The following is a 57,057-nucleotide window of genomic DNA, read 5'->3' as shown; positions in this document are numbered from 1 at the left end:
AAAAAAGGGTAGCTGCAATTGAGCTACCCCTAGATAACCTTTGGCTTAACTTTTGCCGTCGGTCGTTATTTGGCAACACAAAAATAATTATTCTATTTTACTTGCATATGTCTTAGAATGCTGAACTGCCAAATAACGCTCGGTTGAAACTGTATTCTTATCCCTCAATAGTAAAGCTACACAAAAGCGTTAAGAACTCCAAATGCGTTATCAGACCAAATACAATAAAGGCTAGGCGTAGCGTTTTGGAACTATATTTAATCGCCTTGCAATAGATGTGAATCCCTGCGAAATTCTTTCAGAAATCTGCAAAGAAATTAAACTAAAATCATAAAATTATGATTTTTACTGATTATCAATAATTTAACTACACTATAACAAGAAATCAATACCTTTTAGCGTATGTTACCGTTCGTGTTTTTTTCTGATTCAATAATCTTCTGCAAATCAATGACGTTTTGTGGTAGGTTGGCAGTCGCTATTTGCCAAATCATTTCGTAATCAATTCCAAAGTATTCGTGAGAAATTAGATTTCTCAGTCCATACATTTTCTTCCAAGGGATTTCAGGGTATTTCTTCTGAATTTCTTCGGGTACGTTTTTCGAAGCTTCACCAATGATTTCAAAGTTTCTAACAACTGCATCTACAATCATATAGTTCTGCTTGAATTCAAGAAATTCTCTTTCGCCAATATATTCATTGATTCTAAGCATGGATGTTAGAATATCTTCCAAGTAAAAGTCGTATTGGCGCTTTGAAGGATTCATACGTAATGAACTTGTTTCAGTATGATATCCCTAAGTTGTTCCTTAAGGGCTTTTATAGAAACTAGGTCAACTTTTGTATTCAGTTCTCTTTCCAAGTATTCTTGTAAGTCAAAGAAGTCCCAACCTATAGGTTTTCGAAAATCCACAAGTATGTCAATATCTGATTCCTCAGTCTGTTCGTTCCGAGAGTAAGAACCGAAGTATCCAATCCTTTCAACAGAATATTTGTCTGAAAGAATCGGTTTCAACGTCCTCAATTTGTTCTCTATGTCATTCTGATTCATCATAAGGCAAATATAGTAAATTTTCATATTATGCCTATTGCTTAGACATAATATGGAAGGTAACGGTCGGGGCTATGAGACGCTGGGGATGTCGTGAACGCAAACTTATCCCCCATGCAGAAAACTTGCAAGCGAGAGCGAAGCATGCATATCCATTTTATCATCAGTGACTTATGAGCCATTGTTGTGGGCTGGGTATTTTATAATTCCTCAATTTGTTCAATATATCTTGTACATGAATCTTCAGTTACAATGACTGGGTAACCTGAATTTAATAAAATATATTTCATAGTTGACGCATGAGGGTGGTTACTATGTCTATTTACATTCATTACCGAAAAAATATTACTTCTACTATTTAACTTTTCATTATAATTATTAGCAGAACCATGATGAGGAATTTGTATTGTACTTAGATAATCCCAATAAACTGAATATGCAGTATGTAGTTGAAGCCAAGAACGATTATCTTTTGAATTATAATCACCTAAATACAAGCAACCTACATGACCATGGGAGTAATGATTAAAAGGATAAAAAAGTAAATTATTTAATCGTAAAATATTTAAAGAATTATTAATCATACCTGAATATAAAGTCAATGAATTTGAATTAAAATTATTTTCTCCATTGTGAATATTCCTATAGACTTCAATTATTTGACTTCTTTTTGTTTGAAGTTTTTGAACTATATTATCCTTATTTACATCAATCGTATTTAAAGCTTGTGCAATCTTATCAGCCCAAATATTATACTCAAAATTAAAAGGGATAAATATCCAATTATATGTTAAAGTAGATGAACTTATCGTTATTGGAGTGCCACTATCTAAATTAGAAATGTTGCTATTTATTGATTCAATGTTTAGATTTTCTTTATTCAAATTATTCCCATCCCCTTCACCTGAATTAATATAAATTACATATGTATTAATACCGTTTTTACTATTCTCTTGAATTGTTGATACAGGATTTAAAATCAAATTATTTGTAAATGAATCACTCCTAATGTTAATTGCATTTTCAACAATCACCTGAATTTTTTGATTGTCATGCAAGAACGGAATAAAAACTCTTTTAACAGTATAATTTTTCAATAAATACTCTAATCCATTGATATGGTCTCTGTGAAAATGAGAAATAAATAAAGCATCTATTATTTGATTTTTTTTAAAACTGTGTTCAATCTCGTAATTAATAACATTCAAATTACGGCCTCCACAATCATATACCATAGTAAAATCTCCGAATTCCTCGGTACAAAAACCGCCATGACCAATTGAATGGAAAGTTCTTATCATTTTCATATCATTATTGTTAGCGTAGTGTTTTCTTGCCTTGCCCACAACGCCTGCTGCTAAAATGCGTTGGGGAGTTAGAAGCAGCGTCTCTGTCCCACGTTAAAATAAATGCCAATATACAAATTAAAACCTATCTAATCATCTGCCCCAATGTATTTTAGCAGCTGTTAGCCACAGTTTTAATTTCTAATTATTCTTGCTATTTGGTTCAAAATTTCCTTACCATTTTTATATACTTTCAATTTAGCTGGAGGAGAATTTTCTGCTCCTAGTAAAATAATTACACAATCATATACATAATCTTCATTCTTGAATTCGAACCGATGATTTCCTCCGCTTCCTTCAGGAATGAATTCGCCATTTTCTAGAACTAAATCTGGTTTCTCGCTCATTTTATTCTTAAGAGACCAAGAAGCATAACGGTAATTTCCATTTCCTAAATCATCAATTCTAATTCTAAATGTTGATGTTTCTAAAATACGGACAGGTTCTTTAAACTCTCTAAGAGACTCGTAGAGTGTTTTTTTCTCTTCACTAATTAATTTTTCTCTTTTTTCCCTTTCAACTTTTGATTGATAATTCACGGAAACTAATTTACCATTTAATTCAAGCCATATCTGACCATCAAGAAACATAATGCCACGCCAACCCATTTTTGACCAATCTACTGATGGACTGGACTTAACAATCATTGCAATTAAACTATCGTCAAAGACCTCTTTATACATGCTCAAGAATTCCTTCCCATTTTTTATATCTGGAATTGGATATTCTCTACGAAATGGAAAGTTAATTTTAGATATTATGCATTCGGGATTTTTAGATTTAAAACAGTCAATGAAATCTGTGACAAACTTTTGATATTCTTTATTTTTCTCCTGTCCTGAAACAAAAAAGAAATTCATTGTAAAAAGAAATACTAAAACTTGTTTTCTCATATCGTTCTTGTGTCAAAAAATTGTGGCTAACTTGTTTATATATACCACTCAATGGTATATAAACAACTATTTTTGGTATGTATTGTACCATAAACCTATACCTTACACAAACATAACTTTTATTTATCTATCATCAAACTGCAAATCAAGAGAAATTAGGATTTATTTAGGTGTAAACCATTTCCGAAAAACTCCAATTTATAATTCACATTGGTATAACCTCTTTTTTTCTTACTTTTGCTTGATTTATTAGAAAAAGTATTGATCGATTTAAAAGATTATTCCGATGAAGATTTCGTATAGCTGGCTTAAAGAGTACATCAACATTGATATTGAGCCTGAAAAGGTTGCTAAGATACTTACCTCAATTGGCCTTGAAGTTGAAAGTTTAGAGATGGTTCAGGCTGTTAAGGGCGGCCTTGAGGGTGTTGTTATTGGTGAGGTTCTTACCTGCGAAAAGCACCCCGATGCCGACAAACTAAGTAAAACTACCGTGAATGTTGGTAATGGCGAGCCCCTAAATGTGGTTTGTGGTGCACCAAATGTTGCCAAAGGGCAAAAGGTTGTTGTTGCAACGGTTGGCACTAAGCTATACTTTAACGATCAGGAGATTACAATTAAGAAAGCTAAGATAAGAGGTGAGCTTTCTGAGGGTATGATTTGCGCCGAAGATGAGCTGGGGCTTGGCAAATCCCACGCAGGTATTATGGTGTTAGATCCATCCGCTGTTGTTGGTACTCCTGCTAAAGAATACTTTAAGATAGAGGATGATTATCTGCTGGAAATCGGGTTAACCCCAAATAGAATCGATGCTGCATCGCATTACGGCGTGGCTCGTGATTTGGCTGCATATTTTAACCTCGAAAAACCTACAAAAGCCACTAAACCTTCGGTTGATGGTTTTAAAATCGATAATAATAACCGTAAAATAACTATAGAGGTTGCTAACCCCGAGGCTTGCACAAGGTACACTGGTATTACAATTTCGAATATTAAAGTTGGCCCATCACCAGAATGGATGCAGAAACGGTTAAAAGCAATTGGCTTAAACCCAATTAATAGCGTGGTTGATATCACCAATTTTGTTCTACACGAAATAGGTCAACCCCTACACGCTTTCGATGCCGATGCTATTACAGGTGGTAAGGTTATTGTTAAAACGTTGAAAGAGGACACACCATTCGTCACTCTGGATGGGATTGAGCGTAAGCTATCATCCGAGGATCTTATGATTTGTAATGCACAGGATGGCATGTGTATTGCAGGTGTTTTTGGCGGTCTAAAATCAGGCATTTCCGATACAACTACTAATATCTTCCTTGAAAGTGCTTGCTTTAACTCGGTATCGGTTCGTAAAACAGCCCGCAGGTATGGTCTTAGCACCGATGCCTCATTCCGCTTTGAGCGTGGAACCGATCCAAACATTACCGTTTGGGCGTTAAAGCGTGCAGCAATGCTTATTAAGGAGATTGCTGGTGGTGAGATTTCATCAGAAATTATTGATGTTTACCCAACACCAGTAGACGATTTCAGTGTTGAATACGATCTTAAGCGAACCACTACCTTTATTGGAAAAGAGATTCCTCTAAATACAATTAAGAAGATACTTGAGGGCCTAGAGATAAAAATTGTTAAGGAGGATAGCGAAAAACTTCTTCTGGCAGTTCCACCCTACCGTGTGGATGTTCAGCGTGAGGCTGATGTGGTGGAGGATATTCTCCGTGTTTATGGCTACAATAATGTTGAGTTCTCGGAGAAGGTTAATAGCACGTTGAGTTATTCCAAAAAACCAGATACACATCAAATAATCAACCTAATTTCCGATTACCTGACCTCCAATGGGTTTAACGAATCGATGTGTAATTCGCTAACCAAATCGTTATACTACAAGGATCTTGCTTCGTTCCCCGCAGTAAATGCAGTAAAAATCCTAAATCCTTTAAGTAACGACCTAAGTGTAATGCGCCAAACCCTTCTATTTGGAGGGCTTGAGTCTGTTGAACGCAATATAAATCATCGGAATTTAAGCCTTAAACTCTACGAGTTTGGTAATTGCTATAAATTTATTCCTGATGCTGATAGGACTAAAGATCCCTTAAATTCTTATAGCGAAGATTTTAGACTTGGAATTTGGCTAACAGGTGAGAAAACTGCCGAATCGTGGATTCAGAAACCACAACCTGTAAGCTTTTACACCCTTAAGGGTTATGTTCATACAATTCTTAGCCGATTCGGATTCGATACCGATAATCTTACCATCGATGATGTATCTAGCGATATCTTTGAGTATGGGCTATCATATTCTTATCAGAATAAACCCATAGTATCGTTCGGATTGGTAAATGGAAGTATCCTTGAATCTTTCGATTTAAAGACAGAGGTTTTCTTTGCAGAGTTCAAATGGAATAGGGTATTTGAGCAGTCTGTTGGTTTAAAGATTGTTTACAAGGAGCTACCAAAATTCCCCGAGGTTAAAAGGGATTTAGCACTTCTGCTTGATAAGGATGTAACTTACGGTCAGATTCAGAAATTGGCTTTTGCCACTGAGAAAAAATTGCTTAAACGCATTAATCTGTTTGATGTTTACCAAGGGAAAAATCTAGGTGAGAATAAAAAATCGTATGCTGTTAGCTTTATTCTTCTGGATGAGAACAAGACATTAACTGATGTTCAGATTGATAAAACAATGGCTAACCTGATTGAGGTGTTCACCAAGGAGTTGGGTGCGCAAATACGATAGAGGTTTTAAACGCTAAGGCGCAACGACGCAAAATTATTATTTAATTTAAGCTGCTAGTTATAGCCAATATAGAAGATTTAAGAACAAGGATTAACGAATTTTGATTTTAGAAATCCAACGCGATCAATTGTTATTATTCGTTATTCAATTCTTTAAAAGATTATTATAAGTAGTAACTTAAGATATTTAGTGTTAGAATAACTTTGCGGTCGTGTCATTGCGTTTAAAATTGTGTTTTGATTTTATCCTCTTATATACTTAAAGTTGAAATCTATGGGTACTATCGAAGTAATTCAAGGTGATATCACAAAACTCAATGTTGATGCGATTGTGAATGCTGCAAATGAGAGTTTGCTTGGTGGTGGTGGTGTTGACGGAGCAATTCATCGTGCAGCTGGAGATGAACTTTTGGAGGAGTGCAGGAAAATTGGAGGATGCCCCACGGGTGAGGCCAGAATAACCAAAGGTTATAAGTTATCATCAAAGTTTGTAATCCATACCGTTGGTCCAATTTGGAGAGGTGGTCATAAAGATGAGATTGATTATTTAAGAAATGCTTACCTAAATAGTTTAAAACTAGCAACGAGTAATAATATTGAAACTATTGCTTTTCCGAATATCAGCACTGGGGTCTATGGTTTTCCAAAAAAATCAGCTGCCGAGATAGCCGTTAATGCTGTAAAAGGCTACCTCGATAAAAACAAACTTCCTAAGAAAGTAGTATTTGTTTGTTTTGATGATGAGAATTTTGAGATTTATAGGGAAAAGATGAAAGGGTAAAGAGAGAAGTCGGAAGACAGAAGACAGAAGTCCGAAGAGAGAAGTCCGAAGATGGAAGTCCGAAGTCGGAAGACAGGAGTCCGAAGATGGAAGAGAGAAAGAAAATTTCATAACTCAAAAATCTGAAATTAATAATTAGTGAATAATAATCATAACAACAAAAACAAGCAACCACGGCTAATTACTAAAGATCAATTCCATATTTCTCCAACCTTCTATCGAGTGATTGTCTAGTTATATTTAGAAGCTGTGCTGTTTCGGATTTTTTATAATCGGTTTTTTGGAGGGCTTTGACTATTAATCGTTTTTCAGCTTCATCTAGGTCAAAGAGTTCTTCAATTTCATTATCTAGTGTTACATCTTCATCTATTAATGGCAAACCTGCAAAGAATTTTAGCGTTAGCTTATTGCCATCGCAAAGTATCAAAGCTCGCTCCACCATATTCCTAAGTTCCCTCACATTTCCTGGGAAATGATAGGCTGATAAAGCCTTAACAACAGAAGCATCGACTGTAGGAATTTTCTTATTGAGTTTTTGTGAAATAAGTTTTAAGAAGTAATCAAGAAGCATTGGGATGTCCTCTCTCCTATCTCGTAAAGGGGGAATGTGTATCTCGAATGAGTTTAACCTATAGTAGAGATCTGATCTGAACTTATTTTCATCAAACAATTTCTGTATATCCTGATTAGTTGCTGCAATAATTCTAACATCAACAAAAATATCATTATTCGCTCCTACTCTCCGAATCTTTTTATCCTCTAGAACTCTAAGCAGTTTACTCTGCATAAAACTCTCCATTTCTGCAATCTCATCAAGAAATAGGGTTCCTCCATTAGCTATTTCAAACCACCCTATTTTCTCCTCATTAGCTCCAGTAAATGCGCCCTTTTTGTGACCAAAAAATTCGCTTTCGAAAAGGGCTTCAGGAACTGCAGAGCAATTAATTGCATGGAAATAAGCATTTTTACGGGAACTTAGGTAGTGAATCCCACGAGCAACAAGTTCCTTACCTGTTCCACTTTCGCCCGTTATTAGAACTGAGGTTGAATCGGCCTTAGAAACCTTTGTCATCAAATCAACTACCTGCTTTATGGCCTTGCTATTCCCCATTATCTCATAACCAACATTATCGCGAAGTTCCTTGGAAACAAGGGCATAAGAGTGTTCAACTTCCTTATATTTATTGCTAAGGCTTATATACCGCTTAGTACGCTGAATGGCAGCCTTCATATCTATTAAACGAAATGGTTTGGGAAAAAATTCAACCGCACCGTACCGCATTGCTTGAATTACAGCATCCATATCGCCATGACCTGTAATCATAATTACCTCTACATCTGGATATAACTCTTTAACCTTTTGCAAAAAGGTAAGACCATCCATTTCGGGTAGTTTAAGATCTAATATTATAATATCTATCTCCGATTGCTTTAAAATTTCGAATGCTTCCGAAGGTTTCCCTGCTAAATGAACAACAAATTTATCGGTTTCAAGAAACTCCTTAATTTCATCACGAAATACTCTTTCATCATCAAGGACAAGTATGTTTAAGTTCTCCATAAATATTATTGTTTGGGAATTATTATTTCGAAATTTGTAAATTCTCCAATATTACTTTCAACTCTAATCTCGCCAAGGATATCTTTAATAAACCCATAGGCAATTGATAAGCCCAATCCGGTACCTTTTTCCTCATTTTTTGTAGTGAAGAACGGATCGTATATTTTTTCTAGAATGTCAGGATGAATGCCAATTCCATTATCCCAAACGCTAAAGCAAACATTCTGATCGCTTATCCACGATTTTACTACAATTCGCTTTTGATAGTTTTCGTCACAATGCTGCCTATCCTTCTCATCAGCAGCATGTTTAGCATTTGATAGAAGGTTAAGTACAACCTGTTCAAGTTTAAACTTATCACCAATTATTGTGCATTCACCCTTTGATAGTTTGGTTTCTATAATGACATTGTGAGTCTGATACTGAGCATTAACCATAAGCAAAGCACTTGAAATAACCTCGTTAACATCAACCCGTTCAAGTGCATTTGGTTTCTGAGTTCGGGAAAATATTCTTATGTGATCAATTATCCTTTTTATTCTATCGACATTATTAAACAGGCTAGAGATCTTTTCCTTTAGATATGAATCGGTATAGTTTTTATCATTAATTTTCAACAAGATATTATCAAGTCCCATGGATATTCCACCCAATGGCTGATTTATTTCATGGGCAATACCTGCAGCAAGTGTACCAAGCGATTCAAGTTTCGATTTTTGAGAAAGTAGTTGCTGCTGTTTCTCCTGCTTTTTGATTTCCAAAATCATTCGCCGCTCAAGTTCCTTGTTTATTTCAACGATCCTCTGCTCGGCCTCCTTTTGTTTTCGCACCTCCTTGTGCTTTGATTGGTATAAAAAGGCAAGAAAAATGATAAGTACAAATAGCGTAACTGCCACAGAAATTAGGATAATACTCTGATATCGGTTTTTGGAAATTTGCAACTTTTGGATTTCACTTCCTTGTCTTAGAATCTCATTCTCCCGTTCTTTCTGGCTAATGTCATACAAAATCTGAAGTTTTGCCAATTTCTCGCCGCCCTCCTCGTTATATATTGAATCACGAATATCAGCCCACGACTTATAGAATGCTAGTGCATCTCTATATCGACCTTCCGACTCGCTTATTAGCGACAAGTATTTGTAAACATCAGCAGCGGTTGAGGTTAGATTTTTACTCTTTGCTATTGCTAATGCCCTGTTCAGATAGGTAGATGATGTGGGATAATCCCCAGAAACGTAATAGCATCTTGATATTTTAACTAATGAAGTTACAATTCCGTCAACATTTTTAATTTGTTCAGCAATGATAAGCTGCCTGTTGAAATAGTATTTTGCCTGATCGTACTTACCTATCTCGAAATTAACATCCCCGATCCCTTGTAAAGCATTTAATATTTCTAATGAATCCTTTAATGAACTACTAATATTTAAGGCCTTGGTGTAGTAAATCATTGAACTATCCATTTTTTGGACGAGATAAAATGAAAGTGCTATCTCTCGCTGTGCCTTTCCATATTCAGAGGAATCCCCAAAGGATTTCGCTAATCTTGACGCTTTTTCATAAGCCTCGCGACTTTGCTGGAATTCCCCAAGGTTTTTATATGACAATCCAATTTTGCCATAGCAACTTGTTTTAATAGTTTTTTTTTCGTCAGTTAGATTTACATCACCAACAATTTGTAAAATCCTATTATACTGAACAATAGCATTTCTGTAACTTCCCTTTTTGATATGTGTCTGACCAAGATTCATTAAAACCGTGGTTTGAAGGTTATTATCTTTAAGTTGAACTGCCAGAGAATAAGCACGATCAAGGAAAACTAAAGCCATTTCAGGATTTGGGGCATTCTCATACACCTCAGATAAACCAATCAATATGTTCACCTGCTCTTCACGCATATTGAACTTCTCAAACTGCCCTAATGCGCGATTATAATATCTCAAGGCATTTTCAAGGTTTGCAATCTTAAAATTGGCCTTCCCCATAATCCAAAGAGCCTGAGCTTCCTGAAGAGGTTTTCCGAGTTTTTTGGCTTGAACTAAAACTTGAAGTCCAAAATCTAGTGTTCTATCAGGGTTTATCTTTAAATAGTTCTCACTCAACTGTAAAAGCAAATCCAATTTCTCTTCACCTACCGCTCTATTAGCAGATGCTTCTAGACTATCAAGTGAATTCTGCCCTACAACAAAAATTGATAGTAGCATTGCAGCAACCATCAATACCAACCTATGTGGAAAAAGTAAATTCATCTATTTTAAAATCCTTACTAATATAACGTCATTTAATTAGAAAATAAATTTATTGATAAGGTTGTAAAAGAGTTTAAATCCTCTCTACAAAGTTAACTATTGATTATTAAACCATTAACGAGATTATTTGTTAATTAAATTGCGTCAATTTTTTAATATTAGTTTATATTTAAAATGACCGAACCAATTACTTATCCATTTTTATTTATTTTTGACAAATAAACAAATTCTTCTATGAACAATTCGAATGGGAAAAAATTAAAAAATTACCTCTCCCTTGTTAAATTTAGTCACACAATATTTGCAATGCCTTTTGCCCTAATAGGTTTTTTTCTGGCATATAGTTTAAATCCATCCAACCTAAGTTGGAATCTTTTGGTTCTTGTTCTCCTTTGCATGGTTTTTGCCCGCAATTCAGCTATGAGTTTTAATCGTGTTGTTGATAGATATATTGATGAAAAGAACCCACGAACTTCGGAGAGAGAAATACCCAAAGGGATTATTTCTGCTAAATCAGCGATTCTATTTACTATTCTTAATTCTTTAGCATTTATTGCAACAACATGGTTCATTAACAGGCTAGTATTTTTCCTTTCACCTGTTGCTCTTTCTGTAATACTTCTATATAGCTTTACAAAACGTTGGACTATTCTTTGCCATTTAGTACTTGGTTTAGGACTTTCGTTGGCACCAATTGGAGCCTACCTGTCAGTAACGGGTAAATTCGATTTAATTCCAATACTTTACTCGTTAATAGTTCTATTCTGGGTTGGTGGCTTTGACATTATCTACTCCTTGCAGGATGAAGTATTTGATAAGATTGAATCGTTAAAGTCGATTCCAGCAGCACTTGGATCGAAAAGAGCCCTTTGGGTAGCAGCTATATTTCACGTAATTACAGCGTTAATTGTCTTATTCGTTGGTTTGAAATTAAATGCAGGTAGATGGTACTGGATAGGTTCCTCTATTTTTATTACTTTGCTTATCTACCAACACTCAATAGTTAGTCCCCAGAATACCAAAAGGGTGAATATTGCTTTTGCTACAACAAATGGTATAGCAAGCATAATCTTTGCGCTTTTCAATATTCTTAACTTTCTACTGTAGACTATAAAAAAATAAAATATCTCTCTATCAATAGGTTAAAAGCGAATAAGATCGTTTGCATTTTTTCTTCTTTTAAACTAGTTTTGCGTTCTAAAATCATACGGATATTAATAAACCGATGAGATTACAAACTCAATATATTTTTACCCCCAAATCCGTATTCCGAAATATTAAGGATAGGGATACCTTCTAGTTATTATTGCAACACCTTTTTATTTTTCTTTTTTCATTCATAGTATTAATTTCTTAAAAAATAATCGTCTTATGGAGTTACCATTTGCCGAATCGTATAAGATTAAGATGGTTGAACCTATCTATCGTAGCATCCGAGAAGAGCGTGAACAATGGATTAAGGAAGCAAAGTATAATCTATTCAACCTAAAAAGCAACCAAGTTTTTATTGACCTGCTTACCGACTCTGGAACTGGCGCAATGAGCGATCGTCAGTGGAGTGCCATGATGTTAGGTGACGAGAGCTACGCAGGCGCATCTTCCTACTACAACCTAAAGCAAGCAATAAAAGATATCGTTGGATTTGATCATTTTTTACCTACCCATCAAGGGCGTGCTGCTGAAAATGTTCTCTTTTCAGTTCTTGTTAAAGAGGGTGATTTTGTGCCAGGAAACTCCCATTTCGATACAACAAAAGGTCACATTGAGTTTCGTGGAGCACATGCCATAGATTGCACTATTGATGAGGCATCTAACACAGAAGCATATCACCCATTTAAAGGGAATGTCGATACTGTTAAACTCAATAAATTTCTTTCGGAGAATGCAGGTAAAGTGCCTTTTGTAATTGTAACCCTTACTAATAATACAGCAGGAGGACAACCTGTGTCGATGGCATGTTTAAAGGAAACCAATAGGGTTGCAAGGAAATATGGGAAAATGATAGTTTTCGACTCTGCTCGCTTTGCCGAAAATGCATATTTCATCAAAATTAGAGAAAAGGGCTACGAAAATAAAACAATAAAAGAGATAGCTCTTGAGATGTTTTCATATGCCGATGCCATGACCATGAGTAGCAAGAAAGATGCTATTGTAAACATGGGTGGTTTCATAGCAATGAACGATACTGAACTTTGGAGGCAGTGCTCCAAGTTCAATATTATGTTCGAGGGGTATATTACCTATGGTGGTATGAGTGGTCGTGATATGAATGCCCTTGCGGTTGGTCTTGATGAAGGTACTGAGTTCAATTATCTCGAAACTAGAATAAAACAGGTAGAATACCTTGGCAATCGCTTAAAAGAGTTTGGTGTCCCATTCCAAACACCTTCAGGAGGTCATGCTATATTTGTAGATGCAAATAAAGTTCTTCCCAACATTCCGAAAGAACAATTTAGAGCGCAAACACTTGCCATTGAGTTGTATCTTGAAGCAGGAATCCGTGGTGTGGAAATTGGGGCAATATTGGCTGATCGCGATCCTTTAACCCGTGAGAATCGTTACCCTGACCTTGAGTTTCTAAGACTAGCAATACCTCGAAGGGTTTATACAAATAGCCATATAGATGTTATTGCCGTTGCATTAGGAAACGTTTTTGAGCGTCGACATCAAATAACAAAAGGGGTAAGAATATTATGGGAAGCACCTATTATGCGCCATTTTACAGTTGAACTTGAAAGGACTTAAGCCCATATTCTTTTGAGATTATTTAATGACCGCCCTATATTTGGGCGGTTTTTTTATTCCTTTTTAAGAAATTTATACACCTTTGCATTTTAAAAAAATTAATGAAAGATTTAACAAAAGGGAACGAGGCCAAGCTAATATTCCAATTTGCACTACCAATGTTACTAGGCAATGTTTTCCAGCAACTTTACCAGGTTGTTAATAGCATAATTGTTGGAAAATATCTTGGAGAAAAAGCATTAGCGGCGGTTGGAGCATCAACACCTATAATTTTCACCCTTATTTCGCTTACCATTGGAATTGGAATGGGAACCTCAGTTGTAGTATCACAATATTTCGGTGCAAAAGATTATGAAAAAGTTCGACGTTCATCTGATACTATCAATATATTTCTCTTTTTTGCAGGAATAGCACTTACTATCATAGGCATTTTATGCAGCGGATGGTTATTTAAACTGTTGCAATTGCCCTCCGAACTAATGCACGATGCTAAACTATATCTAAACATCAATCTATCAGGCTTAGTAATAATGTTTTGTTTTAACGCAACAATATCAATTCTCCGTGGAATTGGCGATTCCAAAACACCACTTTACTTCATGATCGTCGCTATTTTTATTAATATTCTTCTCGATTTACTTTTCATCCTTGTTTTCAAATGGGGAATTGTTGGAGCAGCATTATCTACATTAATATCACAGGCAGCTGCTTATGGAGCTATACTATTTTACCTAAACCGAAATCATCATATTATTCGTATTGACCTTAAGAACATTCATTTTGATAAGAAGATATTCTGGCAAAGCGTTAAAATTGGTCTCCCGACAGGAGTTCAACAAACATTACTTGGACTAGGCGCAATGGCAATAAATAGTATTGTTAATACATACGGTACCATTGTTATTGCTGGATATACAGCAGCAAGTAGGCTCGATATGCTAGCAGCCCTCCCCGCCATGAATTTTTCTGCAGCTCTTTCAGGTTTTGTTGGTCAAAATTTGGGTGCAAATAAGGTGTCAAGAATAAAAAAAGGACTACGTGCCACATTCATAATGTCAGCTACATTTTGTACTATTATAACTATTGTAATGGTTGTATGGGGTAATAATCTGATGTTGCTATTCACAAACAATCCAGAGGTTGCAAAAGCGGGTCATAGATACCTGATTATTGTGAGTCTTTTTTACGTCTTCTTTTCCACCATGCAAACCTATAACGGAGTGTTAAGGGGTGCTGGAGCAACCCTAGTTCCTATGTTTATCTCCCTTTTCACACTTTGGATAGTCCGAGTTCCACTAGCTTACTCTCTAAGTCAATATACCAGCCTTGGAGTTGATGGTATTTGGTGGGCAATTCCAATGACTTGGTGCTTTGGAACACTCGGTTCATACATATACTATAAAATGGGAAACTGGAAAAAGAAAGGAGTTGTTGAACCAGCTATTGCTATGGATACTGCTGACTAACCCCGCTTCTATTTTAAATTATTGATTTTGGGTTAATTCAATATAAGATTGATTCAGTGAGTCCTCAAAAAAACTACTTTTGCATAATAATATATGTACTATGCTAATATCAATGACCGGATTTGGGAAAGCGGAGATTCAGTTTAACGGGAAAAACATTACCGTTGAAGTGAAATCGCTTAACAGCAAACAACTCGATTTAAATGTTAAAACTCCTATGATTTACCGCGATAGGGAGTACGACATTCGTAATTTATTAACATCGAAATTGACACGAGGGAAGATTGATTTTTACATTAATGTTGATGAGAAAAAAGAGAACTCCTCACTACCTATCAATGCTGGGGTTTTCAAATCATATTATGACCAGATTCAGAAAATATCTAACGATTGTAATATATCTATTACACAAGAGCCTGTTTTTCAAACTATCCTACGACTACCCGATGTCCTTAAGATTGAAAAGGTTGAGGTAACTGACGAAGAGTGGAATGCCGTTTTCGAGTGTATAAATGCAGCATTAGAAAAAATGTTTCTATTCAGGCAACAGGAAGGCAAGGCACTTGAAAAAGATATCACCGAGCGAGTTAGACTAATTGAGGATTTACTAGATAAAATTGAACCTTTCGAAAAGCAACGTCTTGAAACAGTAAAAAGCAAACTACAGGAAAGCCTTAAGAATTTAGGGAAAGAAATAAAGATTGATAATGATAGATTTGAACAGGAACTAATTTACTATTTAGAAAAGATGGATGTTACTGAGGAGAAAGTTCGTTTACGAAACCATTGTAAATACTTTATAAATACCGTGAATGAGGATCTTCCAGTTGGTCGAAAACTAGGTTTTATATTGCAGGAGATGGGACGCGAAATTAATACCCTCGGCTCTAAGGCAAACCAAGCAGATATGCAGAAATTTGTAGTGTTAATGAAGGATGAGTTAGAAAAAATCAAAGAACAATCTCTGAATATTCTATAAGCATAGCCATATTGGGTTATCGCTTTCGAACTTACAATAAATCATATCCGATTAAACATTTTTAAACTGGCAACTTAAAACTAATAACAGTCAACTTTTATAGGCATGCAAGGAAAACTCCTTATACTATCTGCCCCTTCAGGATCGGGAAAAACAACAATAGTTAAGCATTTATTAAAGGTTTTACCAAATTTGGAATTCTCCATTTCTGCTTGTAGTAGGCCAAAACGTAATGGTGAAGTGGATGGTAAAGATTATTACTTTTTAAGCGTTGATGAATTTATGCGTAGAATTTCCAATAATGAATTTATTGAATGGGAAGAGGTCTACGAAGGTTCATTCTATGGAACTCTTAAATCGGAAATTGAAAGAATTTGGGCAAAAAATAATGTGGTTGTTTTTGATGTTGATGTTAAAGGGGGTATCAACTTAAAAAAACAGTTTGGCAACAATGCTCTTTCAATATTTGTTAAACCTCCTTCAATTGAGGCTCTAAAGCAAAGATTAGAATCACGAGGAACAGAGAGTATAGAGTCCTTAAATAAGCGTGTGGGAAAGGCAGCCGAAGAGATGACCTATTCAAATCAATTCGATAAAATTCTAATTAACGATTGTCTTGACAGATCATCTAAAGAAGCCGAAGATGTTGTAAAAGCCTTTATAAATTCTTAATCATTCACCTAACTATACTCTAGTGAAGACAGGGCTTTTCTTTGGTTCGTTCAATCCAATCCACAATGGTCATTTGGCCATTGCTAACTATATAGTTGACTTCACGGAAGTAGATGAGTTGTGGTTTGTGGTAAGTCCACAAAATCCGCTTAAAGAAAAAGATATTCTTGCTCCCGATTATCACCGTCTCGAAATGGTAAAAAAGGCAATCCCTTTTAATGAAAACAGAATGCTTATTTGCGATATCGAGATGAATATGCCCAAACCCTCCTACACCATTGATACATTAAGAGTCCTTGGGGCTAAATACCCCGATAAAGAGTTTATCATTATACTCGGTTCCGATTCATTGGAATCAATAACCAAATGGAAAGAGTACAACACCCTCATTAATGATTATAAGATATTCATTTATCCACGCAAAGGGAGCAATATGAGCGAGCTGACAAGTAAGTATCCTGTAAAAAAAATAAATGCGCCTCTTTTCGATTTCTCCTCAACTTCTGTAAGAGAAAAACTTATTAACGGAGATGATGTTAGCATGTATATACCCGAGGATGTTCTTAAATACATCAATAAAACAGGAATATACCAATTAAAGAAGTAAAGTACTTTGAGTGCCTTGAGTGCCTAAAGTACTTAAAGTTAGAAATACACGAATAACTCTAGGCACTCGAAGTACTCTAGGCACTTTAAGTACTTATTCTAACTAACCTTTTCTGGAGAATCGAAAATTCTTAGGTAAAAACGTTAACCTCAACGATTGATCGTAAGTGATGTAACTCCAAATCCAGTTAATAAGTATTAGAATTTTATTCTTTACCCCGAATATTGAGCGAAGATGGATGAACATCCAGGCAAACCATGCAATTACCCCTTGAAATTTAATGTATTTTAGGTCTACTACTGCTTTATTTCTTCCCACGGTAGCCATTGTGCCCCAATCGAAATAATGGAAGGGTTTTGGGCTCCTACCCTTCTTTTCGTAGATTAAGTTACGAGCCAAGTTTCGTGCCGATTGTATTGCAACCTGTGCAACTTGCGGATACCCAGCAGGCCATTTATCCGAGATCATTGCTGCAACATCCCCAATTGCATAAATATTATCATAGCCTTTAACCCTGTGAAATTGATCAACAATCAACAGTTTCGATTTGGTATTCACCTCTTGTAAAAAACCCTGAATCTCATTTCCTTTAATACCAGCAGCCCAAATAAGGGTTTTGGATTTGATTGAATCTTTGTCCTTTAACTTTATTGTGCTCCCATCATAATCTACAACCTGAGTATCTTTCATTATTTCAACACCAAGTTTTTTCAAAAACTTTTCGGCCTTAATCGACGATTTCTCCGATAACCCGCCAAGAAGCCTTGACGATGCCTCAACAAGTATAATCCTAATCCTACTACAATCAAGTTCGGGGTAGTCCTTTGGGAAAACATATCGTTTCATCTCAGCTAATGCTCCTGAAAGTTCCACGCCAGTTGGTCCACCACCAACAATAACTATTTTAGTTAGCTCATCAACACTATCTGGATTTGTATTAACCAATGCATCCTCGAGGTTATGAAGTATTGAATTAAGTACTTCCAATGCCTCAATAACACTCTTCATGGGTTGAGAGAACTTCTCTACATTATTTAAACCAAAATACGATGTGGTTGCCCCCTGAGCTAAAACCAGATGATCATATTTTAAATTACCGATTGCTGTTTCAACCGTTTTATTTTCGGCGTTAATCCCTGTTACCTCGGAAATACGGATTATAATATCCTTTTGCTCGTGAAATATTTTTCTTATGGGAAATGATATATCACGAGGCTCCAAACCCGCAGTGGCAACCTGATAAAAAAGTGGCTGAAATTGATGATAGTTATTCTTATCGATCAGTACTACCTGAAAATTTGATTTTTTAAGCCTCTTGGCCATTTCAAGGCCAGCAAAACCGCATCCGATTATAACAACCCTCTCCTGATTAGTATCTGGAATATTAAGCATTGATTCTTGCATCCTTTCGCAATTCTTTTAAGTAGTGTTTATAAAATAACAATAGATGAATATTTAAGTTCACAAATTTAAAAGAAATAGCACTACTAAACATTAATATCAGGAATGAGCCGTTCAAAAATCATTTTCAACGTTTGGCTTTTATATATTAGATTTGACGGGACTTCAGCTATATAATTCTGAAGGAATTGAAGGCAAATAGTTCAAATTCCTATTTCTTTTTTATCATTCCAATTGAAAACCATCCAAGCAGAATAATAATTAATGCCATAATGGGCCAAAGCCAAATCTTGTTCTGAAACAGAGGTTCTGTTTTGGTTTTGATTTGTTTGCCGATTAATTGCTCATCACCTAATCTTAATATTTTTAGGGTTGTAGGGATTTTATCGGTAAAGCGGTTAATGTCGTATTGGGGCTTTGATGCTTGATTGTTTCTATAGGTTAAGTAGTAGGTTGCAGGTTCGGTAAAACGTCCTAATAGTTCGTACACATAACCTTTTACTACCAATGAATCAATCTGCAATGGCTTATTATCATGATTCTCTATTACTACTTTTAACTTATTGAGAATGGTGCTACTGAATAAAAACACATTTCCCTCAATCGAATTAAGCGTACCTGATGTTAAAGTGCTGTAACTATACCTCCATCCTTGCTGGGTATTAACACTATCGGTTAAGTATTTAATTGTTATTGGTCTGTAGTAATCAAAAGTATCCTTTACAAAAATTTTAAGGTAGCATACAGGAACAGCCGATTTCAGGTTAAAATTAATTATGGTTTGCTTATTCTGCTTGTCGTTCTCAGTTTTAATTGAACAGAAATTATAACTTCTGAAATCTCCATCAATAATATCAATCAATGATATTTTTGCTGCTATAAAATCGGGTTTTACACTGCTATTAATGTGTAATCGGAAATATCGATACTTTGAATTAGGGAAGACTACCTTTGTGAATTGAAAATTGGTCAGCTCATTTCTAATCGATAGGATTCTATAGTTCTCAACAACTGTAAACCATTCCTGCTGATTTTGACTTCCCTCTAAAGCTAATCTCCAATCAAAGTTTTGTTGCCCAAAATCAAGATTTAATTGGTTTATAGCGTCTTTTGTGGGTATCTCAAATGTAAAATAATATCCATTATCGTTTTTTGACTGATTGATCAAATTAAATGACACATCTTTCTGTGATATTTTTTCCGATACAAACCGCAAAATATATGGTGCTTCAATGGTATCATTATTTTTGGTAATACCGTAAATTCTAACATCAGAGAGATCGGGCAAAACCTTTCCAAATATTTCGTTAGGTAAAGTCACTTTGTGCCATTGATCCTTTATCTCCATCAATTCTCTTTTGTAGCCATATTGGTTAATTTGCCCAAAGGAGAATGAGCAAAGAAATAGCAACAGATATGTTAGTTTAACTTTCATCTTCTTAGGATATCTTATGTTTATATTTATTGTAAAGAAATGAAATTACTAAAAGAAGTACTCCCAATGATACGAAGACAATGGTTTTAGGAATAGTTTCAAGGTGTGACATATCATAGAAGAAAAGTTTAATTAGGGTTATTCCAAAAAGCACAATGGCAAAGATGCGCAGATGCTTTACTTTTTTCCAGATGCCTAAAACAGTTAAAAGCAGAGCGTATACACCCCACAATATGCTTAACCCGAGTTTATATTCCTGTGTGGATTTCATGATATCCAACCATGCAATCAGCTCACTACTTAAAATCCAAAGCACAGAGGTGTAAAGCAGTAAATCAAATGCGCTTACCAGTTTTGAAGAGGTTGATTTTATGAAATCTTGATTAATTAACATGTAACAAGATGCTAACATCAACCCAATAAAAGCGAAAGAGACATATCGTATCCCAATATAAAAGCCACCTCTGTGATAATATTCCGACAGTGTTTGATGTAGATAATTATCCCTAAGTTCGCTCAGAATGTACAATCCTATAGTAAGAAATATCACTACTGATAGGGTATTCAATGCAAGGTTAATATACCCAAAAACGGCATTTTTAAGTTTTTTAATATTCACAATCGATAAAACCGAGAAGAACAGCAAAGTATAGTTAATTATCCATATTCTTTTGAAAAAATTTAGAGCATCATTCATGTAGATGTTTGGAAATTCCTGATCGTCTACTTTTATCCTAATGGCAGAATCTACATATAGCTGATTCCAGTAAGTTGCAATTTCGAGCCTAATTGAGTTGTAAAGGACGATTAGTAGAATAGTAGGAATTGCAAAAGTAATTATTGAATTTAATCCTCTTTTTGAAGATAGAAATGAGACATATTTTTTACTACTATTCAGGTAAAGAATAAAAGCAAAAGAGGTAACAACCAATAGAGCGGATAAGAAATTGATATTGAGAAATGGGAAAATCCAATATTCTGGTTGTTCTTGGCTATAATGGGTAATAGCAAACCAATCGTGCCCGATACTAATAAAAGCTAAAAGCATAAGTGGATATGAAAGTATTTCATACGCTGGAACATTTTTCGTTCTACCTATCCAGAATAGCAATGCTGCTTCAATTGCCCATAATAATGTTACCCAATTCCCATCCAGCTGAACTGGAATGGCAATGGTTATAAAGACCAAAACCAATCCAACCACAAGGAAAAACAGATTTCTGTCGGCAAGTTTTTGCCTGTAAATTATTGTGCTCACCCCAAAGTGGATAATGGCATTACATAAAGTGAACAGCCCCAAAAGTTCCTTTCCTGTAGTATTGTTGCTTAATATGGCATAACCAAAACCGAAAAATATAAATGAGTTTGATAGCAACAACAAAATATCTCCTGCATTAAACTTCTCCTTTTGTAGCAGCTTGTATGCAAGAAAGATAGTATAGAAAGTCACAAAGAAGATAGATATAAATAACAGTGCTAAATTGAAGTGCTCATCTGCATTATACTTTGAAGCGAACCATGATGAGAAAATAAGCCACGAAAATACAAATGCTGAATAGAAAAGTGATTTCCAGTACTTTTTAAAGGCAATTACCAAAATGCCAATGTTAATAATGGACATATAGCTGAATAGTATAGCCACTCTCCCCGATCCATCGCTTAATAAAAAGGGAACAGCGTATGCACCAACAAGTCCTATATGTGCAATAACCTGAAGATTATAGTTAATAGCAGCAATTACAGTAAATGCAGTGAAAAAGACCATTAAAAGGAAGGTAATCTCTTGAGGTATCAGGCTGTAAAAGCTATATGCCGAATAGGTTATGAAATACATAATTGCTATTGCCCCGCTAACAAGCACAGCACTATAGTTTTTGTAATTCTTCTTCAGTTTAATGCCAAATCCAAGTAACCCTAATCCTACTAGGTAGCCCAATATTATTCTAGTAAGTGGACTAATTAACTGATGCTCTATAGAGTATTTTGCCCCTATTGCAACCCCAATTACAGTAATAATAATACCTATTTTATTGATTAGATTTTCCCCAATAAATTTCTCGAAATCTGTTTTTAACTTTGGAGTTATATCGGAATTAATATTTGAATACTCAGGTTGTTCCTTGGATTTCTCCTCTTTATGTGCTTTATATATTGATGCTACAGTCTCCTTTTTAGCATCAGCCGCAATAGGCTGATCTACAACTATTTTTTTCGTTTCTTCAACCCTCCCCTTTGTTTGCAAGGACTTAAGATTGTTGATCTGTTCACGCAGTTCACTTATCTCTCTCCAAAAACCATCCTGTCTTTGCATTAAAGAATCAAGCTTTTTAACAAGCTGATCTATTCTATCGTTATTCTCTGTCATATTGTGAGTCTTTATTCAATTTTTACTAGAGATTACATGGCTTGGAGTGTTGCTGAATTAACTGGCAACTCCATCATCCCATGTTATAATTTTTCTAAATATACGCAATAATTCATATTACCATCTCTGCCCTAAGAACCGCATGTTACCAGTAGTTTATTTCTTTTCATTAGTTTGATAAATAAACTTCAAACCATCGAATAAACTATGAAAAGGTACATGTCCTTCGTTTTCATAAGTCAAATATTTATATGCTACCCTATTTCCCAATTTCTCCTTAACTAAATTAGAAAAATCTGTCATTTGTTGAAGTGAATTGACTTGAGCAATTAGCGGGTCTTTAAGTCCATTTGTAATAAAGATTTTTTGACCATTGAATTTATCATACTGTTGAAAGGACTTAAGGCTTATTTCTTTAAAATAATTTTCACAAAATGGAAATGCACCACTACAAGCAATATATGAGTTAAACAATTTTGGTTTGGTTATAAAAGTGTAAAGAGTAAATACAGCGGTTGTTGATTGTCCATACAAAATCCTATCATCCGTAGTTCTATATTTCTTTCCGATGTAGGGAATAAGTTCTTTCTCAAAAAAAGCCTGAAAATCATTAACTCCTTTAGCCGTGGTCGTATCTGTTGGCCACACATCCTTTCCGCTTACAGTTTCTATTGCAACTATAATCATCTCGGGCATAATTTCTTCTCCAAGAGCCAAGCGATTAACAGTCGAAATAACTTCTAACATTGAAGCTGTATCGCCTTTAACTTGATACATCACAGGATATGATTTACTGGATTTGGAATAGCTATCCGGTAGATGTATCATAATCTTTCTGCTGTTATGAAGAATTTCGGATTTAATACTATCTCTTAACCCAATCTTCATATTAATATCTTGCCCATAAATTACGCTTGGTGCTATAAATCCAAGCAGGATAATCATTAAGGAGTAAACTCTAATTGCTTTGGTCATAATTCTTTATTTAAATTGTTTTAACGGCTCCCGTGGCTGGGCATGCTTGGGAGTAAGCTGCAGCTTCTATATCCCACGTTAAACTTTCCTGTTTGCAAGTCAACCCCAGTGGGTATAACCACGCGTTGTGTGGCGTGCTTTTATTCATTGTCTACGTTTTGTTCCTTAACTACTGCTTTCAAGTGAATTATGAACGTTTTCAGGTTCTTTTTATTCCAACCGTATGAAACTACCGAACTCATTCTATTAGGGTCACAAATGCTGTTTAAATACAATCTATTGTCTTCCTTAATTATTGTTATCATTTCACCCCAACTTCCTGTCCAGTTAGATCCTCTATACGCGCGAAATAAATTTTTATTATTGTGCTCAATTTTCCAATTAAGATCATCTACAGTTCTTCTAACGGTTTCATCGAATTGATCATTTGTGTATTTTATGTCTATTATTTTAAATGTCAATCTTCTTTTCTGAATGAAAATAAAGGCAATTCCTAGAACAAGGAAAGGCAAAGAAACCATCAATAATTCATTCACGGAACGTAATCCAGCATAAGAATTTGTTGCAAAAATTTTAAATAGGTCGATAACTATCATTGCTGGTATGAAAAAAAGAAAAGGAACTATAAAAAAATGTGTGATCTTCTGCCAAAAGGTTAATTCTAAATATTTCTTCATTTTGTCAATCTGTAAGTAATAATCATTCGTGTTGGTTGGTCGTCATAGCATGACATACACCGTTTTAGGCTATGCGCCGTAAGGGATTGCATGGCTACGTTCCTATCGCCCGATACGAAACTTGCCTGCGGGCGATGCACTTGGCATACCTCTTAAACCCTTATTGGCTATATTGTGTGTTAGGCAACGTTATTTTTGGTGCTCTCATGCCGTATCTTTAATTTATTCAATTTTCGATGTGAAATAAATTCAATAGTTAAACAGTTTTTATTATTTGTTTTTTTGAACCATGGAATGAACTTTGAAACTTTTCCTCTGTATTCCTCATATTGATTTCCAAAATCTTTTAATAATCTCTTTTCTTCCATTTTCACAACAACTGTCAACATAAAAACAAAAATTGCAAGGACTAATATAACAGAGGTTATTGAGTTAATAAATAGTGCAAAAGCAAAATATATTAAAAAAGTCCCAAATAACATAGGATTTCTTGTGTTTTTATATGGTCCTGATACAACAAGATTCTCTGTTTTAGGACTTATTTCTATATTCCCTATTTCTACAGGACCTCCTTTTCCAATAGTGTTTTGAATAATTATTGACCAAATTCCATAAATTAATCCAATTACAATCAACAATATGATACTGAACCATCTTATTATCGAATTCTGGATGATTTCTAGTCTAAATATTTTATCCAATAACGAAGTAATTATATAAATAGTTAAAGGCATTAATCCAATAACTAGTAATCCTCCTGTAATATATCCTAATATCATTTTCTTATCTTTATTCATAGTATGCCTCCTTTCAGTTTATTTTAATTTAAATATACCCGTCAGTCTGATGATTTATTGTCCTTAATAATGTTGCCTAACTCATTTATTTGTCTAATTCCCCCATATCTATCCACCAAAAAATAGATGTATAGGTCTGATATTTGACATCCTTATACAAATATAGTTCTTTTAAAATCATCATTGATTTATGCCTCTTGTGACTATTTTAATCATTTTTCTCATGCACAAAACTGAGCTTTTGAATGTACTTTTTCCGATTCCATATAAATTTAATCTTCATTGCTTTATATTTACAACTCTCAATACATTTTCCGCATAGTAGACATTCTGAATTAGTTACCAACCCATTATTATTCGCAACATAGTGTTTAATTGGAATTCTTACTAAGCAATCATTTTCGCATTTACCGCAAAGATTACATTTCTGTGAATCAACCACTGGTATTAATCTGGAAATTGAAGCCCCTGATGCGCATAATGCACCCATAAAGCATAGGTTGCGGCACACCCAACGACGTTCTAATAATAATCCCATTAAAACAGCACCCAATGTATCATAAAGCCATACTTGTTTGTAGTGCAGATTGAAGTCCATATCTAAAAACCACAGGTCAAATTTGAATCCGGTAATTGTTCCAAAATCTAATCGAACGAAGAAGAAGATAAATGCAGTTGTGAAAAATGCACAGATATTAAGAATTCGTATCCAAACAATGGATTTTTTCCACTTTATATGAAATATGGAACGTTGGCTTGTAATATCTTGAATTGTGCCCATAAAGCAAATCCAACCACACCCTATCCTACCAACAAGCGGAGAAATCAAAATTATAACACCCCAAATTATTACAACCAAGGTAATTGTTCCCCAATAAATAGAATGCCATATAAATGCAAAGTTTAATGCCCGAAACAGCGTTGGGGTCAATAATAAAAATATAATCCTTGTTATAAGGTTGTAAGAGTATAGTTTTTTCACTCGATTAAGGCTTTAGAAGGATAGCATAGTTATAATATTCAAACCCGCAACCAACAGGTTTCAAAGTCGAATTTAGCAAATTAAATTTAAACTGATTAAAAATCCTCATATTAGCAAAGAACCTAATTTTTAATACAGTTCAATATTTGGTTTTTCCATATCCGACTTAACAAGGGAAACCCTAGAGTTCCGAACTTTTAAAAAGTTCGGAACTCTTATCATTTCACCTTCTTTCAAAATCGTCTGTCTAGCCTTCATAACAATCTGACTACCCTTCATAATGATCTGGCGACCATGCAAAACGATCTGGTGAGTGTTCATAGCCATCTGTCAAGTGTTCAAAACGATCTGTCAACCCTTCAAAACGATCTGTCAGCCCTTCAAAACGATCTGTCAGCCCTTCAAAACGATCTGGCGAGTGTTCATAGCAATCTGTCAAGCGTTCATAGCTATCTGTCAAGCGTTCATAGCTATCTGGCGAGTGTTCATAGTAATCTGCTAATCGTTCAGCCAATTTATATCCTCATTCATTGCCAGTCGATTAGCATTCATGGCTAACCTAAAGTTATACTAAGCCAAGTGTAGGTAGAATAAATGCTACTCGTATATAATAAAATAATACTAGCTGCCGTTTGTTGTAAAAATACATTTAATCAAAAATATTTTATGTTTTTACTAAGCATGTTTTAATTTAACTATTACGAATTTAAAATGATGTTTTTAAGCCTTTTGTAATTAACAATTTATTCATCCTAAAAATCTTAAGAATATGACAAGCAAACAAGACGGCAACATTAGAATGTCGATGTCGACAGAAATCTTCCTAAGAAATTATTCCTCTATTACCGATGGCCTGCCAAATTTTGTAACCTATTACACAGAAATTAAAACTACAAACGCCGATATACAGGCAGCGCAGCAGCTCCAAGAGCTGGATAAGACAGGGATTACGGCAAACAAAAACCAGCTGAAGGCAACGCTTATTGTGCCCGCTGTTGATATTGCCCGTAGGATGGTTGCATACGCAACCAATGTAAACAACCCCGTATTTCTTGCTAAGATTAATTACTCCGAAAGCGATTTGAAAAGAAGTTCCGATACGGAGTTGAAAAGCCGCTGCCAGGTTATTTATGACCATGCTAAGGATAATTTAGGCTTGCTAGATGGCTATGGCGTTACAAGAGCCAATTTGGATGAGCTGCAAACGGCTATTACGAATTTTAACGATGCCTTCCCCCAAAGGCGAGTGGGCACTACCGATAAGAAGCAGGCTACCCGACACCTCGCAGATCTATTCAAAGTCCTTGCTGATACTTACATTAAGATTGATAAGCTGATTGAGATGGTGCGGATTTCGCACCCCGATTTCTACAACGGGTATAAGAGTGTGCGCAAGGTTATTAGCATAGGAGTAGGCTCACTGGTGCTAAAGGTTCTGGTAACCGATGCCCAAACAGGTGAACCGCTAGCCAATACTACCCTTACCATTACGCCCGATGATGGGCTACAGAGGAGTGCTAGCCAAACCGCTAAGCAGAGCATAGTTCGTAAAACGGCTAAAGGGGGTGGGCTAAACGAGAAAAACATGGAGGAAGGCAAATATATAGTTACCGCGCAGAAGCCGGGGTATAAGGATAAGACAACAACCGTTAGTATTGTACATGGGGAGAGGGCTGTACTGGAGATAGCCCTTGACAAGATTTAACGAATGAACCCTGCGAAAGCAGGGTTTTTTGTTGTTTGAGTACTGTGAAAGCAAAGCCTAGAGGAATAGAAAAGTTGAGGCTTTCGCCTCAACTTAATGAGGGTGCTATTTTGCATAATGCCATTGTACTACACGGATGTTGTATAAGATGGTGTTATGGAAAACAGCTTTGAATGTAGTTTGTTTTCACTCAAGTTCAATCCATAGAATGGCTTTATAAAATCTTTCAATTTAATTATTTGCTAACTTGAAAAAGGGAAAATCAAATGATAGATTAAAATATCGGTATCGTTTATGCGTTTGTGAATAGATTTAAAACTATATTTCCAATTTGGGCTCACTTGATCGTGAAATGTATTCGGATTCGAAGGATAATAATTTGACACACTAGTCTGGGTGGCAAAAAATACTTCTGAAATATTTCCAGAGACCACAAATCCAATCATACTAGCATATTGATTTTTTTCAGCATATTTTAATTCAACAAAACGCTTTACACCTTCGTCATTATAGGATTTATTTTTAGATGGTTGTTGATGAAGGCATTTGCATTCAATAATGAATTTTTCAAAGCCAGAAATGAAAAAAACAATATCCGTTCTTCTTTTCTCTATTTGATCCACAAAGTGTTGTCTTTCAAAATCTAAAAGTAAGATATTATTATCAATTAAGTTTTTAGTTGTAGGATTATTCCTTTCCAAATCCCAAATAAACCTATCACGAATATTATTTTCGATATCACCTGATTTGTCTATACGCCCGTATGTATCAATGATTGCAGATAAGAATAGATTTTCATACAAATCTTTTGCTGATTTATACTTTAAACGCTGCAATCCAAACTGGTAATATGATTGATTTTTACTCATGCGCAGCTGGAAGATTTGAAAGCATTAGGCCTAATTCTTCTTTGGCATCTTTTGTGGCTTGCCTAATGGTCCAATCCTTGAAAAGGTTACTTTTTATAAGATAAAAGAATTTATCCTCGTATAGTTTTACTTTATCCTCGTTTATGATTTTTGATATATCGGCTTTTTGAAGTTGTTTTTTCTTTACAAAATTTAATACTTCAAGTGTATTATCTTCTGTCGGTTCCTGAATTCTGTCCGAATCAACAATGGTAAAGCGAATTATTGCTCCAATATTGGCAGATATTCTATAGGATGCAACTAATTTACTGTTATCATCTAGCATCAATTCAAAAACCTCAGAAAATTTTGAAATGTAGTTTTTAATATCCGATTGATTAACAAAACGTTTTATTCCAGTTCTTTCTACTTTGATCTGATAAAATTCACGAATGATTTCTTTTTCGTACTCTTTTAGATTGTAGAGATCAAAGATTTGTTCATCAAGATTGTTTTCTATAACAGATGTATCATAATCAAGACTTTTCTTTTCTTCAATTTGTTTAACTAATCCAAAGAGTCTTGAATAATCATCTGATTCTTTAGCAATACGAATAAAAGGCAATTTTTCTACATCTACGTTCCTTATCGTATCTCTTTTTTCTTCACCTTTTCCCCATTGAGAAGAAACATTGTAGAAGTAATATCCGAATAAACTGGAGTTTATTAAACCCAAATAAGGAGAATGAACATCTATATCATTATTATCTTCTTTTAGCTTAATAGAGAGGATATTGTGTTTGTGTAGTATCTCGTCGTTTAATTCAATACCTCTAAACCTTATTTTATCGGACTCTAATGGCCTAACTGTAACAATGATACGATTTCCATTAAAAATATTTTCATCTCTTCTTCTGTGTAACTTTTGATTCCAGTTGAATTTTTTAAGAGTCTTTATGATTGTGTATTGTTTAAAATCATTTGGTTCTATTATATTCTTCCAAATTGGAGGCCCCAATTGTTCCATATTCTGTTTTGGTTGAAATCCGGCTCGACATTCAACAGTAATATCTCTTTGAATATTTATCTTATTTTTAATAAGCATAAAATCTTCCAAACCTCCATTTACCAAAATCCGCCATAAAAGATCATCCAAAATAAACATTCTCTGTTCAATTTCATTCTTGTCTTTTTCAGTAAAATGGATAACATTCAGGTTTTCCGAAAAGCCATTTAGCTTAGGTGAAATATAGGTTAAAACTGAATTTTCTTGTTTCTTGTTTTCAAATATCAGAATTGCACAAGGTTCAGTTGCTCCAATGACAACATCTTTATTGCCGACTTTTCCAATTATATGTTTTTTGAAAAGTATTTTGTTGTAATTTGATAGTTCAAAGAAATAGTTGATTTGATATAACCCCAGCAATTCCCTGCGAAAATCGAGAGAATTATCATTCAGTAAAATTGAGTTTTTAACAATCAATGAAAAAACTGTTTCAGGCTTGCTCCATTTTTTTACACGTATCAGAAAAGCCTGAGAACGTTCATAATCTGAAACATTCAGATATTCTGGCATGTTACCATTCTCACCTTTTGAACCTATCGCATTTCGTTCTTTTATTGTTTCCTGATCTTCGCCAGGCTCAACCGAACCCCATGGTGGATTAGATAGAATGCAATCGAATTTTTTATCTTCAAAAACGTTGTCGGTAATTGCATTCGCACATATTAAGTTTGATCCTATCAGTGATGGCAGTATAGGATGTGAATTTTTAATTTTTTCACGGATAAATTCAGGGTCCTCATCTTCGAGCAAAGCTAAATACAAGCTAAATGCAGCTATTTGTAAGGCCTTCGGATCAATGTCAATTCCAAATAGTTGATTCTGTAAAATTTCTTTTTTCTTTTCGTAGAGAGGCTTAGTTGGATAAGAATTGATTATTGCCTTGAAACTTTCCACTAAAAAAGCTCCCGAACCAACCGCTGGATCGAGAACTGAGATATTATTATTTTCAACCAATCTAGGTTTTAGCGATTGGTCAAGCATAAAGTTAACGACAAAAGCAGGTGTGTAATAAATTCCCCTTCCTTTCTTTTCATCACTTTGGAGAAAAGCTTCATAAACGTGACTAATTAGCTGAACAGGAATTTTATCGAACTGATAGGGGAAAAGACTCAATTGACCTGTTCGATAATCACTACTAAAAAATGCTAAAAGTTCCGTAAGGTAAGAGGATTCGATGTCTGATTCAATCAAATTTTCGTATTTGAAAACATCTCCATTGATCTTGGCTACTTCGTTGAAAATCCTTATTAATTCACTCTGCTGACCAGTTTGGAGCGTTTTAACCAAATAGCTTTCAGAGAATATCTTTCTGTCTTCGAGATATTTAAAGAATAGACATCTTAAAATAAGACGATGAATTACATCTTCGTTATTTTCGTGTATTAACTTATTTCGAAGAGTTATCAGGTTTAATAACAAATCTTTATCTACTTCAGTTCCTTTTTTCTTGTTTTTAATAACAAAATCGAAGAAATAAGATGAGTCAATATAATCCTTTGTAATTTCCTGAATACTCTCTATCTCGAATCCTTCAGAGTTAACACCATAGTCAAAAGAAATTATTTTCCCTGACAGAGGTTTTTTGCTGTCGGGTTTCGTTTTTGCATTGATGACATAAGAATAAAAATCATCTATCGCAATAAAGGTTTGAATCTTATTTTCGTTCCAAAGTAAGCGGTGAATATTAAAAATGTCATTGGGGGAAGAAACGTGGAAATATGAAATCTCAAGTTTGGGAGTATTGCTTAATGAGTATGTGAATAGATTATCCTGAGCCTCTGAAAGTTCCTTTTCAGAAAATCCAAGTTTGTTGAGAAAAATATGGAATTTGTTCAAAATCATATCATTAATTCATAACCCTATATGCAAAAATAAGAAACTAAATTGGAAAGCGAACAGAAATATAGATGAAGTTTAGGTTCATCCTATTTTGTTTCGACTCTACATACTATTAATCCAGATAAGCTGATTGAGATGGTGCGGATTTCGCACCCCGATTTCTACAACGAGTATAAGAGTGTACGCAAGGTTATTAGTATAAGAGTAGGCTCACTGGTGCTAAAGGTTCTGGTAACCGATGCCCAAACGGGAGAGCCGCTAGCCAATACTACCCTTACCATTACGCCCGATGATGGGCTACAGAGGAGTGCTAGCCAAACCGCTAAGCAGAGCATAGTTCGTAAAACGGCTAAAGGGGGTGGGCTAAACGAGAAAAACATGGAGGAAGGCAAATATATAGTTACCGCGCAGAAGCCGGGGTACAAGGATAAGACAACAACCGTTAGTATTGTACATGGGGAGAGGGCTGTACTGGAGATAGCCCTTGACAAGATTTAATGAATGAACCCTGCGAAAGCAGGGTTTTTTGTTGTTTAAGAGCTGTGAAGGCAACGTTTAGCGGAATAGAAAAGTTGAAGCTAAAGCCTCAGAACGGGGTATAAATTATGTATATCTATAAATTCCTAAAAGTTTACCCCAATTCGGATCGGCATCAACAATGATTGTTGTGTCATTAAAAATCCAAATTGCACATAAATATTAAGTTTCTCTTTCAGTTTATAAGCTAACCCTGTGCCTAGTTCCACAGTCGCACTTCCTTTTCCATTTTCATATTGATTCCATATGTGATTATATCCAATTTTCAGGTTTAGTAATGGCGTTAACTTCGTTTTTAATGTCAAGAATTCGAGGTCTGAGAAAATAGAAAATCCATTAATTCCTTCAAAGTTTAGATATCCAAACCCGAGCCCTAAGAATAACTTTTCTTTCAGTTTTATTCCATTAATAAGATTAAGATCAATTCCATTTTGTTTTTTGTCTAAATTATATCCTCTCCAAGTGGGTCCCGGGTCAACCTGAACTGTAGTACCAAGAAATTTCAAATATCCTGTTTCAACTTTTCTTGAATACACAATTTGTGAGTACACTGAAATATCTAATATTATCAATAGGGCTAGTGTTGGAATTATTTTTTTCATTTTCTAATTCTTGCAAAGAAGATAACTTTGTTTGAGGTTTTATTTTATGACTCTCTACATTTGTTGCGAATAAACGCTAGGGAGTTCGAAGTAGTGTCTCTTTCTCCAGTCTAACTTTTACCAAATTACTAAAAACTTGCTTATCTACCCCTGCTAAATCACAACCGTGTATTATATATGCTAATTGTATTCCTTTTAATTCGAAACTGAATTAATATTCACATTAAATATTTCCATGAAATACTGAGCAGATTTAAATAAATTAAAAATTTCGTCAACTGTTTTTTCAATAGTATAATTCGCATAGTTTTGATGAACCAGTCTATTTCTTTCTCTCCCGATTTCCATAAAGTCTTTAATTGATGATTCAAGTTTTTCATTATCTTTAATTATAGCAGTCATATGATTTTTAAATTTTTCACCGAATAATGCAAAAAAATTGTTTGCATTAGCGGCATCCCAACAAAAAAAAGTATGATATTGCCTAGATATTGCTTTGTTTTTTAAGAAAGAAGTGATTATTAAATTTGAATTAGTGGTGTTATGAAAATATTCTGTCAGAATATTGCAAATTTGATATTCAAAAAAACTCGCAGAACTTAATAATAAAGATTTTCTAAAATGATCATCAATTAATACAGTAAATGATGGCTCTTCATTTTTAATAAGAAATTGATTTAGGTTTAAAAAGTCTTCATATAAAATATCAACTATTGTTTTTTCCATATTTTAAATAAAATACTTTTTTGCAATTTCTAATCTTTTTACAACACTAGATTTATTTGTGGTTCCTGCAATTGAGAATTCATTAAATTCACTATCCGATTCCATGAGTTTAATTTTCGAAAGATCTATTTTTCCTGAATATAATTGATTGTTGTTAATCTTATCTATTGAGGTTGCAAATAAAATGGCTTCAAACAGAAAAGTATTAAAACGTTTTGTTTTTTTATTAATAAATGTTTCTTCAGGTAATTCTGAACAATGTTCAAGGAAAGATTTAAAGTAAGATTCGTAAAAAATGATCTTATCAGGTGTGATTTTTTTCATTTTATTTGAAAAATCATTAAGGAATTTAGCAAGTGAAGAAAAATAATTATCTCCATCAATCATCATAGCAAAACCTCTGAGTAATAACTCAACATCTCTCATGTGTAAATCAGGAGCCTCGGTTCTTAATAACTTTCTCCAGACTGGCTCTAAATTTAGTTTATATAATAAATCATAGAACTTTGAATGATAAAGACTACCTCTTATTTCCTGTGGTGTCAAATTTATACCGCCTGAATTAAGCCTATTGAAAATTTCAAAAACAGAAGAATTATCATCTTTTGGAACATTTTGTTTAACAATAACATTTCTAATTGGTCTTAATTCAAATTGAGTGCGATATTCTCCGAGAGTTTTGTATGTTAAACCATTAAATTTATTTTTATGACGTTCCTTTGTTTTTGATAAACTTAACTTAAAGGTTGTAAAATATTCCTCATCAAAAAGGATTTCATCGGGAATATTTCCGTTCTTAGAAAAAATCTCTCTTAGTTCAGTTCTTCTCTCTCTCTTTGGAAATTTTTGTTTTATAAAATAAAAAATCGTCATCAATCTTTGTTGTCCATCCATTACTAAAAATTTATTTTTAGCCTCTTCATATAAAAATATTTGAGGAACTGGAAGTCCTAAAATTATTGATTCAATTAATTTTGAAGCCCTTTTAATGTCCCATACAAAATTTCTCTGAAAACCAGGTATAATAATTGCTCCCGACTCAATGAAACTGTTTATTGTCATAATATTAAAGTCGTTGGGGCTAGAGGTCAACTCATATTCATCTATTTGAAAATCTTCAGAGTAATCCTCTTCTGAACTTTCTTCTTCTGATTCTATATTTAATTGATCATCAAAAATCAATTCATTGTCATTCATTGTCAAATTTTTTAAGTTCTTATTTGAGAATCAAAATTAAGAATAATTAATACATTCTATATTAATGTTAAAAATATAATTACCTTTTTATCAATTTTATCCACAATAGAATTAACTAAAACAAAAATAATAAACTTGGTTTACACCTGTCTATAACAACTCAATTAATACAACTTATTTTACCAATTTGCAAAACTTGAACAGTAACTAGGATTCAAAATCCTAATAGTAGCAAAGAGCCGGATCAAAGATCCAGCTCAACATTCGGTTTTTCTATATCGGATTTGACGGGAACTCTCGGATAGGCTTTTAGAATACCGACTGTCTACACTGTTGTGTGCAGCTAATTATTAAAACTTAATATCAAATTCTATTTTCACATGTTGTTCCATGAAATATTTATTTCCAAAATGAATATTAATTGGCATTATATTAATTGCTGTTCGACTATCTGGTGAATTAATTCTAAAACCTCCTCCAATATATCCTCCAAAATGGAAATCACTCAAATACTCAGAATAAATCTGCTCTGTAGAACCATAGTCAGGTCTTCCTCCTGTTCCAATTAATCCTCTTGAGTTATTTATTAATGCACCTGTTCCAATAACTATAGAGAATGCCCTAATTTTAATCAAATCGAAAAATAAATTCGTTTCAAGGTTTATAGAATTGAAATACTGGTCTCTTGCATCATTGATGAATTTTGAACTGTAATGTCCTATACTAAAATTAGGGCTAAACCTTAATCTATCTCTCCAAATCTCACGTTGGTATCCAACTGAATAAATAAATCCTAATCCGTCTGTATTATAGCCCATTGAAGCGCCTATTCCAAATCCAAGTTTGATGCTATTTTTGGTGAAATCTTGACTATGTAAATTTTGAAAAAATGTCATTAATACAAGAGTGAAAATCAATGTGGTTTTAAGAATTTTAGTCATAAAGTATCAAATATTTTAATTAGTTAAGTCGTTTCGTTTTGTCATCTTTAGTTGCGCACAACTCGTTTACATGTCTAATTCCCCCAGACCTATCCACCAAAGAATAGATGAATAGACCTGACTTTTTACATCCTTATACAAATATAGTTCTTTTTAAAATCAGCATTGGGTTATCCCTCTATAGAATTACAGAACATTCTAGTGACCTATTCTAAAATTCACGTTAATACAATTTGGACAATTTGTGTAAGGAGTTTCCTATATTTTTTATTATGTAGGCATAGCCTTCAAAGCCGAATTTAGCAAATTAAATTTAAACGGAATTAAAACCCTATTAATAGAAAAGAGCCGGATCAAAGATCCAGCTCAACATTCGGTTTTTCTATATCGGATTTGACGGGAACTCTCGGATAGGTTTTTAGCCTACTCGATTGTGTTCAGTTAATTATTTTTCTGCCTTATTGTAATCCTCCTCTGTTATAGAATAATAAAATTCATATAAACCGTCATCCACTTTTCCACCACTGTAACTATCAATCTTTAGAATATTCCTAGGATTTGAATCATTTCGCCTGTAAATAATTCTTAAACTATTGTCAAAGACAATAATTGCTGAATCAGGGTTACCAAAAGGAAAATAACTAAAATCATTGTCCCCTTTCGTTGAAACCCTATCTTCAATCCTTCCATTCTTAGGTATAACATAGGTTGTATCTATAGCACCGCCTCTTGACTGAATTTCAGCATTAAAAACAGAAATTTCGACATCATGATTTGAAATATTATTTACATAAAAAATAGTCAAAGTACCATGATCGCGACACGATGAATAAAAACAACAAACTAAAATTAATAGAAGAAATAGTTTTTTCATGCTTAAAAAATTGAGTTAAACACCAAACTTGCTTAATAATGAATAATTATCTTGACTTTTAGTTACCAGTATAACGCAAATAGTTCATCGATCTTAGCATCTGTTACCCCTGCAATTTTATGATTCTTGATTTGATCACGCAAACTGCTTAATCCATACGAATTCCTGAGTATATAAGCATTAATGTATGAAAGGGTATACCCTGAATCAAATCATTGGGATAACCTGAACCATAAGACGTTCTTTGACTAACATTGTCAATTTAATCAATAAATATAGGAGAATATGCTTTGTCTTTTACAAAAGACCAACTACTATGAGTATTATAAATATGATTATAATTAACAGAAACTCGGAATGCAAATCCTAATTATCAGGGTTTACTTCCCTATCTTTATTTCAACCCAGTTTAAATTTAACTTCGGCTGTGTTCAGTTAATTATTTTTCTGCATTAATATAATCAGCCTCAGTGATGGTGTAAGTGTATTGGTAGTGGTAAAGACCATGCCTTTCGCTCACCTTTCCACCTATGTAACTCTCTTTGTGCAAAATATTCCGTGGAACAATGTCTTCTCTTAGGTAAATCAATCGTAAACCATCATCAAAGGTAATACAGGCAGAATCAGAATGAAATCCAAAGGGAAAAACGTATTCACCACTTCCCTTCCCTTTCTCTGAGTGGTTATAAACAAACTCTGCTTCATTTGGTATCGCAAGGATAGTGTCAGTAATATGACCAAATTCAATATCTGATTTGGATACAAACAAACTCACATCATGTCCAGAAGCATTTTTCACACAAAAATCAATTGAGGTTTCATACTCCTTTATGCAAGATAAAGTTATTGTGCCAATTATACTTATTATAATTACTATTAAACGTTTCATAATTTTATATTTTTATTGAGAAACCGTCAAATGCATAATGCATTTGATGTGTTCGAATTAATTATTACCAATATAAAGCAAACAGTTCATTTATTTGAGTATCTGTTACCCCCGTAATCTTATGGTTTTTAACTTCATTGAACAAACTGCTTATGCCATAAGAATTCCTTAAAATATACCAATTCACATATGATAGGGTATAACCTTTAATTAAATCATTAGGAAGTCTTGAACTCAATGTCCTCTGATTATTATCATCCATTAAGTCAATAAAAATAGGTGAATATGCTTTATCATCCACAAAAGGCCAAATATCATGTTTGTTATAAGGGTGATTATAGTTAATACCCACGGCAATACCAAATCTATTCCCCCAGTAATGGTATTCATCATTCGATAGTGCCCACTCAACGGCATCCGCCCAGCTCTCATAGATAATCTTTGATACCTGCCAGTACTGTATATTGCCTAGATTCTGGGAATGTGCCTGATGTCCAAGTTCGTGGGCGGTTGTTCCAAAGATTTCTTGTGTAGGTCTATAACCATATTGATCCTTCCCCCAAACCTGAATATCGGGTAATATACCAGAAGTACTCCAATCACCCCAGAATACACCTGTACCCACACCATCCCTATAACATATTTTTGTTTTTCCTCCGTAGTTGAGTGTTGGTCTGTTTAGACCTAGATTATCCCCATAAAAATGTTTGCAAGCGGCACGGTGCATAGTTGCAAACATTATTGATTTGCCCCCTTTTATATTTAAATTCCAGTCGCCTTTCTGTTTGGGCCCATTATACCATGCCTGCAAGAACATTCCATTCCTAATGTCGTAGTGTGATCTTTCCCACTTTATAGCATAGTTAACTTCATACCTGAATCGGCTGGTTTGGAAATACCCATTGGCATCGGTCAAATCAGTTTCAATATGAACAAACCATCGGGCATGAACACTGGCACCTACAAGAGGAATATATCGGCCTTGGGTTGTAGTAGCCACGGTGCGATATACTGCGCGTTGACATTGTGTTGGGTCGATTGGATCAACAGGAGCCATTTGCATTATATGTTTTGCTGGATTTGTTGCATTTGCTTGTTGAAGAGGAGCAGCTTGGCTACAATCGTAGTACTCCCAGTGGTCAAAAACTTGCGTGTAGGTGGTTGTGGTTAAAATATCGTCCCAAACCAGAATAGTTCCTTTCGGTGTCCATTTGGATGGTAATATACCCTTAGGCATATTACCAGTTAAGTTTACGGATTCGGTTTCCATGTCGAGCAAAAGCTGATTTACCTCTGGCGAACCCTTTGTGTTGACAATATCATCATCAGGGATATATACCTCGTAGAGCAATTCGTGAGGAACGTTAGGAATGCTATGCTTAATGGGTATAACGCAGTACTGCCAGGTTATAGCCGTTTCGGGTATTGATGGGTCATGGTAGTATGTACCTGAAGTGGTAATTTCAAAGTTCAAGGGGTAATCATACAGAACCAACGAAGTATCAGATTTGAGCAAACTCAATTCTTCCTCAGTGCTGGGTAAAAAACGCATGTATAAATGTGTTGGCTGAATATTAACATCAGGCAAGCTGGGGTTGGCAGCCTTCAAATTCGAATATGCTTTTTTCATGTTCTTTAGGGCGTAAGGGTCTTCTAATTGATTACCCAATGACATAAGCCCTTCGCTTGGTTGTGCAATCGAACTCTTTTTACCGTGCTGTTCATTCGAGTTCATTTTATTGAGAGCGTATTCATCCTTTGTACACGCACCTAAAACTATTGTAATTGCAAACGATACTGTTACTAAATTTTTCAAATACTTCATGTTGATTTAATTTAAAGCTAAAGTTATTAATTTAAAAAATCATCTCCTATTTATAAAATTATAGAATATTTTTTTTATTCACATCGTTATTGCACCGTTGATATAACCTGAAAAATCCAAACACACTGCCAAACCATTCCCTAATAATTTTTTCACTTTTCAACTAGCTGCATTTATTTTTGTTTAATCGCATTCTTCGATAGGTTTACTATACAATTCCTCAAATTAAAATCTGTATTTAAAACCAGTAACGAAGTTAAACAATTATATCTATTTTCAAATTTTTGGAATTAATAAAACATTTAACATTCAATTTTTTTCATAACAAAAAACCCCGCATAAATGCAGGGTTTTCTGAAAGAAATGTGTGGTCGGCAACTATTTAACTTCAACAATTATTTCCATTCCACGGGTTATCGCTTTTTCATTCATTGGAATTAAATGGTGATGTCTTTCGGGGAGCGATTTCTTTAAACCTTTAATAACGTTATCCATCTTCACAATGGGTTTAATTTTAAGGAAAGCGCCAAGTACTAGCATGTTAAATGATTTTGCGCTCTGCATTTTAGCGGCTTCTTCAGCAGCCTCAACCTTGAAAATCTTTATATCCTTACGATCTGGATGGCGGGTAATACCATTTGGATCATAAATTAACGTACCACCTTTTTTTACAGACTTCTCAAACTTATCCATTGATTGCTGGTTAAGTATAATGGCTGTATCATACTCCATAAGGATTGGTGAGCTAATGCGAGTATCGCTAAGGATTACGGTAACGTTGGCTGTTCCACCACGCATTTCAGGGCCATACGAAGGCATCCAGGATACTTCCTGATCCTGCATAATTCCTGAATAGGCAAGTATTTTACCCATGGATAGAACACCTTGTCCGCCAAATCCTGCTATTATAATTTCTTCTGTCATTGTTATCTTCGTTTTTATTGATTCAACCTTAAAACCATTAATTATTCGTCCTTAAGATCGCCAAGTTGATAGAATGGTAGCATGTGCTCAACCATCCACTCGTTCGATTTAACGGGAGAAAGTTTCCAGCCTGAGCTGCAAGTAGATACAACCTCAATAAACGAAGTTCCCTTTTTATTGCCAACATTCTCAAAAGCTTTAAGAATAGCTTTTTTACATTTACGAACAGCGGCAGGTGTATGGGCAGCCTGACGGGTAACAAAGGTGGTTCCAGGAAGCTGAGCAATTAACTCGGTTATTTTTAATGGATTCCCAGCAAGTTTAGCATCACGACCATAGGGTGATGTTGATGTAGGCATTCCTATTAGGGAGGTTGGTGCCATTTGACCGCCTGTCATCCCGTAGATTCCATTGTTTATGAAGATAACAACAATGTTCTCGCCACGGTTACATGCATGAATAATTTCACCTGTTCCTATAGATGCTAGGTCGCCATCACCTTGATAAGCAAATACGTACTTATCGGGTCTTAGTCTGGAAACCGCAGTAGCTACAGCTGGAGCACGACCGTGAGAAGCTTGTTGCATGTCAATATCCAAAAATTTATAGGCAAGAACAGAACAACCTACAGGGCAAACCCCAATGGTTTTTTCCTGAATATTCATTTCCTCAATAACCTCTGCAATCAACTTATGTACAACACCATGGGTACAACCAGGGCAGTACGACATTACAGTATCGGTAAGAACTTTTGATTTACTATAAACCAGATTCTCTTCCTTTATTATTTCATTGATATCTGCCATGACTATTTACCTTTAATAATTTGATCTTCCAACGCTTGTACTGCTTCATTTGGTGAAGGAATCATTCCGCCTAAACGACCAAAATGTTCAACTGGAACCTTACCTTCAACTGCTAAACGAACATCCTCAATCATTTGTCCAGCGCTCATCTCAACTGTTAGAATTCCTTTTACCTGCTTAAGCATCGCCTGAATCTGTTTTGTAGGGAATGGGAATAAGGTTATTGGTCGAAGTAATCCAACTTTAATACCCTTTTCGCGAGCAATTTCAATTGCTTTTTGGCAGATACGACTTGATGAACCGTAAGCTATAAATAGATATTCAGCATCGTCACAAGCAATCTTCTCAAAACGTACCTCTTTTTCAGATATAGTTTTATATTTCTCGATGAGCTTATGATTGAATTTCTCCTGACGGCTAGAATCCAGTTCAAGCGATGTTATGATATTACGTTCACGATCCGAGGGTTTTCCTGTTGTTGCCCAAGATCCATGCATTTTTATAATCTCCTCATTGGTCCAACGTGGTTTGAATTCACCAAGTTGAACTTTTTCCATCATCTGACCAATAACACCGTCAGATAGTATCATAATAGGGTTACGGTATTGAAATGCAAGGTCGAATCCAAGACCAACAAAATCGTTCATCTCCTGAACCGATGCAGGGGCAAGTACAATTAATCTATAATCGCCATGTCCTCCACCTTTTGTGGCTTGGAAATAATCGCTTTGTCCTGGCTGAATTGTTCCTAAACCTGGGCCTCCACGAACTACGTTAACAATTACACATGGTAGTTCAGCGCCAGCAATATATGATATCCCTTCTTGCTTTAAGCTAATACCAGGGCTTGATGATGATGTCATTACTTTTTTTCCGCAAGCAGCACCGCCATATACCATGTTAATAGCTGCAACTTCGCTCTCGGCTTGAAGTACAACCATACCAGTCTCCTCCCATGGTTTGCGTACCATAAGAGTTTCCATAATTTCGGACTGTGGGGTAATTGGGTATCCAAAGTATCCATCGCAGCCAAAGCGTATTGCAGCCTCTGCGATGACTTCGTTTCCCTTCATTAATTTATAATCTGCCATTTTTAATGGGTGTTTTTTTGTTTTTTATTTTTACCGATTAAGCTCCAACCTGGGCCTTAACTCTATATACATCGATAACGCTATCTGGACAAACCATTGCACAGTTTGTGCATCCTGTACATTCTTCTGGATTAGCCATGTATGCATAATTATAACCCTTGCCATTTACTTCCTTTGCAAGAGCAATAACCTTGGAGGGGCAAACTACAACACAAAGACTGCACCCTTTGCATTTTTCAACATCAACTTTAATTGCACCTTTTACTTTTGCCATAGTGAGTTATTTTGAGAGATTTTATGTTAAAAATAAACTATTTTACAGGATGATCATGATTGAATTTCTTTAAGCGATTTTCAAGGTCTTCGAATTGAGTGCGTTGAACTTGAGAAACACAAGCTCGAAGTCCCTCTATTCTTTCGCTGCCAGTTATTAGCAAAGAAATTGCGCTAATTCCATAAAACAATAGCTCATCAATTAGATCTTCACCACTAAACCCGGGGTATGAAATTGTAAAGTAGAAACCATCAGCTAATGGTTTATCCTCATCCATATCGTAAACTAATTGGAAACCATTATCAATAAAGAGTTTCTTCATGATTTTGGCTTTTTCGCCATACTCCCTAACGGATTCAACAAAGTTGAATGTACCATCATTAGCAGCTTTTAGCATTGCTGCAAGCCCGTACTGTGCGGAATGGCATGTTCCTGATGATAAAGAGTATACTGCACCATAAATCATTGCATACCCAAATTCATCGGATGCGAAAAAGCGTTTTAAATCGGGGAAACGTCTTGAGTATAATTCATTGCTAACTACCATGCAACCTATGCGCTGACCAGCATATGAAAATGCCTTTGAACTGGAGATAAGCATAATCCAGTTTTTAGTATAGTTAGCAACGGTTAGCTGGTAAGGAGGTTCTCCTGGTTTTGAGAGATCCTTACGAAAATCCATTGCAAAATAGGCTAAATCCTCAATTACAACAGTATCGTATTTGTTTGCTAGTTCGCCTATTATTTGAAGCTCAGTTTCTGTAAAGCAAATCCACGATGGGTTATTGGGATTTGAGTAAAGGATAGTAGAAATATTCCCTTTTTCAAGAAAAGTTTCGAGTTTAGCTCTAAGCTTTTCGCCCCTATGATTATAAACATCAAATGTTTCATACTTCATTCCTAGCACCTTAAGCTGTTGCTTTTGTACTGGAAACCCCGGATCAATAAATAGAATGGTATCTTTTTCCTTATAGCATCGATTCGTTAAAAGAAACGAGGCCATACCACCTTGCATTGATCCAACGGTAGGTATACAACTTTTTTCTTCAACGTCAATGTTTATATAATTTTTTACAAATCGGGATATTTCCTTTTTAAGTGTAGGTACACCATCAATCATTGGGTATTTTGAAGCAACGCCATTTCTTAAAGCCTGTATTTCGGCCTCAATGCCAACTTGGTTGGGTTCCAATCCAGGAACACCCATCTCCATTCTAATATATTTTTTCCCGGTAGCAGCTTCAATTTCATTTACCAACCGAACAATCTCACGAATCGTTGCACGACCAACTTTAGTAAGTCCTGAGTCAGCAATTTTTTGCTTAACTACATCGTAGGGTATTGGGGTATCCTTCATAGTTTGGCAAATTGGTTATTGATATTGTATTTAATTATTTGATTATTAAATAATAAACAAGTATTTATTGAATAATAAGTTTTCAATATTCAAGAGTACAAGTTTAATAAATGTTTTTAATATTTAAAAGCGAGCAAGGTCAATTATATAACAATTTGTTACGAATACGTTAATTAATTCGATTAGTTATATCAAAATTCATTGGTGTTACTTATAAAGTGTAACTAAATTACTCACAAAGGGATAAATCCGAAGAGAACAGACCAAACTAATTTTCAGTAATTAACGTGAGTTCAACGTAAAAAACAATGTATCAATCTAAATATCAATCAGTTTATTTTATTTAAATCAATGAAATAATTATATATATCTGCAAATAAACACATTATTACATTTCTTATATCGAACTCACGTTAATTAGCGTACCAGTTCGGAACTCTTATCAGGATCGATTTGGCGAATTGCAGAATCAATCCAACGAGCTTGAGAAACGTTCTGGCGTATTGTAGGGTCAATCTGGCAAATTTGTAAAGAATATTGTGTAAACAGGAATTAAAGGGATATTCTTTGAGAAACTTTGTAATACTTTGTGAACCTTTGCGTAATAACTATTCCACAAAAAACACAAAGAAGTCACAAAACACACAAAGACCGCAAAAAACTGATTTAATGAATCATATTCTTTGCGGACTCTGTGAAAAACTTTGCGAACTTAGCGTGAAATTAGCCTCAATAGGTTACCATCCCGGTAAGAAGTTAACCCCAATGTATGCAGATTTTATTCCTCCGAGCTGATAGGGTATTGCGTAGAATGGCTCAATAACAAGCATTCCGAATAGGTTAAATCTTAAGCTTACCCCTGTGCTGAAAACAGGAATCCTTTCAACAGCGTTTCTAGGTTTCCATCTTAAAACAGGAGAATTTTGGCTGTCCCATGCAAGGCCGGCATCGGCAAACAGGGCAAGTTCGGTATAGAAATAATTCGATTTTAGCACAGTTAGCCTTTCAGGCCCAGTAAAAGGAAGTCTTATCTCAAAATTTACTACTACCATTTGCTGCCCTTGGAGCTGGTTATAGGTTACATACCCGCTGTTGGGTGAAGAAACTTCTAAAAAGGATGTTCTATCGTAGCCCCGAATGAACCAAGGGTATGCAACATTAAGTGGGTAAAAATTGCTGGTGCTATCTACACCAAACCTACCGTAGTAGTAACCCCTCATAGCAAAGCAGAAGGGCTTCTTGTATATGTATTTTCTTAAATCAACCAAAACTCCGTTAAAATTGTATTTCCCATAGGTTCTTTCAATTTCAAATCGTGTTCTAGTCCCTTTCATAGGGGAGGCTATTCCGAAACTTGAATTATCAAAAACATAAGCAAAATCTGTTCGTCCAATTGTAAAGGATGGAGGATCAACGCCCCTTTCCTTTCTTAGCACAGAACTCTGAAAGTTAAGATCATAGTACGTGTTATAGTTATCAATCCTATATGAATATCTTGCAAATGAGCTGCTTGTTTCTATCCTTTGGGTTTGCGATAGGGGGAAGTAAGCAATACCTCCAACCATATCCTCAAACATTCTAATATATTGAAGCCGATATACCCATGTAGGTTGATTGAATGTAGTAGTATCAATATATGGAAGATCTTGGTAGCCCATTGAATAAGGGATATGTGAAACGGATAATCCCCAGAAAATTCTATTCTTCTGATTCATATATGATACTTGTCCTCCAAAGTCATAAATCTCTCCATTTAAGGCAAGCCCAGTGTAAATTTGGTGTGATCCAGTAATATCACTGAAAAGCATCTCAACACCTCCTTGCATACCCGTTCCATATTGACTTGTAGATATTCCCATACCAATATTTGAGATGTAATCGAGTTTGAATTTGGGTTTGAAAGGAATGGTTTTGAAAGAATCTATGGGGGTTTTAGATAATTTACTCATGTTGCTCAGATAATTATCGATAATTCCCGGAACAGCTCTGTTGAATGGGGGAAGTATTGATGCTGTAAAATCCACAGAATCTGGATTCACTTTAATGGGCGAGAAATCGATAGTATCGGCAGTGTATATGGAGTAGTGTCCTTTAAAATAGTACGAATAGGTTATTTCGTTTGTTTCGCGAGCCAGACTCATGGCTGGAGCAAGCGGTGTCATACCGCTAATACCCGTTAAAATCCTAGTTTGACGGTATACTTCACCAGATTCAAGGTTGTAGGTATAAAGGTTTCTAAAACCATCGCTATTGGATAGGAAGTAAATAGATTTTCCATTGCTAGAAAACATGGGGTTAAGATTTTCTGCTCCGGGGAAGAATGGGCGAACTTTTGTTAAACCTGTTTGGCTATCATAAATTGCGATATAGTAACCAACTCTACGGTTATTCTTTTTATCCTCTTCCGTGGGTTGATCGGTTGAGAAAACAATATAGCGTCCATCGGGAGACCATGATGGGTGAATGTTGCACCAAATATCGTTAGTTAAATTCTTTACCTCACCAGTTTTTAAATTATATGAGTATAGGTCATTTATGCCTTCAACTAAACCCGATACAACAATTGTTTCACCATCAGGCGACCATGCAGGGTAGTTGAAAGCGGGTACTCCTGGAATTAGAAATTCTTTAACCAATTTTTCGTTAAAGACATCAACAATAAGCAATTTGTTTTTCCCCTTGCTGAAGGCTACAAATGCAAATTGTTTGCTATCGGGCGACCATGTTCCAGCCGATTCGATAAAATTTAGAGCATCAATTTCATTCTCATGAACGGTGCTTGAAAGTTTTCTGATTATCCTACCACTAGCGGCATTGGCTAGAAACAGATCGATGGAGAATAAATCTTTTTCCGAGTAAAAGGCAACATAACGACCATCGGGGCTAACTGATGGGGAGATGTTGATTTCACCTGCATTTTTTTCAAAAATGGTTCTGTTTCCGGCTGGTGTATCAACCGAATCTTTCATCACCTTTTTATAGAAATCCTTGTTAACCTGTATCCAGATATTTGAGAATGTTTTCTCATCCATTCCAACGTAGCGTCTTAAAGCCCAATCGTATCCTCGCTTGGCTGTTTCTTTGAATATTGGATTTATTAGGCTGTCGCCAAATGTTCTGCCAACAAAAGCCCAAAATGCTTGACCGTAACGGTATGGGAAATATGTACTTTGATCCCTTGTCATAAGCTCAAGGGTGGGTAGATAATCGTTAAGAACGGCATCCCTCATCCACATTGCAGTTAGGTAATCGACACTGCCAATCGAGAGATATTCAGCCATCCCTTCCACCATCCAAAGTGGGAGATTGCGAACGGAGTTTAAAGAGGTTGAGTCGCCGTTAATTAAGGAGTTGTATTGGAACGCATGTACGAGTTCATGACCCAGCACGTGCTCTGTTTGAGCCCATGTTTCGGTAACTGGAAGAATAACCCTGTTTTTTAATGCCTCAGTAACACCGCCTGTTCCAATGCCAATTATTCCGGATATAGCCGTGGTTTGCTGGAAATCTCCTTGGTTAGGATAGATGATTAAGGGATTTTTTTTCTTTATAGAGTCACGAAATACTTGGTAGTGCATCCAGTACCATTTCTCGGCAGTTTGCGATATGCGATTAACTAAAGAATCGTTTTTGAAATAGTGGTAAATTTCAAAATTTGGGGTTTGGTATACATTGTAATCAAACCGTTTATAAAGCGGTTTGTTACGTCCAAAGTATTGAGCGTTTGCATATACACTAATGAAAAGAGTAAAAACGATAAGGAGTTTAAACTTTAAGTTACGATATCGAGGTGCCATACTCATAATATTTTTACAAAAACGCTGAAAGGTACAAGCAATTACAATTATCTACAAAAATAATTCCAAATTGTTTACTTCCTAGGTGATTGGTTTAGGAAAAAGGTTGCTTGGTGTTTTTTTAGGTTAAAGTAAATTTTGAGGTGCTGGAAAGATTTGTGGCGTTAATCGAAAAAAACTTATTTCCCTTTTCCTCTTCTACCTTAGTAGAAAAATGGTTAACCGCATCTTTATAACCTTATTACCTTATAAAATTTTACTTAGATTTTTTATAAATTATAAAGTATTCAAAATCATTGTTACTTCTTTGAAGGTTGTAAGGTTTTTTGGTAATACTTAATAAATTCATCATACTCTTCTGAGAAACTTACTTTACGATGATGTTCCGCTTGATTAAGAATGTATTTACAAACTCTGTCAACATCCGATTTTGATACTGAAAAGGCAGATGCAGATTCTTGCCAGACAAATTGTTGTCACAAAGATTATTTTGGTTTATGAATCGTTGAGAACTTTCAGCAACAATGGAAGCCAAACTTTCTTCGGATAATTTCGGTGAACGAGAGATAAGAAAATGAACATGTTCAGTATTTGCATATATGGCATACAATTGGGAATCGTTATTGTTAACTATTCCTGTAATATATTTTTCAATTCGCTCCCGAAATTTTTCAGAAATAAGAGGAACCCGATGCAAGGTTGTAAATATAAAATGGGTGTATAAATTGTTGTACTCAATTTTCATTTTATTTAATAATAAGGTTGAATCATTGTTGTAACCTCTTTTCTACTAAGGTTTTTTGATAAATGATAAGGTTTTTAAAATTGATTTTTACAATGATGGATAACACAAAACTAAGACCTTTCTCCAGCACCTCAAAATTTACTTTAGCCTATTTTTATTAGATATTATAAAGTATCAATTAATCCTTGAATGGATTTAAAATGATATAAGATATTAAATTAGAACGACAATCGCTCCTTCAAGGCTTTATAACCTGAATTACTTACATTAAGTTTCGCTCCATTCTTGAGTACAGCAATAAAAGCATCCTTTGAGTATGGCTCCAATTTAGTGATATGGCTAACATTTGCAATAAATGAACGATGAATGCGAACGAACTGATCGGGATTTAACCTATCCTCGAAATACTTCATTGTTTGTTTTTTCATATGCCTCGATTCGGAAGTATGAATCATAACGTAATCGTCCTGCGCTTCGAGGTAGAGGATATCATCGACTGGAATAACATTCATCGCCTTTGGCGATTTTACTACAATTCGAGTTAGATGTGATTCGGTTGTAAGATTCTCTGCCAATTGCTGAATGCTTTGCTCGGTATTTGGTTGCGTGGAAATCCTTGATTTGGCTCGCTCTATTGCCTGTGAGAATCTATCCCTTGAGAAAGGCTTCAAAAGATAATCAACTGCATTCTTCTCGAAAGCTTTTAGGGCGTATTCATCGTAAGCAGTTGTGAAAATAAGCATTGGAGCATGTTCCAGAAGTTCAAGAACTTCAATACCAGTTAATCTGGGTAGTTGAATGTCAAGGAAAACCACATCGGGCTTTAGCTTATTGATAGCCTTTGCTCCCTCATAACCATCGATATATTCCCCAATTATCTCAATATCAGTGAATGGTTCAAGATATTTCCTGAGCAAATCGCGAGCAGGTTCTTCATCTTCAATGATAATTGCCTTCATAATCGCTGTGTATTATCTGTTTAACTTTGGAATTGTAACTTCAACAACATAATTGCTATCAACAATATTCGACTTTAACAAGTCATTTTGAGCAAAAAGTAGACTTAATCTTCGTGATATATTAACCAAACCAACACCCATTCCCTTCGCATTTTGGCTCTCTTCGGGCATTGTATTCGAAATGATGATTTTAAGGAAGTTTTGGTTTGATTCAAAAACTGCTTTTACCTCTCCCTGTTCCGATGAACTGGCAATTCCATGCTTAATCGCATTTTCGAAGAGTGGTTGTAATATCATTGCAGGAACTTGGAAATTCATTACACCATCAGGAGCAGTGATATTGTAGTTCAACCTTTTACCAAATCTAACTTTTTCTATTTCAAGATATTTAACACAATTTAAAATTTCATCACTTATTGATACAAAGCTTTGCGATGATTGCTTTAGAGAATATCTAAGTAAATCGGATAGTCGAATTACCATTTCCTGCGCCTTTTCAGGGTTGGACATGGTTAGCGAACTGATAGAATTTAAACTGTTAAATAGGAAATGTGGATTTATTTGATGCTTTAGCCAATTTAGTTCAGCATCTCGCACAAGCGTTTTTATTTCCGACTCACGCATTGTCTGTTCCCTAAAGTTTTGAATGTAGATGATGAGGTAGTAAATTAGCCCAGACAGGATGTAATAAAAAGATCCAATTGCTATTCGCCAGGGAAGTGAGGTATTAAGAAAATCGATGTACGAAGTATCATTTGGAAAAATACTTTTAAGAATGAAATCCGATATTGTTATCCAAATTAGAATACTAAGTGATGCCGAGGATAAATGATTTAGAACGATATTAAAGATTTTTTGCTTTTCAAGATCAGAATACCTTACCCAATACCAAATACCAAGGGATAGTGCAGCAAAAATTATATTATAAACAAGGCTATCAACGGCCGATATCTCAGTTTTTAAACCATAAAAAATGGAAAGAGCAGCAAACTGGGCTAAAGCCATTGCTGTCCACCAAATTGAAAAAACAATAATTCCCAGTTTCTTTGATAGTATAGGATTCTGCATATCAGCCTAAATTATTTAACGAATATACAATTTTAGGAAGTGAAATAGATCTTATCCTAATTTGTAGTTCAAAAATAAAGGGTGGGAAAACCCCACCCTTATTTGAAAATAGAATATTTTATAAATTTTTTACTTCGCCACCACCAAATATTACCATGCCTTTTATAACTAATTCACGGTCGAATGATGTTTCGGAAGTGGATATACTTTTTCTCTTATCAGCAAAACCACCAAATATTGAAGTAACATCAACCCTTACTTTCCAATCAGCAGGAACAATAAATTTTGAACCGCCAAACATACAGAATGCATCAATGTAGTTACTTCCAGGGGCAAGTTGCGCATCAAGCATATCGAACGATGAACCACCAAAGATGTTGGTTAACTTACCACCTTTGAAATTTTTCGATTTAATCTTTTGTTCGCTACCGCCAAAAATTGCAACATCATCAATAAAATCATCAGCACTAATTTCAGTGTTTCCTGAAAACGGTAGATGGTGATGATTCTTATGCTTTACAAGCATTAGTATACCAATAACAGCCAGAATAGTAGGCCAGAAAAGATGACGTATGCCGAATGGGAAGTCTAAAAACCTTGCGGCTAGAAAAAAACCTCCAACTGCTATTAAAATTATACCAGTTGTCCTTGATTCATTCTTAACTAGGCTGATTAAACCTATGACAATTAGTAGTGTTTGCCATGTAAATACATAATGTTCCCAATTCCATGGCATAATATCAAAATTATCTGCAAAAATTAACCCTGCTAGGGTGATTAGTACCAAACCTATAACAATTCTTCCATTGTTGGCTCTTGGCATTCTTTCATTTACTCGTTCCATATTATATGATTTTTAATGTTTAAAATTCAATGATTTAAAATATTAACAATATTTACTTTTTTCACGTCCAGAGAATAAATGTTGATTTTTTGGTCTAACTATATAAAGTATTCCAATAGCAGCAAGAATTACTGGCCAGAAAAAGTGATGATACGCGAAATGGTAATCTAAAAATCGTGCTGCCAGAAAAAATGCCCCAACTGAAATAAGAAGGATACCGTTAATCTTTGATCTATTTTTCGCAAGACTAATCAGCCCTATAACAATTACAAGCATTGGAATTGAAAATATATAATGTTCCCAGTTCCAAGGCATAATATTAAAATTATCAGCAAATAGCATAGCCGCTAATGCAATAAAAATTAAACCTATTACAATCCTTTTGTTATTGGTTCTTTGCATTTGTTCATCTACCCGTTCCATAATATTTTATATTTAAATTTATGATACAAATATATCGCCACCTATAGGAATTCTAAAGGCTAAATAGGTGAACCAAGTATAAATGTCGGTGAATTGAGGAAAAGGTAGTCCTTGTTAGCAATAACGATGCTTAGTTTTTATTTTTGTTATTGCGAGATGCAAAATGCTTTGAATTCCCATGCTCTCCGTAACCGATCTCGTAACCGGTTAAGTGAATTCTAGCCTCAAGGCATTTTTTACAATCTTCTGCGGCATCATCCAAGCATGGTTTGTTATCGTAAAGTTTGTACTCATTGCGGTAATATCCTGGAGTGATGTTTGGCATAATAATATTAGCCCCGCATTTAATTGCCTTCTCCCTTCCTAATGGGTCAATTGCTTGGAGGGCTGTAGGTGCTGCAATATTAATATCCTTCATAAGTACACGAAGAATTGCGGTCATCTTTAGCGCAAGATTAAATCGATCTTCCTGTGGAATTAACACATCTTTATGCTCAAATAGAGGTGTGTCAGGATGTTCAACGTATGGCCCCATGCCAACCATATCAACATCAAATTCTTGCATCCAGAGCAAATCTTCCGCAAGATGTTCGTAGGTTTGGAATGGTAAACCAATCATTACGCCAGTTCCAACTTGGTAGCCAACTCTTTGTAATGATTTAAGGCATCCTATTCTTGCACCAAAATCATGATTTTTATCCTTAGGGTGAAGTTTGTAGTAAAGATCTTGATTTGAACTTTCTATTCTTAGTAAATATCTAGTTGCACGTTTATTGAACCAACGCTGGTATGTGTCTTCTGGTTGTTCTCCCAATGAAAGAGTTATGCCAAGCTCACTATTTGTCGCTTTATTAATTTTATCTAGGAGATTTTCGACTCTATCAGCAAAGTTTTTGGTATTTACCTCTCCAGTTTGAATGACAATGCTTCCGTATCGGTTCTCCCATGCAAAATTTGCTGCCTCTAATACTTCATCATCAGAAAGGTTGTATCTTTTAACTTTTGTATTTCCCACTCGAATACCACAGTAGAAGCAATTCTTCTGGCAAAGGTTCGACATTTCTATCAATCCTCTGAAGTGAACTTTTTTTCCTAAATACTTTTCTTTTATTTCAGTGGCTTTTGAGTATAGCTTATTTCTATCCTCAACGTTTGTTGAAAGCAGGAAAATAATATCCTCTTTGCTGAAGGTATTTTGGGTTAATATGGAATCAATTTTACTCACTTGTTTGCAAAAAAGTTTACGCCAAATATACAATAACTAAACTCTCTGGAAATAGATAAGTTCATTATTAGTAAAATTATTTTAATAGAAAAATGAATGGTTTAATACATAAGGATTCTAGAAAATAATTAAAGGGAATAGCTATAAACGATATTCTAATTTATCATTCAAAAGATTTGGCATTGTTTATTTCTGCAAATAATCTTAGGTTTGCGATTGCTTTCAAGAAAAAATAAATTACTATGATAAATCAACAGCTTCTTAACCCCAAAAGTATTGTTGTTGTTGGGGCTTCGGAGGATACTCAAAAACCAGGCGGTAAAGTTTTAAAGAATCTTATCGATAATAATTATAAAGGTCAACTTTATGTTGTAAACCCAAAGGCTGATAGCGTTCAGGGAATAAAATCTTATAGAGATGTTAAGGATTTACCTCAGGTTGATTTAGCCATTTTGGCTATTGCTGCTAAGTATTGTCCCGAAACGGTTGATATTCTTACAAAACAGAAACAAACAAAGGCATTTATAATCCTTTCAGCTGGATTTCATGAGGAGAGCGAGGAGGGCGCTAAATTGGAGCATCAAATTGTTGAAACTATAAACTCTGTAGGGGGTAGTTTAATTGGCCCAAACTGTATAGGAGTCCTAAACCCAAACTATACTGGTGTATTCACCACGCCAATTCCAAAACTCGATCCTAAGGGTGTTGACTTTATATCAGGTTCTGGAGCAACTGCGGTGTTCATAATGGAAGCAGGTATGCCCAAAGGTTTGACATTTGCTAGTGTTTACTCTGTGGGAAATAGTGCGCAGATGGGCGTTGAGGAGATTCTTAAGTATTTGGATGAGTCCTTCGATCCCGAAACTAGTTCAAAGGTAAAACTCCTTTATGTAGAGAGCATTAATAAACCCGACTTAATACTTAAACACGCATCATCACTGATTAGAAAGGGTTGTAGAATTGCTGCAATAAAAGCAGGAGGTTCAGCTGCGGGTAGCCGTGCAGCAAGTTCGCACACAGGAGCATTGGCAAGTAGCGATGTGGCTGTTGATGCACTATTCCGTAAAGCCGGTATTGTTCGTTGTAGCGGTCGCGAGGAGCTTACTTCGGTTGCATCGGTATTCATGCATCCGGAGTTAAAGGGTAAGAATATTGCAATAATTACGCATGCTGGTGGTCCTGCTGTTATGCTAACGGATTCATTATCAAATAACGGTCTCGAAGTTCCTACCATCGAAGGGCCAAAAGCCAAAGCATTGCTTGAGAAACTCTATGCGGGTTCATCGGTAGCAAACCCAATCGATTTTCTTGCCACAGGAACAGCGGAGCAGTTGGGTCATATCATCGATGCTTGTGAAAATGATTTTCCTAACATTGATGCAATGGTCGTAATCTTTGGCAGCCCTGGGCTATTCCCTGTTTACGATGTTTACGATTTGCTTGATCAGAAAATGCGCCAATGCCGTAAACCGATATTTCCTGTGCTTCCATCAATTATTAATGTAAAGAGCGAAATTGACCATTTTATAGCAAAGGGTCGCATCAATTTCCCCGATGAGGTTGTACTAGGTAATGCATTATCAAAAATATATCACACTCCAAAACCTGTTTCTGAATCAGTTGATTTGCCTACTATTGATGTTAAAAAGATTCGTGAAGTAATTGATAATGCTCAAAATGGCTACTTGAATCCAAGTGAGTTACAATCATTGCTTGATGCTGCAAGAATTAATAGGGCTGGGGAAGCTGAGGTGAAAACTCAAGCAGATGCAATTGATTCGGCAAAAAAACTAGGATTTCCCGTTGTAATGAAGGTTGTTGGGCCTGTTCATAAATCGGATGTTGGGGGTGTTGTACTTAACATTAAGGATATCGATGCTGTTGCTCGTGAATTCGATAGAATGATTAAGATTAAAGATACAACCGCTATACTTATTCAACCTATGCTATCGGGCGTTGAACTGTTTATTGGCGCAAAACGTGAGGATAAATTTGGTCATATGGTTCTTTGCGGACTTGGTGGAATTTTCATTGAGGTTCTAAAAGACGTTAATGCTGGAATTGCTCCTTTATCAATAAGTGAGGCAAAGGATATGATCCAACGATTAAAAGGATACAAGACACTAAAAGGTGTTCGAGGGCAAGAACCTGTTGATGAGGAACAATTTGCTGAGATGGTAAATAGAGTTTCTGCATTGGTAACCGCAGCCCCTGAGATTTTTGAGATGGATATTAATCCTTTACTCGGAAAAAGAGATAAAGTTGTTGCTGTAGATGCTAGGATTAGGGTTGAGAAAGAAATTTAGTAAAAAGTCAATAAGTTATTTAGCTAGTAAGTTATTGAGTTGAAAAGAGTTTGTGTGCCTTTGTTTATTAATCTAACTGTCAACTAACAATTAATAAGTATGTCACTAAAAGATAGCTGGAAAAGTTTAACCCCAAAAGAGAAAGTATTTCTTGGAGCAATACTAGTCCTGCTTATTGCTATTGCAGCAAAATGGGATAAAATATCTGATGAATTAGGAAAAGGGTTTGATAAGTTTTTTGGAAAGCATTAACCCAGTGGACATAATCCTTTTAAAGAGTATTGTTTTTTGTAGGGTATAACTACTGTTCTGTTGATAATGCGAATTAAAGGTTGAATCAATAACTCGCCTTTTAAGGCGAAGACTGTAATCATTAAATTTTATGGGCTTTAGCCCTCTATTTTGTTTATACCTTTTTAAGTAATCTGCTAAAATGTTGAGTTCATTTAATTCTGTCATTAGTAATCTAATCGATGTTGGGCTAAAGCCCAATACCCTTTTCCCTTTGACTACGCCTTAAAAGGCGGAGTTATTGATTGTGTTAACTGTTTTATTTAACCCTTAATTTGCATTAATAGTTAAAAATAATTAACAATGAAACGAGTAGATTTGATTGTAATTGGAGCATGTATCCTTTTTTTCCTGCCATTTTTTATTTCAAAGGATATTTACAGTTTTTATAATAATTTTAATGCCAATCATGGAATGGTAACCAGTTTTATCAAATTTGCTTTACTGGCAACCTTTGGCGAGGCAATAGGATTGAGAATTAGAACTGGAAATTACAATCACAAAGGTTTTGGATTAATACCCCGAGCAATTGTTTGGGGCATATTGGGTTTAACCATTAAACTTGCTTTTGTTGTTTTTGCTGTTGGTACACCTGCATTTCTTTCTTATCTGGGTGTAAAAGAGGCTGCAACCGCCATGCAATCTCCCATGAGTGTATTAAAGATTCTAGTTGCTTTTTCCATAAGCGCAACAATGAATATTATTTACGCTCCAATAATGATGACCTTTCATAAAATTACCGATACCCATATTATAAATAATGGTGGAACACTCTCTGGTTTTTTTAGACCAATAAAATTTGGGGAGATTATCACAAATCTTAACTGGAAAGTTCAGTGGAATTTTGTTTTTAAAAAAACCATTCCCTTTTTTTGGATACCAGCTCATACAATTACATTCCTTCTCCCTGCGGAGTTTCAGGTTCTTTTTGCTGCAATTCTTGGTGTAGTTCTGGGAGTACTACTTGCTGTGGCAAGTCAGATGGGAGCTAAACAATAATTAGACTTTTCTGTTATATCTATTTAACCTTAGTTGCTAGTTACTAGTTACAAGTTACTAGTTTTATGACTTACCGTTTTTTGTTCTGTTTGTATTTAATTGAAAAAGTTAAATTTTGTATCAATTAAAACATCAAATAAAAAACCAGAAATCAGCAATTAGTATCTAGCAACTTGAGTTATTTAGTAAGTAAACGAAACTGTTAAACAGATATAATATGAAGAAAGTAGGTATATTCTTTGGCCCAGCTGGAGGCTCAACCGAAAAAATAGCAAAACTCATACAGAGGGAATTTGGAATCGAGAATGCGGATCTTAATCTTATAAAAGATGCTAAAGCAGCTGATTTGAATAGGTATGATAATATTATTTTTGGGTGCTCAACAGTTGGCGGCGAAACTTGGGATTCAGATAAATCTCAATCCGACTGGGATTTATTCAGACCCGAACTCGACAAAATTTCTTACAAAGGAAGGGTCTTTGCAATTTTTGGATTAGGAAATCATGTTAGTTATGCTCGACATTTTGTTAATGCAATGGGATCTATTGCAAAAAATATACTATCCAAAAATGCCATTATTGTGGGACAATGTAGTACTGATGGATATGATTTTATTGAATCTGAAGCGGTAATAGATGGCAAATTTATTGGATTACCTATTGATGAGGAATTTGAACCTGAAAAATCACTTGAACGGATTCAAAAATGGGTATCTGATATTAAAAAAGAATTCTTATAGAATTACCTACAATTCCTTATTAAGCCGATTTTTATCGGCTTTTTTTATTTTAAAAAATCAATTAAACCTTACCTTAATGTTAATTTGTTTGGTAAACTAAGAGAGCAAAGTGAACGATCTCATGAACGAAGCGAATAATGCCGATCGACTAACAATCTCATCTCAATTTATGAGTTGGCAAAATAAATTGAGTAACTTGTTAGCGAATCGGTATCTACCGCATTTTTCGATAGCTTAATTGTGAACCATAACTTCTCATTTAGAAAAACCCAAACGCTTAAAAAGATCGGGATTCCATAATCAAACAATACCGGTAGTATAAAGAAGATTGTGTAAACAGGAATTAAAGGGATAATCTCTTGCGCTGAAGTGGAGCGTAGCGGAACGAAGCGCAAGAGATTAATTGAAAAACAAAACTAACTTTAAACCAAAATACACA

The 57,057-nt window shown here is 35.0% G+C and carries 49 protein-coding genes; 14 read left to right on the top strand and 35 right to left on the bottom strand.

From position 1 onward, the window contains the following. Window positions 1-395: 395 nt before the first annotated feature. From HOO91_18465 to HOO91_18450, 4 genes are all read right to left on the bottom strand, one after another. Window positions 396-767, bottom strand: coding sequence for a DUF86 domain-containing protein (locus HOO91_18465; GenBank protein NOU19544.1), 372 nt, complete (start codon window positions 765-767; stop codon window positions 396-398). After that, on the bottom strand, window positions 764-1,051 hold the full coding sequence (locus HOO91_18460) for a nucleotidyltransferase family protein (protein ID NOU19543.1): 288 nt from the start codon (window positions 1,049-1,051) through the stop codon (window positions 764-766). Before HOO91_18460 ends, HOO91_18465 begins: the two co-directional genes overlap by 4 nt. Window positions 1,052-1,251: 200 nt before the next feature. Beyond that, entirely contained in the window at window positions 1,252-2,358 is a 1,107-nt protein-coding gene (locus HOO91_18455) for a hypothetical protein (protein NOU19542.1), read from the bottom strand. Window positions 2,359-2,531: 173 nt separating this feature from the next. Next, on the bottom strand, window positions 2,532-3,290 hold the full coding sequence (locus tag HOO91_18450; GenBank protein NOU19541.1) for a hypothetical protein: 759 nt from the start codon (window positions 3,288-3,290) through the stop codon (window positions 2,532-2,534). A 286-nt stretch (window positions 3,291-3,576) separates the two neighbouring features. On the opposite strand from HOO91_18450, the gene HOO91_18445 reads away from it, so the two are divergent. Both HOO91_18445 and HOO91_18440 read left to right on the top strand, forming a co-directional pair. Continuing rightward, complete coding sequence (locus tag HOO91_18445; GenBank protein NOU19540.1) at window positions 3,577-6,030, top strand: phenylalanine--tRNA ligase subunit beta; 2,454 nt, start codon at window positions 3,577-3,579, stop codon at window positions 6,028-6,030. 273 nt (window positions 6,031-6,303) lie between these two features. Continuing rightward, on the top strand, window positions 6,304-6,810 hold the full coding sequence (locus HOO91_18440; GenBank protein NOU19539.1) for an O-acetyl-ADP-ribose deacetylase: 507 nt from the start codon (window positions 6,304-6,306) through the stop codon (window positions 6,808-6,810). 184 nt (window positions 6,811-6,994) lie between these two features. Here the strand turns inward: HOO91_18440 and HOO91_18435 are convergent, their stop codons facing one another. Next, window positions 6,995-8,371, bottom strand: a complete 1,377-nt coding sequence (locus HOO91_18435) for a sigma-54-dependent Fis family transcriptional regulator (GenBank protein NOU19538.1) — start codon at window positions 8,369-8,371, stop codon at window positions 6,995-6,997. 5 nt (window positions 8,372-8,376) lie between these two features. Then, window positions 8,377-10,620: a tetratricopeptide repeat protein gene (locus tag HOO91_18430; protein NOU19537.1), complete on the bottom strand. Its 2,244-nt coding sequence runs from the start codon at window positions 10,618-10,620 to the stop codon at window positions 8,377-8,379. A 234-nt stretch (window positions 10,621-10,854) separates the two neighbouring features. Between HOO91_18430 and HOO91_18425 the strand changes: the two genes are divergently transcribed. The 6 genes from HOO91_18425 to HOO91_18400 all read left to right on the top strand — a co-directional run bounded on the left by HOO91_18425 (window position 10,855) and on the right by HOO91_18400 (window position 17,089). Then, window positions 10,855-11,727 carry a UbiA family prenyltransferase gene (locus tag HOO91_18425; GenBank protein NOU19536.1) on the top strand — a complete coding sequence of 291 codons (873 nt, stop codon included), beginning with the start codon at window positions 10,855-10,857 and terminating at the stop codon, window positions 11,725-11,727. 264 nt (window positions 11,728-11,991) lie between these two features. After that, a complete protein-coding gene (locus HOO91_18420) occupies window positions 11,992-13,365 on the top strand; it encodes a tryptophanase (GenBank protein NOU19535.1) in 1,374 nt (457 codons plus the stop codon). Between the two features lie 101 nt (window positions 13,366-13,466). Next, window positions 13,467-14,831, top strand: coding sequence for an MATE family efflux transporter (locus tag HOO91_18415; protein NOU19534.1), 1,365 nt, complete (start codon window positions 13,467-13,469; stop codon window positions 14,829-14,831). A 100-nt stretch (window positions 14,832-14,931) separates the two neighbouring features. Beyond that, window positions 14,932-15,810: a YicC family protein gene (locus HOO91_18410; GenBank protein ID NOU19533.1), complete on the top strand. Its 879-nt coding sequence runs from the start codon at window positions 14,932-14,934 to the stop codon at window positions 15,808-15,810. 105 nt (window positions 15,811-15,915) lie between these two features. After that, a complete protein-coding gene (gene gmk / locus HOO91_18405; protein NOU19532.1) occupies window positions 15,916-16,482 on the top strand; it encodes a guanylate kinase in 567 nt (188 codons plus the stop codon). Continuing rightward, entirely contained in the window at window positions 16,475-17,089 is a 615-nt protein-coding gene (locus HOO91_18400) for a nicotinate-nucleotide adenylyltransferase (GenBank protein ID NOU19531.1), read from the top strand. The genes gmk and HOO91_18400 overlap by 8 nt, the downstream gene beginning before the upstream one ends. A gap of 102 nt (window positions 17,090-17,191) precedes the next feature. Here the strand turns inward: HOO91_18400 and HOO91_18395 are convergent, their stop codons facing one another. The 8 genes from HOO91_18395 to HOO91_18360 form a co-directional block, all read right to left on the bottom strand. Next, window positions 17,192-18,481: an NAD(P)/FAD-dependent oxidoreductase gene (locus HOO91_18395; GenBank protein ID NOU19530.1), complete on the bottom strand. Its 1,290-nt coding sequence runs from the start codon at window positions 18,479-18,481 to the stop codon at window positions 17,192-17,194. A gap of 220 nt (window positions 18,482-18,701) precedes the next feature. After that, the gene (locus HOO91_18390) at window positions 18,702-19,925 is read right to left on the bottom strand and encodes a DUF3999 family protein (GenBank protein ID NOU19529.1); all 1,224 of its coding nucleotides are present in this window, start codon (window positions 19,923-19,925) and stop codon (window positions 18,702-18,704) included. A gap of 4 nt (window positions 19,926-19,929) precedes the next feature. After that, window positions 19,930-22,290 carry a DUF2339 domain-containing protein gene (locus tag HOO91_18385; GenBank protein ID NOU19528.1) on the bottom strand — a complete coding sequence of 787 codons (2,361 nt, stop codon included), beginning with the start codon at window positions 22,288-22,290 and terminating at the stop codon, window positions 19,930-19,932. Between the two features lie 156 nt (window positions 22,291-22,446). Beyond that, on the bottom strand, window positions 22,447-23,265 hold the full coding sequence (locus HOO91_18380; protein ID NOU19527.1) for a hypothetical protein: 819 nt from the start codon (window positions 23,263-23,265) through the stop codon (window positions 22,447-22,449). A 140-nt stretch (window positions 23,266-23,405) separates the two neighbouring features. After that, window positions 23,406-23,942: a hypothetical protein gene (locus HOO91_18375; protein NOU19526.1), complete on the bottom strand. Its 537-nt coding sequence runs from the start codon at window positions 23,940-23,942 to the stop codon at window positions 23,406-23,408. Between the two features lie 179 nt (window positions 23,943-24,121). Beyond that, entirely contained in the window at window positions 24,122-24,739 is a 618-nt protein-coding gene (locus HOO91_18370; protein NOU19525.1) for an isoprenylcysteine carboxylmethyltransferase family protein, read from the bottom strand. 208 nt (window positions 24,740-24,947) lie between these two features. Further along, window positions 24,948-25,721 carry a 4Fe-4S binding protein gene (locus HOO91_18365; protein NOU19524.1) on the bottom strand — a complete coding sequence of 258 codons (774 nt, stop codon included), beginning with the start codon at window positions 25,719-25,721 and terminating at the stop codon, window positions 24,948-24,950. A gap of 268 nt (window positions 25,722-25,989) precedes the next feature. Beyond that, window positions 25,990-26,235: a hypothetical protein gene (locus HOO91_18360; protein NOU19523.1), complete on the bottom strand. Its 246-nt coding sequence runs from the start codon at window positions 26,233-26,235 to the stop codon at window positions 25,990-25,992. 255 nt (window positions 26,236-26,490) lie between these two features. Between HOO91_18360 and HOO91_18355 the strand changes: the two genes are divergently transcribed. Beyond that, a complete protein-coding gene (locus tag HOO91_18355; GenBank protein NOU19522.1) occupies window positions 26,491-27,426 on the top strand; it encodes a carboxypeptidase regulatory-like domain-containing protein in 936 nt (311 codons plus the stop codon). Between the two features lie 242 nt (window positions 27,427-27,668). On the opposite strand, the gene HOO91_18350 is transcribed toward HOO91_18355, so the two are convergent. Further along, complete coding sequence (locus HOO91_18350; protein NOU19521.1) at window positions 27,669-28,295, bottom strand: hypothetical protein; 627 nt, start codon at window positions 28,293-28,295, stop codon at window positions 27,669-27,671. Further along, entirely contained in the window at window positions 28,288-31,182 is a 2,895-nt protein-coding gene (locus HOO91_18345) for an N-6 DNA methylase (GenBank protein NOU19520.1), read from the bottom strand. The genes HOO91_18350 and HOO91_18345 overlap by 8 nt, the downstream gene beginning before the upstream one ends. A 132-nt stretch (window positions 31,183-31,314) precedes the next feature. On the opposite strand from HOO91_18345, the gene HOO91_18340 reads away from it, so the two are divergent. Further along, the gene (locus HOO91_18340) at window positions 31,315-31,677 is read left to right on the top strand and encodes a carboxypeptidase regulatory-like domain-containing protein (GenBank protein NOU19519.1); all 363 of its coding nucleotides are present in this window, start codon (window positions 31,315-31,317) and stop codon (window positions 31,675-31,677) included. Window positions 31,678-31,802: 125 nt separating this feature from the next. On the opposite strand, the gene HOO91_18335 is transcribed toward HOO91_18340, so the two are convergent. The 19 genes from HOO91_18335 to hydE all read right to left on the bottom strand — a co-directional run bounded on the left by HOO91_18335 (window position 31,803) and on the right by hydE (window position 52,283). Then, window positions 31,803-32,318, bottom strand: coding sequence for a hypothetical protein (locus HOO91_18335; GenBank protein ID NOU19518.1), 516 nt, complete (start codon window positions 32,316-32,318; stop codon window positions 31,803-31,805). Between the two features lie 195 nt (window positions 32,319-32,513). Beyond that, window positions 32,514-33,044: a hypothetical protein gene (locus HOO91_18330; GenBank protein ID NOU19517.1), complete on the bottom strand. Its 531-nt coding sequence runs from the start codon at window positions 33,042-33,044 to the stop codon at window positions 32,514-32,516. Between the two features lie 3 nt (window positions 33,045-33,047). Further along, complete coding sequence (locus tag HOO91_18325) at window positions 33,048-34,241, bottom strand: DUF262 domain-containing protein (GenBank protein NOU19516.1); 1,194 nt, start codon at window positions 34,239-34,241, stop codon at window positions 33,048-33,050. 350 nt (window positions 34,242-34,591) lie between these two features. Next, window positions 34,592-35,182, bottom strand: coding sequence for a hypothetical protein (locus HOO91_18320; protein NOU19515.1), 591 nt, complete (start codon window positions 35,180-35,182; stop codon window positions 34,592-34,594). A 445-nt stretch (window positions 35,183-35,627) separates the two neighbouring features. Continuing rightward, a complete protein-coding gene (locus HOO91_18315) occupies window positions 35,628-36,056 on the bottom strand; it encodes a hypothetical protein (protein NOU19514.1) in 429 nt (142 codons plus the stop codon). A gap of 439 nt (window positions 36,057-36,495) precedes the next feature. Further along, window positions 36,496-36,945 carry a hypothetical protein gene (locus tag HOO91_18310; GenBank protein ID NOU19513.1) on the bottom strand — a complete coding sequence of 150 codons (450 nt, stop codon included), beginning with the start codon at window positions 36,943-36,945 and terminating at the stop codon, window positions 36,496-36,498. A gap of 64 nt (window positions 36,946-37,009) precedes the next feature. Beyond that, complete coding sequence (locus tag HOO91_18305) at window positions 37,010-38,770, bottom strand: hypothetical protein (protein ID NOU19512.1); 1,761 nt, start codon at window positions 38,768-38,770, stop codon at window positions 37,010-37,012. 378 nt (window positions 38,771-39,148) lie between these two features. Continuing rightward, window positions 39,149-39,694, bottom strand: coding sequence for a 2-oxoacid:acceptor oxidoreductase family protein (locus tag HOO91_18300; protein NOU19511.1), 546 nt, complete (start codon window positions 39,692-39,694; stop codon window positions 39,149-39,151). Between the two features lie 41 nt (window positions 39,695-39,735). Continuing rightward, the gene (locus HOO91_18295; GenBank protein NOU19510.1) at window positions 39,736-40,500 is read right to left on the bottom strand and encodes a 2-oxoglutarate oxidoreductase; all 765 of its coding nucleotides are present in this window, start codon (window positions 40,498-40,500) and stop codon (window positions 39,736-39,738) included. 2 nt (window positions 40,501-40,502) lie between these two features. After that, a complete protein-coding gene (locus HOO91_18290; GenBank protein NOU19509.1) occupies window positions 40,503-41,591 on the bottom strand; it encodes a 3-methyl-2-oxobutanoate dehydrogenase subunit VorB in 1,089 nt (362 codons plus the stop codon). A 37-nt stretch (window positions 41,592-41,628) separates the two neighbouring features. Next, window positions 41,629-41,865, bottom strand: coding sequence for a 4Fe-4S binding protein (locus HOO91_18285; GenBank protein NOU19508.1), 237 nt, complete (start codon window positions 41,863-41,865; stop codon window positions 41,629-41,631). Window positions 41,866-41,902: 37 nt separating this feature from the next. Next, entirely contained in the window at window positions 41,903-43,222 is a 1,320-nt protein-coding gene (locus tag HOO91_18280; protein ID NOU19507.1) for a pyridoxal phosphate-dependent aminotransferase, read from the bottom strand. Window positions 43,223-43,959: 737 nt separating this feature from the next. Beyond that, a complete protein-coding gene (locus tag HOO91_18275) occupies window positions 43,960-47,025 on the bottom strand; it encodes a tolB protein precursor (protein ID NOU19506.1) in 3,066 nt (1,021 codons plus the stop codon). 361 nt (window positions 47,026-47,386) lie between these two features. Beyond that, on the bottom strand, window positions 47,387-47,764 hold the full coding sequence (locus HOO91_18270) for a hypothetical protein (GenBank protein NOU19505.1): 378 nt from the start codon (window positions 47,762-47,764) through the stop codon (window positions 47,387-47,389). A 218-nt stretch (window positions 47,765-47,982) separates the two neighbouring features. Beyond that, entirely contained in the window at window positions 47,983-48,726 is a 744-nt protein-coding gene (locus HOO91_18265) for a response regulator (protein NOU19504.1), read from the bottom strand. A gap of 9 nt (window positions 48,727-48,735) precedes the next feature. Next, entirely contained in the window at window positions 48,736-49,791 is a 1,056-nt protein-coding gene (locus tag HOO91_18260) for a histidine kinase (GenBank protein NOU19503.1), read from the bottom strand. Window positions 49,792-49,909: 118 nt separating this feature from the next. Beyond that, a complete protein-coding gene (locus HOO91_18255) occupies window positions 49,910-50,635 on the bottom strand; it encodes a hypothetical protein (GenBank protein NOU19502.1) in 726 nt (241 codons plus the stop codon). 42 nt (window positions 50,636-50,677) lie between these two features. Further along, window positions 50,678-51,058: a hypothetical protein gene (locus HOO91_18250; GenBank protein ID NOU19501.1), complete on the bottom strand. Its 381-nt coding sequence runs from the start codon at window positions 51,056-51,058 to the stop codon at window positions 50,678-50,680. A gap of 130 nt (window positions 51,059-51,188) precedes the next feature. Then, window positions 51,189-52,283 carry a [FeFe] hydrogenase H-cluster radical SAM maturase HydE gene (gene hydE, locus HOO91_18245; GenBank protein ID NOU19500.1) on the bottom strand — a complete coding sequence of 365 codons (1,095 nt, stop codon included), beginning with the start codon at window positions 52,281-52,283 and terminating at the stop codon, window positions 51,189-51,191. Window positions 52,284-52,525: 242 nt separating this feature from the next. Between hydE and HOO91_18240 the strand changes: the two genes are divergently transcribed. From HOO91_18240 to HOO91_18225, 4 genes are all read left to right on the top strand, one after another. After that, entirely contained in the window at window positions 52,526-54,589 is a 2,064-nt protein-coding gene (locus HOO91_18240; protein NOU19499.1) for an acetate--CoA ligase family protein, read from the top strand. Between the two features lie 99 nt (window positions 54,590-54,688). After that, window positions 54,689-54,841 carry a hypothetical protein gene (locus HOO91_18235; protein ID NOU19498.1) on the top strand — a complete coding sequence of 51 codons (153 nt, stop codon included), beginning with the start codon at window positions 54,689-54,691 and terminating at the stop codon, window positions 54,839-54,841. A 342-nt stretch (window positions 54,842-55,183) separates the two neighbouring features. Continuing rightward, window positions 55,184-55,879 carry a hypothetical protein gene (locus HOO91_18230; protein ID NOU19497.1) on the top strand — a complete coding sequence of 232 codons (696 nt, stop codon included), beginning with the start codon at window positions 55,184-55,186 and terminating at the stop codon, window positions 55,877-55,879. Window positions 55,880-56,096: 217 nt separating this feature from the next. Further along, on the top strand, window positions 56,097-56,618 hold the full coding sequence (locus tag HOO91_18225) for a flavodoxin (GenBank protein NOU19496.1): 522 nt from the start codon (window positions 56,097-56,099) through the stop codon (window positions 56,616-56,618). Window positions 56,619-57,057 lie beyond the last annotated feature (439 nt).

The sequence above is a fragment of the Bacteroidales bacterium genome (assembly GCA_013141385.1).
Taxonomy (GTDB): Bacteria; Bacteroidota; Bacteroidia; order Bacteroidales; family Tenuifilaceae; genus UBA8529.
Note: the sequence above shows the minus strand (reverse complement) of the source record. Positions and strands in the feature narration are given on the sequence as shown.

Bases quoted from the DNA above. Each gene is read 5' to 3' on its own strand.
- HOO91_18465 (NOU19544.1), bottom strand. From the start codon at position 767: ATGAATCCTTCAAAGCGCCAATACGACTTTTACTTGGAAGATATTCTA.
- HOO91_18460 (NOU19543.1), bottom strand. From the start codon at position 1,051: ATGAATCAGAATGACATAGAGAACAAATTGAGGACGTTGAAACCGATT.
- HOO91_18455 (NOU19542.1), bottom strand. From the start codon at position 2,358: ATGAAAATGATAAGAACTTTCCATTCAATTGGTCATGGCGGTTTTTGT.
- HOO91_18450 (NOU19541.1), bottom strand. From the start codon at position 3,290: ATGAGAAAACAAGTTTTAGTATTTCTTTTTACAATGAATTTCTTTTTT.
- HOO91_18445 (NOU19540.1), top strand. From the start codon at position 3,577: ATGAAGATTTCGTATAGCTGGCTTAAAGAGTACATCAACATTGATATT.
- HOO91_18440 (NOU19539.1), top strand. From the start codon at position 6,304: ATGGGTACTATCGAAGTAATTCAAGGTGATATCACAAAACTCAATGTT.
- HOO91_18435 (NOU19538.1), bottom strand. From the start codon at position 8,371: ATGGAGAACTTAAACATACTTGTCCTTGATGATGAAAGAGTATTTCGT.
- HOO91_18430 (NOU19537.1), bottom strand. From the start codon at position 10,620: ATGAATTTACTTTTTCCACATAGGTTGGTATTGATGGTTGCTGCAATG.
- HOO91_18425 (NOU19536.1), top strand. From the start codon at position 10,855: ATGAACAATTCGAATGGGAAAAAATTAAAAAATTACCTCTCCCTTGTT.
- HOO91_18420 (NOU19535.1), top strand. From the start codon at position 11,992: ATGGAGTTACCATTTGCCGAATCGTATAAGATTAAGATGGTTGAACCT.
- HOO91_18415 (NOU19534.1), top strand. From the start codon at position 13,467: ATGAAAGATTTAACAAAAGGGAACGAGGCCAAGCTAATATTCCAATTT.
- HOO91_18410 (NOU19533.1), top strand. From the start codon at position 14,932: ATGCTAATATCAATGACCGGATTTGGGAAAGCGGAGATTCAGTTTAAC.
- gmk (NOU19532.1), top strand. From the start codon at position 15,916: ATGCAAGGAAAACTCCTTATACTATCTGCCCCTTCAGGATCGGGAAAA.
- HOO91_18395 (NOU19530.1), bottom strand. From the start codon at position 18,481: ATGCTTAATATTCCAGATACTAATCAGGAGAGGGTTGTTATAATCGGA.
- HOO91_18390 (NOU19529.1), bottom strand. From the start codon at position 19,925: ATGAAAGTTAAACTAACATATCTGTTGCTATTTCTTTGCTCATTCTCC.
- HOO91_18385 (NOU19528.1), bottom strand. From the start codon at position 22,290: ATGACAGAGAATAACGATAGAATAGATCAGCTTGTTAAAAAGCTTGAT.
- HOO91_18380 (NOU19527.1), bottom strand. From the start codon at position 23,265: ATGACCAAAGCAATTAGAGTTTACTCCTTAATGATTATCCTGCTTGGA.
- HOO91_18375 (NOU19526.1), bottom strand. From the start codon at position 23,942: ATGAAGAAATATTTAGAATTAACCTTTTGGCAGAAGATCACACATTTT.
- HOO91_18370 (NOU19525.1), bottom strand. From the start codon at position 24,739: ATGAATAAAGATAAGAAAATGATATTAGGATATATTACAGGAGGATTA.
- HOO91_18355 (NOU19522.1), top strand. From the start codon at position 26,491: ATGACAAGCAAACAAGACGGCAACATTAGAATGTCGATGTCGACAGAA.
- HOO91_18350 (NOU19521.1), bottom strand. From the start codon at position 28,295: ATGAGTAAAAATCAATCATATTACCAGTTTGGATTGCAGCGTTTAAAG.
- HOO91_18345 (NOU19520.1), bottom strand. From the start codon at position 31,182: ATGATTTTGAACAAATTCCATATTTTTCTCAACAAACTTGGATTTTCT.
- HOO91_18340 (NOU19519.1), top strand. From the start codon at position 31,315: ATGGTGCGGATTTCGCACCCCGATTTCTACAACGAGTATAAGAGTGTA.
- HOO91_18335 (NOU19518.1), bottom strand. From the start codon at position 32,318: ATGAAAAAAATAATTCCAACACTAGCCCTATTGATAATATTAGATATT.
- HOO91_18330 (NOU19517.1), bottom strand. From the start codon at position 33,044: ATGGAAAAAACAATAGTTGATATTTTATATGAAGACTTTTTAAACCTA.
- HOO91_18325 (NOU19516.1), bottom strand. From the start codon at position 34,241: ATGAATGACAATGAATTGATTTTTGATGATCAATTAAATATAGAATCA.
- HOO91_18320 (NOU19515.1), bottom strand. From the start codon at position 35,182: ATGACTAAAATTCTTAAAACCACATTGATTTTCACTCTTGTATTAATG.
- HOO91_18315 (NOU19514.1), bottom strand. From the start codon at position 36,056: ATGAAAAAACTATTTCTTCTATTAATTTTAGTTTGTTGTTTTTATTCA.
- HOO91_18310 (NOU19513.1), bottom strand. From the start codon at position 36,945: ATGAAACGTTTAATAGTAATTATAATAAGTATAATTGGCACAATAACT.
- HOO91_18305 (NOU19512.1), bottom strand. From the start codon at position 38,770: ATGAAGTATTTGAAAAATTTAGTAACAGTATCGTTTGCAATTACAATA.
- HOO91_18300 (NOU19511.1), bottom strand. From the start codon at position 39,694: ATGACAGAAGAAATTATAATAGCAGGATTTGGCGGACAAGGTGTTCTA.
- HOO91_18295 (NOU19510.1), bottom strand. From the start codon at position 40,500: ATGGCAGATATCAATGAAATAATAAAGGAAGAGAATCTGGTTTATAGT.
- HOO91_18290 (NOU19509.1), bottom strand. From the start codon at position 41,591: ATGGCAGATTATAAATTAATGAAGGGAAACGAAGTCATCGCAGAGGCT.
- HOO91_18285 (NOU19508.1), bottom strand. From the start codon at position 41,865: ATGGCAAAAGTAAAAGGTGCAATTAAAGTTGATGTTGAAAAATGCAAA.
- HOO91_18280 (NOU19507.1), bottom strand. From the start codon at position 43,222: ATGAAGGATACCCCAATACCCTACGATGTAGTTAAGCAAAAAATTGCT.
- HOO91_18275 (NOU19506.1), bottom strand. From the start codon at position 47,025: ATGAGTATGGCACCTCGATATCGTAACTTAAAGTTTAAACTCCTTATC.
- HOO91_18270 (NOU19505.1), bottom strand. From the start codon at position 47,764: ATGAAAATTGAGTACAACAATTTATACACCCATTTTATATTTACAACC.
- HOO91_18260 (NOU19503.1), bottom strand. From the start codon at position 49,791: ATGCAGAATCCTATACTATCAAAGAAACTGGGAATTATTGTTTTTTCA.
- HOO91_18255 (NOU19502.1), bottom strand. From the start codon at position 50,635: ATGGAACGAGTAAATGAAAGAATGCCAAGAGCCAACAATGGAAGAATT.
- HOO91_18250 (NOU19501.1), bottom strand. From the start codon at position 51,058: ATGGAACGGGTAGATGAACAAATGCAAAGAACCAATAACAAAAGGATT.
- HOO91_18240 (NOU19499.1), top strand. From the start codon at position 52,526: ATGATAAATCAACAGCTTCTTAACCCCAAAAGTATTGTTGTTGTTGGG.
- HOO91_18235 (NOU19498.1), top strand. From the start codon at position 54,689: ATGTCACTAAAAGATAGCTGGAAAAGTTTAACCCCAAAAGAGAAAGTA.
- HOO91_18230 (NOU19497.1), top strand. From the start codon at position 55,184: ATGAAACGAGTAGATTTGATTGTAATTGGAGCATGTATCCTTTTTTTC.
- HOO91_18225 (NOU19496.1), top strand. From the start codon at position 56,097: ATGAAGAAAGTAGGTATATTCTTTGGCCCAGCTGGAGGCTCAACCGAA.